The 57,671-nt window shown below is 48.3% G+C and carries 60 protein-coding genes and 3 tRNA genes (2 of these 63 cut by a window edge); 59 read left to right on the top strand and 4 right to left on the bottom strand.

What is annotated here, in order from left to right:
- The 46 genes from yabN to QQZ12_RS13755 all read left to right on the top strand — a co-directional run.
- Positions 1-395: the 3' end of a bifunctional methyltransferase/pyrophosphohydrolase YabN gene (yabN, locus tag QQZ12_RS13980; protein ID WP_102991257.1), read on the top strand. The gene continues 1,078 nt to the left of window position 1, outside the view; the window shows 395 of its 1,473 coding nt (coding positions 1,079-1,473); the start codon falls outside the window, past its left edge; it ends in the stop codon at positions 393-395.
- An 82-nt stretch (positions 396-477) separates the two neighbouring features.
- The gene (locus QQZ12_RS13975) at positions 478-759 is read left to right on the top strand and encodes an RNA-binding S4 domain-containing protein (protein ID WP_102991258.1); all 282 of its coding nucleotides are present in this window, start codon (positions 478-480) and stop codon (positions 757-759) included.
- 48 nt (positions 760-807) lie between these two features.
- Positions 808-1,098, top strand: a complete 291-nt coding sequence (yabP, locus tag QQZ12_RS13970; protein ID WP_022738746.1) for a sporulation protein YabP — start codon at positions 808-810, stop codon at positions 1,096-1,098.
- Positions 1,095-1,670: a spore cortex biosynthesis protein YabQ gene (gene yabQ, locus QQZ12_RS13965; RefSeq protein ID WP_102991259.1), complete on the top strand. Its 576-nt coding sequence runs from the start codon at positions 1,095-1,097 to the stop codon at positions 1,668-1,670. Before yabP ends, yabQ begins: the two co-directional genes overlap by 4 nt.
- A gap of 1 nt (position 1,671) precedes the next feature.
- The gene (locus QQZ12_RS13960; protein WP_102991260.1) at positions 1,672-2,043 is read left to right on the top strand and encodes an FtsB family cell division protein; all 372 of its coding nucleotides are present in this window, start codon (positions 1,672-1,674) and stop codon (positions 2,041-2,043) included.
- A 229-nt stretch (positions 2,044-2,272) separates the two neighbouring features.
- Complete coding sequence (locus tag QQZ12_RS13955) at positions 2,273-3,571, top strand: exo-beta-N-acetylmuramidase NamZ family protein (RefSeq protein WP_102991261.1); 1,299 nt, start codon at positions 2,273-2,275, stop codon at positions 3,569-3,571.
- Positions 3,572-3,659: 88 nt separating this feature from the next.
- Positions 3,660-3,736, top strand: a tRNA-Met gene (locus QQZ12_RS13950).
- A gap of 7 nt (positions 3,737-3,743) precedes the next feature.
- Positions 3,744-3,820 (top strand) — tRNA-Met (locus QQZ12_RS13945).
- 102 nt (positions 3,821-3,922) lie between these two features.
- Positions 3,923-4,408: a ribonuclease FAU-1 family protein gene (locus tag QQZ12_RS13940; RefSeq protein ID WP_189318946.1), complete on the top strand. Its 486-nt coding sequence runs from the start codon at positions 3,923-3,925 to the stop codon at positions 4,406-4,408.
- A gap of 300 nt (positions 4,409-4,708) precedes the next feature.
- Positions 4,709-7,165: a stage II sporulation protein E gene (gene spoIIE / locus QQZ12_RS13935; RefSeq protein ID WP_228502772.1), complete on the top strand. Its 2,457-nt coding sequence runs from the start codon at positions 4,709-4,711 to the stop codon at positions 7,163-7,165.
- Between the two features lie 102 nt (positions 7,166-7,267).
- Positions 7,268-8,671 carry a tRNA lysidine(34) synthetase TilS gene (gene tilS / locus QQZ12_RS13930; protein ID WP_102991265.1) on the top strand — a complete coding sequence of 468 codons (1,404 nt, stop codon included), beginning with the start codon at positions 7,268-7,270 and terminating at the stop codon, positions 8,669-8,671.
- A gap of 28 nt (positions 8,672-8,699) precedes the next feature.
- The gene (gene hpt / locus QQZ12_RS13925) at positions 8,700-9,236 is read left to right on the top strand and encodes a hypoxanthine phosphoribosyltransferase (RefSeq protein WP_102991266.1); all 537 of its coding nucleotides are present in this window, start codon (positions 8,700-8,702) and stop codon (positions 9,234-9,236) included.
- Positions 9,237-9,312: 76 nt separating this feature from the next.
- Positions 9,313-11,331, top strand: a complete 2,019-nt coding sequence (ftsH, locus tag QQZ12_RS13920) for an ATP-dependent zinc metalloprotease FtsH (RefSeq protein ID WP_284724559.1) — start codon at positions 9,313-9,315, stop codon at positions 11,329-11,331.
- Between the two features lie 91 nt (positions 11,332-11,422).
- Positions 11,423-12,211 (top strand): type III pantothenate kinase, encoded by a 789-nt coding sequence (locus QQZ12_RS13915; RefSeq protein WP_102993729.1) that lies wholly within the window; start codon positions 11,423-11,425, stop codon positions 12,209-12,211.
- Positions 12,212-12,397, top strand: a complete 186-nt coding sequence (locus QQZ12_RS13910) for a hypothetical protein (RefSeq protein WP_284724558.1) — start codon at positions 12,212-12,214, stop codon at positions 12,395-12,397.
- Complete coding sequence (gene hslO, locus QQZ12_RS13905; RefSeq protein ID WP_321195627.1) at positions 12,397-13,278, top strand: Hsp33 family molecular chaperone HslO; 882 nt, start codon at positions 12,397-12,399, stop codon at positions 13,276-13,278. The genes QQZ12_RS13910 and hslO overlap by 1 nt, the downstream gene beginning before the upstream one ends.
- A gap of 73 nt (positions 13,279-13,351) precedes the next feature.
- On the top strand, positions 13,352-14,275 hold the full coding sequence (cysK, locus tag QQZ12_RS13900) for a cysteine synthase A (protein ID WP_102991269.1): 924 nt from the start codon (positions 13,352-13,354) through the stop codon (positions 14,273-14,275).
- A gap of 163 nt (positions 14,276-14,438) precedes the next feature.
- The gene (locus QQZ12_RS13895) at positions 14,439-15,023 is read left to right on the top strand and encodes an anthranilate synthase component II (protein WP_106342753.1); all 585 of its coding nucleotides are present in this window, start codon (positions 14,439-14,441) and stop codon (positions 15,021-15,023) included.
- Positions 15,024-15,047: 24 nt separating this feature from the next.
- Positions 15,048-15,914 (top strand): aminotransferase class IV, encoded by an 867-nt coding sequence (locus tag QQZ12_RS13890; RefSeq protein WP_284724564.1) that lies wholly within the window; start codon positions 15,048-15,050, stop codon positions 15,912-15,914.
- A gap of 5 nt (positions 15,915-15,919) precedes the next feature.
- A complete protein-coding gene (gene folP, locus QQZ12_RS13885; RefSeq protein WP_102991272.1) occupies positions 15,920-16,762 on the top strand; it encodes a dihydropteroate synthase in 843 nt (280 codons plus the stop codon).
- Entirely contained in the window at positions 16,762-17,121 is a 360-nt protein-coding gene (gene folB, locus QQZ12_RS13880; RefSeq protein WP_102991273.1) for a dihydroneopterin aldolase, read from the top strand. The genes folP and folB overlap by 1 nt, the downstream gene beginning before the upstream one ends.
- 8 nt (positions 17,122-17,129) lie before the next feature.
- Positions 17,130-17,648 carry a 2-amino-4-hydroxy-6-hydroxymethyldihydropteridine diphosphokinase gene (gene folK, locus QQZ12_RS13875; RefSeq protein ID WP_223248005.1) on the top strand — a complete coding sequence of 173 codons (519 nt, stop codon included), beginning with the start codon at positions 17,130-17,132 and terminating at the stop codon, positions 17,646-17,648.
- A gap of 108 nt (positions 17,649-17,756) precedes the next feature.
- Positions 17,757-18,773: a tRNA dihydrouridine synthase DusB gene (gene dusB, locus QQZ12_RS13870; RefSeq protein WP_102991275.1), complete on the top strand. Its 1,017-nt coding sequence runs from the start codon at positions 17,757-17,759 to the stop codon at positions 18,771-18,773.
- A gap of 50 nt (positions 18,774-18,823) precedes the next feature.
- Positions 18,824-20,311, top strand: a complete 1,488-nt coding sequence (gene lysS, locus QQZ12_RS13865) for a lysine--tRNA ligase (protein ID WP_102991276.1) — start codon at positions 18,824-18,826, stop codon at positions 20,309-20,311.
- 206 nt (positions 20,312-20,517) lie between these two features.
- On the top strand, positions 20,518-20,652 hold the full coding sequence (locus QQZ12_RS13860) for a hypothetical protein (protein ID WP_022738771.1): 135 nt from the start codon (positions 20,518-20,520) through the stop codon (positions 20,650-20,652).
- Positions 20,653-21,212: 560 nt separating this feature from the next.
- Positions 21,213-21,851 carry a nucleotide exchange factor GrpE gene (locus QQZ12_RS13855; RefSeq protein ID WP_022738773.1) on the top strand — a complete coding sequence of 213 codons (639 nt, stop codon included), beginning with the start codon at positions 21,213-21,215 and terminating at the stop codon, positions 21,849-21,851.
- A 207-nt stretch (positions 21,852-22,058) separates the two neighbouring features.
- Entirely contained in the window at positions 22,059-23,582 is a 1,524-nt protein-coding gene (locus QQZ12_RS13850; protein ID WP_102991277.1) for an Hsp70 family protein, read from the top strand.
- Positions 23,583-23,980: 398 nt separating this feature from the next.
- Positions 23,981-25,159: a CpaE/TadZ family protein gene (locus QQZ12_RS13845; protein ID WP_054095532.1), complete on the top strand. Its 1,179-nt coding sequence runs from the start codon at positions 23,981-23,983 to the stop codon at positions 25,157-25,159.
- 14 nt (positions 25,160-25,173) lie between these two features.
- Complete coding sequence (locus QQZ12_RS13840) at positions 25,174-25,620, top strand: prepilin peptidase (protein WP_189318947.1); 447 nt, start codon at positions 25,174-25,176, stop codon at positions 25,618-25,620.
- 19 nt (positions 25,621-25,639) lie between these two features.
- On the top strand, positions 25,640-26,386 hold the full coding sequence (locus QQZ12_RS13835; protein ID WP_102991279.1) for a CpaB family protein: 747 nt from the start codon (positions 25,640-25,642) through the stop codon (positions 26,384-26,386).
- Positions 26,387-26,394: 8 nt separating this feature from the next.
- Positions 26,395-27,771, top strand: a complete 1,377-nt coding sequence (locus QQZ12_RS13830; protein ID WP_431606312.1) for a TadA family conjugal transfer-associated ATPase — start codon at positions 26,395-26,397, stop codon at positions 27,769-27,771.
- Positions 27,768-28,691 carry a type II secretion system F family protein gene (locus QQZ12_RS13825; protein WP_284724556.1) on the top strand — a complete coding sequence of 308 codons (924 nt, stop codon included), beginning with the start codon at positions 27,768-27,770 and terminating at the stop codon, positions 28,689-28,691. Before QQZ12_RS13830 ends, QQZ12_RS13825 begins: the two co-directional genes overlap by 4 nt.
- Before the next feature lie 15 nt (positions 28,692-28,706).
- Entirely contained in the window at positions 28,707-29,624 is a 918-nt protein-coding gene (locus tag QQZ12_RS13820; RefSeq protein WP_284724555.1) for a type II secretion system F family protein, read from the top strand.
- A gap of 100 nt (positions 29,625-29,724) precedes the next feature.
- Positions 29,725-29,973: a hypothetical protein gene (locus tag QQZ12_RS13815; protein WP_054095538.1), complete on the top strand. Its 249-nt coding sequence runs from the start codon at positions 29,725-29,727 to the stop codon at positions 29,971-29,973.
- A 76-nt stretch (positions 29,974-30,049) separates the two neighbouring features.
- Entirely contained in the window at positions 30,050-31,372 is a 1,323-nt protein-coding gene (locus QQZ12_RS13810; RefSeq protein ID WP_284724554.1) for a vWA domain-containing protein, read from the top strand.
- A gap of 38 nt (positions 31,373-31,410) precedes the next feature.
- On the top strand, positions 31,411-32,082 hold the full coding sequence (locus tag QQZ12_RS13805) for a hypothetical protein (RefSeq protein WP_284724553.1): 672 nt from the start codon (positions 31,411-31,413) through the stop codon (positions 32,080-32,082).
- Positions 32,083-32,103: 21 nt separating this feature from the next.
- Positions 32,104-33,054 carry a hypothetical protein gene (locus tag QQZ12_RS13800; RefSeq protein WP_284724552.1) on the top strand — a complete coding sequence of 317 codons (951 nt, stop codon included), beginning with the start codon at positions 32,104-32,106 and terminating at the stop codon, positions 33,052-33,054.
- Positions 33,055-33,100: 46 nt separating this feature from the next.
- Positions 33,101-33,883, top strand: a complete 783-nt coding sequence (locus QQZ12_RS13795; RefSeq protein WP_284724551.1) for a hypothetical protein — start codon at positions 33,101-33,103, stop codon at positions 33,881-33,883.
- 203 nt (positions 33,884-34,086) lie between these two features.
- Positions 34,087-35,028, top strand: a complete 942-nt coding sequence (locus tag QQZ12_RS13790) for a hypothetical protein (RefSeq protein ID WP_102991290.1) — start codon at positions 34,087-34,089, stop codon at positions 35,026-35,028.
- 45 nt (positions 35,029-35,073) lie between these two features.
- Positions 35,074-35,853, top strand: coding sequence for a hypothetical protein (locus QQZ12_RS13785; RefSeq protein ID WP_102991291.1), 780 nt, complete (start codon positions 35,074-35,076; stop codon positions 35,851-35,853).
- 115 nt (positions 35,854-35,968) lie between these two features.
- On the top strand, positions 35,969-36,439 hold the full coding sequence (locus tag QQZ12_RS13780) for a hypothetical protein (RefSeq protein WP_262983047.1): 471 nt from the start codon (positions 35,969-35,971) through the stop codon (positions 36,437-36,439).
- 26 nt (positions 36,440-36,465) lie between these two features.
- Positions 36,466-36,840: a TadE/TadG family type IV pilus assembly protein gene (locus QQZ12_RS13775; RefSeq protein ID WP_348651546.1), complete on the top strand. Its 375-nt coding sequence runs from the start codon at positions 36,466-36,468 to the stop codon at positions 36,838-36,840.
- 40 nt (positions 36,841-36,880) lie between these two features.
- On the top strand, positions 36,881-37,723 hold the full coding sequence (locus tag QQZ12_RS13770) for a M23 family metallopeptidase (protein ID WP_102991294.1): 843 nt from the start codon (positions 36,881-36,883) through the stop codon (positions 37,721-37,723).
- Positions 37,724-37,928: 205 nt separating this feature from the next.
- On the top strand, positions 37,929-38,246 hold the full coding sequence (locus QQZ12_RS13765) for a hypothetical protein (protein ID WP_284724550.1): 318 nt from the start codon (positions 37,929-37,931) through the stop codon (positions 38,244-38,246).
- 322 nt (positions 38,247-38,568) lie between these two features.
- The gene (locus QQZ12_RS13760; RefSeq protein ID WP_284724549.1) at positions 38,569-39,051 is read left to right on the top strand and encodes a hypothetical protein; all 483 of its coding nucleotides are present in this window, start codon (positions 38,569-38,571) and stop codon (positions 39,049-39,051) included.
- A gap of 322 nt (positions 39,052-39,373) precedes the next feature.
- Positions 39,374-40,876, top strand: coding sequence for an aldehyde dehydrogenase family protein (locus tag QQZ12_RS13755; RefSeq protein ID WP_102991297.1), 1,503 nt, complete (start codon positions 39,374-39,376; stop codon positions 40,874-40,876).
- A 45-nt stretch (positions 40,877-40,921) separates the two neighbouring features.
- Here the strand turns inward: QQZ12_RS13755 and QQZ12_RS13750 are convergent, their stop codons facing one another.
- Positions 40,922-41,254, bottom strand: a complete 333-nt coding sequence (locus QQZ12_RS13750; RefSeq protein ID WP_054095551.1) for a winged helix-turn-helix transcriptional regulator — start codon at positions 41,252-41,254, stop codon at positions 40,922-40,924.
- 435 nt (positions 41,255-41,689) lie between these two features.
- Between QQZ12_RS13750 and QQZ12_RS13745 the strand changes: the two genes are divergently transcribed.
- The 5 genes from QQZ12_RS13745 to QQZ12_RS13725 all read left to right on the top strand — a co-directional run bounded on the left by QQZ12_RS13745 (position 41,690) and on the right by QQZ12_RS13725 (position 46,020).
- Positions 41,690-42,448, top strand: coding sequence for a serine/threonine-protein kinase (locus QQZ12_RS13745; protein WP_102991298.1), 759 nt, complete (start codon positions 41,690-41,692; stop codon positions 42,446-42,448).
- Positions 42,441-44,411, top strand: coding sequence for a tetratricopeptide repeat protein (locus QQZ12_RS13740; RefSeq protein ID WP_284724548.1), 1,971 nt, complete (start codon positions 42,441-42,443; stop codon positions 44,409-44,411). The genes QQZ12_RS13745 and QQZ12_RS13740 overlap by 8 nt, the downstream gene beginning before the upstream one ends.
- A complete protein-coding gene (locus QQZ12_RS13735) occupies positions 44,395-44,598 on the top strand; it encodes a hypothetical protein (RefSeq protein WP_102991300.1) in 204 nt (67 codons plus the stop codon). Before QQZ12_RS13740 ends, QQZ12_RS13735 begins: the two co-directional genes overlap by 17 nt.
- Positions 44,599-44,707: 109 nt before the next feature.
- Positions 44,708-44,783, top strand: a tRNA-Ala gene (locus QQZ12_RS13730).
- 151 nt (positions 44,784-44,934) lie between these two features.
- Positions 44,935-46,020 carry a site-2 protease family protein gene (locus QQZ12_RS13725; protein WP_102991301.1) on the top strand — a complete coding sequence of 362 codons (1,086 nt, stop codon included), beginning with the start codon at positions 44,935-44,937 and terminating at the stop codon, positions 46,018-46,020.
- 174 nt (positions 46,021-46,194) lie between these two features.
- On the opposite strand, the gene QQZ12_RS13720 is transcribed toward QQZ12_RS13725, so the two are convergent.
- From QQZ12_RS13720 to QQZ12_RS13710, 3 genes are all read right to left on the bottom strand, one after another.
- Complete coding sequence (locus QQZ12_RS13720) at positions 46,195-46,941, bottom strand: FixH family protein (protein WP_102991302.1); 747 nt, start codon at positions 46,939-46,941, stop codon at positions 46,195-46,197.
- Between the two features lie 86 nt (positions 46,942-47,027).
- On the bottom strand, positions 47,028-47,702 hold the full coding sequence (locus tag QQZ12_RS13715) for a response regulator (RefSeq protein WP_284724547.1): 675 nt from the start codon (positions 47,700-47,702) through the stop codon (positions 47,028-47,030).
- Positions 47,695-48,525 (bottom strand): sensor histidine kinase, encoded by an 831-nt coding sequence (locus tag QQZ12_RS13710; RefSeq protein WP_102991304.1) that lies wholly within the window; start codon positions 48,523-48,525, stop codon positions 47,695-47,697. The genes QQZ12_RS13715 and QQZ12_RS13710 overlap by 8 nt, the downstream gene beginning before the upstream one ends.
- A 775-nt stretch (positions 48,526-49,300) precedes the next feature.
- On the opposite strand from QQZ12_RS13710, the gene QQZ12_RS13705 reads away from it, so the two are divergent.
- The 8 genes from QQZ12_RS13705 to disA all read left to right on the top strand — a co-directional run.
- On the top strand, positions 49,301-49,966 hold the full coding sequence (locus tag QQZ12_RS13705; protein WP_102991306.1) for an HAD family hydrolase: 666 nt from the start codon (positions 49,301-49,303) through the stop codon (positions 49,964-49,966).
- 152 nt (positions 49,967-50,118) lie between these two features.
- Positions 50,119-50,808: an MgtC/SapB family protein gene (locus tag QQZ12_RS13700; protein ID WP_284724546.1), complete on the top strand. Its 690-nt coding sequence runs from the start codon at positions 50,119-50,121 to the stop codon at positions 50,806-50,808.
- A 201-nt stretch (positions 50,809-51,009) separates the two neighbouring features.
- A complete protein-coding gene (locus QQZ12_RS13695) occupies positions 51,010-51,480 on the top strand; it encodes a CtsR family transcriptional regulator (protein ID WP_022738820.1) in 471 nt (156 codons plus the stop codon).
- A gap of 6 nt (positions 51,481-51,486) precedes the next feature.
- A complete protein-coding gene (gene mcsA / locus QQZ12_RS13690; RefSeq protein ID WP_022738821.1) occupies positions 51,487-51,996 on the top strand; it encodes a protein-arginine kinase activator protein McsA in 510 nt (169 codons plus the stop codon).
- Between the two features lie 11 nt (positions 51,997-52,007).
- Positions 52,008-53,090: a protein-arginine kinase McsB gene (gene mcsB, locus QQZ12_RS13685; RefSeq protein WP_102991308.1), complete on the top strand. Its 1,083-nt coding sequence runs from the start codon at positions 52,008-52,010 to the stop codon at positions 53,088-53,090.
- A 123-nt stretch (positions 53,091-53,213) separates the two neighbouring features.
- Complete coding sequence (locus QQZ12_RS13680; protein ID WP_022738824.1) at positions 53,214-55,661, top strand: ATP-dependent Clp protease ATP-binding subunit; 2,448 nt, start codon at positions 53,214-53,216, stop codon at positions 55,659-55,661.
- Positions 55,662-55,893: 232 nt separating this feature from the next.
- A complete protein-coding gene (gene radA, locus QQZ12_RS13675; RefSeq protein ID WP_102991309.1) occupies positions 55,894-57,267 on the top strand; it encodes a DNA repair protein RadA in 1,374 nt (457 codons plus the stop codon).
- Positions 57,268-57,270: 3 nt separating this feature from the next.
- A protein-coding gene (disA, locus tag QQZ12_RS13670) for a DNA integrity scanning diadenylate cyclase DisA (protein ID WP_054095555.1) crosses the window boundary here: on the top strand, positions 57,271-57,671 show its beginning. 673 nt of this gene lie beyond the right edge of the window; 401 of the gene's 1,074 nt are visible here — the first part of the coding sequence; it begins with the start codon at positions 57,271-57,273; its stop codon lies off the right edge, out of view.

Below are 57,671 nucleotides of genomic sequence, written 5' to 3'. Positions count from 1 at the left end.
TCGGTCAGGTGAATGAGGCGCTTCCTGCGTTGCTGTTGGCTTACCAACAACAGAAAAAAGCCGCTAAAGTGGGGTTTGACTGGGAGCAGATGGACGAGGTATTCGACAAGGTGCGAGAAGAACTGGATGAGTTGGGTCGCGCCGAAACCGCAGCGGAGCGCGAAGAAGAATTGGGGGATTTGCTGTTCGCTCTCGTCAATTTGTCCCGCTTCCTTAAAGTAGATCCGGAGTTGGCTCTGATTAAATCATGCCAGAAGTTTGCTCGCCGGTTTCGGTACATTGAAGAGCGGGTGCGTAGCCAAAAGCGTGCGTGGCCGGACGTGACACTCGCGGAAATGGACGCGTGGTGGAATGAGGCCAAACGGGAAGAAAAGGGGAATCCCAGGAATGAATGAAGGGTTTTCCTTCCGTTCGAAGAATTGTTCATAACATGGACAAATAAATGAGACAAGTTTGTGACAGCTGAGGTGACGACAGATGCGATTAGATAAGTTTCTCAAAGTGTCCCGATTGGTGAAAAGACGGACGCTGGCCAAAGAGGTATGCGACCAGGGCCGGGCCGAGGTGAACGGCAAACCGGCCAAAGCGGGTACTACGGTCGCGATCGGCGATGAGATCAGCATTCGTTTCGGCAACAAGCGGGTGACGGCGAGAGTGGAGAAGTTGCAGGAGAACGCCAAAAAAGAGGATGCGGGCAATATGTTCACCATTGTGCGCGAAGAACCGTTGAAAGCGGAAGAAGCGCCGCTTGAGTTCTAATTTCTGACCTTTGTCCATATCATGTACCATGGGAAGGGGGTACCTGATATGACGGAGGATTTGCATGGCCAGCCTAGGCATGAAATCGTGCTGACCAATCGCAATGTGATGGAAGTTAGCGGTGTTGTTCGCGTTGAGAGCTTTGACAGCGAGGAGTTCTTATTGCAAACCGACTGCGGCTATCTCGGCATCCGTGGACAAGACCTCCACATAAAGAATTTGGATCTCGATCAGGGACGGGTCGCGATAGAGGGGCAGATCATGGACATGAGCTATTTAGATGTCCATCTGCCTGCTAGCGAGAAGGCGAAAGGGCTGCTGGGGCGGATTTTCAAGTGACTCTGGTTACGCAATGGACCACGATGGGCCTGATGCTGGGGTCCGGCATCCTCATTGGCGTCATTCTCGATTTTTACCGTGTGGTTACCCAACGCTTTCGGCTTAAACGGTGGATCGTCTCCCTGATCGATCTGATGTATTGGATGGTTTCCAGTCTGCTTGTGTTTGGCTTGTTGTTGTGGAGCAATTGGGGTGAACTGCGCTTTTATTTGTTCATCGCAATCTGCCTCGGGTTTTTGCTCTACTTCAGGTGGTTTTCGCAGATGGTCATCCGTTTCATCCGTGTGCTGTTCCAATTGGTGGAATGGGTGATTCATTTTCTTGGGCAAGCCGTTTACACGGTGGTGTACATTCCATTATCATTTATGGCGCGAAGCCTCTGGACCTGTGCGCGGGCGGTAGCACGGGGGGCTTGGACCTTGGTTAGATGGGTATGCCTGCCGCTAGCTTGGCTCTTAGGCCCGCTTGTCCGTCCGTTGTGGAGGCGGATGCGGCCGCACGTGGATCAAGCGCGCTCCTTCCTTCGCCGGTTTGGGGCGTGGTGGAAAAAGAAAAGAGAAAAAGGTGGATAATATGCCTTTTCAGCGTTCGCGCGATAATATCTTGACATTTAAACGGAAAGTGGTAAAAGAGAAAGGACATGAGGAGCGGAAACAACCGCTTCATCCAGCCGTTCGGCGCCGGCGGATGATCTGGCTCGGAGTCATGGTCACGATCTTCTGTTGGTGCGTGGTGGAGCTGATTATCCAGCAAAACCGCATTTGGGACAAAGAAGAGGCATTGGCGGCCAAACGGCAGGAGTTGGCGGAAGCGAAAAGGAAAACGGCCCACATCAACGCGGAGATCAAAAAGTTACACCGCAAGGATTATCTGTTAGAATTGGCTCACAAAATGGGATATAGCAAACCGGGTGAACAAATATATTCATTGCCGGACAAGCGGTGATAGGGCCGCCTCATCTGCTTTCATTCGCCCGATGTGCTTCTGCCGCGCTCTTTATGCGTGGCGGGGGTGGACCTCTTGTGCGAGAAGACAAGGGGTTATTTTATTTTGGCAGGAATCAAAAGTACGTAAGTAGAAAATCTAGGCTATAAGCGATTTGGATGAATATTCTGTATGGGATCGGTTTGTTGGCATCAGCAGTGAGAATCTCCCGATGAAGGGGGTAATGAGGATGCTCCATATCAATCGCGCCCGCTGGTGGGGACTCACCCTTGTCTTTGTCCTCTTTTTCGCTACGCTTGGGCTAGTTTGGATGGATGAAGGGGAAGAAACGGCACAAGGGCGCAGGGGAAAGGTACTGACAGGCTTAGATATCGTATTGGCCAATCCGGGGATGTTCACTGGGAAGCGAGTGGGACTGATCACCAATCCGACGGGTATCACCGCCGATTACGAACATAGTTTGGATGCCATGTTGCGCAAGGGCATCCGCGTGACCGAAGTGTACGGTCCGGAACATGGGGTACGCGGAACAGAACAGGCAGGCGAGACGCCGGGAGAGCTGATCGATCCGAAGACGGGGCTTCCGCTTTCCAACCTGTATGGAAAAAAGCCGGTGGACATGGTTCCCATGTTCGCGGATGTGGATGTCCTTGTGTTTGACATCCAAGATGTCGGAACTCGTTTTTATACTTACATCTCCACCATGGCATACGTGATGGAGGCGGCAGCCATTGCCGATAAGCCGCTGTATGTGCTGGATCGCCCCAATCCGCTGGGGGGTGTCCGGGTGGAAGGTCCCGTGTTGGAGGAGAAGCACAGCTCCTTCATCGGCTTGTTCCCTATCGCCCTGCGGCACGGCATGACGGTTGGCGAGCTGGCGACCTTATTCAATGAGTGGTTTTTCCCAAAAAGCGGCAAAAAGAAGGTTGATCTCCACGTCGTGAAAATGAAGGGTTGGAGTCGGCAGGAAGCTTACGGGCAGACGGGGCTCCCTTGGGTGATGCCGTCGCCGAATATGCCGACGGTCACGACAGCACAAGTGTATCCGGGAACTGGACTGATCGAAGCGACTAATCTGTCCGAAGGAAGGGGAACGACGCGGCCGTTTGAATTGATCGGCGCCCCTTATGTGGAAGGCTGGAAGTTAGCAGAGGAACTAAATCGGGAACGATTGCCGGGAGTCAAGTTTCGTGAGGCGTACTTCACCCCTACTTTTTCCAAACATCAAGGGAAAGCCGTGGGTGGTGTACAAGTGCATGTGGAAGATCCGGCAACGTTTGATCCCATCCTGACGGGACTGGCTATCATTGAAAAGGTAAAAAAATTGTATCCGAGCCAGTTTGCGTGGCGCGAATCGGGGGAACCCTATTGGATGGATAAAATGACCGGCACGGAAAAAGTTCGCCAGCAAATCGACCAAGGGAAATCCGCTAGGGAAATCGTGCATTCCTGGGCGGCAGAACTGAATAAATTCAAAGAACTACGAGGAAAGTACCTTCTCTATCCGGCACGGGGAATCCCGCACTAAAAATATGCCATTTTTTTGTTGACATCACTGCGGACGCGTTATATAATAATCATTGTTCGCAGTGATGATTTCAATCATTTTAGAATGTCGCGGGGTGGAGCAGTCTGGTAGCTCGTCGGGCTCATAACCCGAAGGTCGCAGGTTCAAATCCTGTCCCCGCAACCAAATATATGGCGGCGTAGCTCAGCTGGCTAGAGCGTACGGTTCATACCCGTGAGGTCGGGGGTTCGAGGCCCTCCGCCGCTACCAAGTGCAAGAGAGGAGAAGGCGAGGAAACCCTATCGTGGGTGGTGCATCGCCTTTTTTTTGTGTCATTTTATTGGGATGCATGATAAGCATGGGAGTGGTTGTGTGAATGTCGTTATCAAGAAAGTCAAATTTACCACGATAAATAAAACATATACGGAAAAGGTGCGGGATTGGCGGGGGCGCTATTGCTTCTCTACGCAGTATGCCAATCCAGACGGCAAGCGGATTTTCCTCACCTACTATTTTGTGCGCAAGGGGTATACCATTTCAAAGGTGTTCAACCGATCAGGGGAATTCCTCTACTACTATTGCGACGTGATGCAAATGCACCAAGTGGGCCGGATGCGTTATGTCATGGTGGACTTGTTGTTTGACTTGATCGTTTATCCGGATGGCACCTATCACCTGATTGACGTGGATGAGTTTGCCGACTCGGTGGAACGGGGACAGTTGAAACGGCGGCAACAAGTCCATGCGCTCCGGACGCTGGATCAAATGATTCGTTTGCAGACGGAGCGGAAGTTGATACCGTCGTTTGTGCATGAAGCCCAGATGTATCCCTTGAACACGTACGCGCGTCGGCTTTGATGGGTTATTTCGACATGGCGAAACGATGGACACTGAAGAATATTAGAAGTTTTGTCGCTCCTGTGCTGAAAGTGATGCAAAACGACACCAAGGGATGGTGTTTAGACAAGCCCCCCGCTGTACCGCGGAGGGGTTTTTGTTTGCTGGCGAAGGGGAGAAAGCCAATCAAAGCGCTGGATAACCCAAAGGACAAAATTTGTCGTAAAAATTTTCTTTTCATTCAGACTGTTTGACAAACTTTTCTTCCGTCCCATCGCTATAATGGGTGGCACAAAGTGATTGGGGTGATGGGTCGTGCAAATGGGTACTCATATCAAAAATTTTTTCATTCGTCCAGTTAGTTGGTTTGGCGTGGATCAAAGCAGGCAGAGAAGAGCTATGTACCGGTTATCCACCATGTGGAATGTGCCAGTGTTGGTGATGGGTTTTCTCCTAGGTAGGGCCACCATTCTTGACACGTTCTCTCCGTTTGCGGTGGCGTATGTGGCGGTGATCTACCATCTTGCCCGTAAGCAGTGGCCGGTGGTGCTGTTGTCACTGATACTGGGGGCGGCCACTTTGGGGCCACTCAAGGCAGTGGAGACGGCTGGCGTGTTGGCGATTTGGTTGTTGATGCAAAAAGGGTGGGACTGGTTAGGGAAAGGGCAGATCAATTATGTCCCTTTTGTTGTGGGGGCATGCGGCGTCGCGGCCCACCTGGCGGAGGGGATGATCGGTGGTTGGAGCTCTTACAAAGGTTTGATGGCTGCCGCTGAAGTTTTGCTGAGTTTCATTCTGACATTCATCTTTGTGCACTCCCTGCCGCTGTTTACAGTGAAGAAAAAACGGATTGCTTTGCGGCATGAAGAGATCGTATGCCTGGTAATTTTACTCGGCTCGGTCATGACGGGCATGATGGATTGGTTTGTGGCAGATCTGTCGGTGGTCAACATGGTGTCCCGCTACGCGATATTATTGTTTGCCCTAATTGGCGGCGGGTTGCTCGGTTCATCGATCGGAGTAGTGACAGGAGTAATATTGAGTCTGTCCGACACTAAAGCGGTGATGCAGATCAGTTTGCTGGCCTTCGCTGGTTTGTTGGCCGGCCTGTTTAAAGAAGGTAAGCGGTGGGGGGTGGCCGTCGGTTTCATGCTCGGTTCGGCCATCCTGACCTTGTACGATGGTGGCGCCGAAGTGATGTGGATGTCACTCAAGGAGTCGGCTTGCTCCGTCGTCCTGTTTATGCTGACGCCCAACCGCTTGATTCAATCGTTGTCCCGTTTTGTGCCGGGGACAATGGAAAATCAGTCGGCACATTTAGAATATATCAAACGGTTGCGTGATGTGACCGCGGCCAAGGTGGAGCAGTTTACGGAATTGTTCCAGGAGCTAAGTTTCAGCTTTAGAGAGGACGCTACCAAGCATCGCAAAGAACATGAGGATCAGGTTAATTTTTTTCTGTCGGAAGTAATGCATGACGCGTGCGGGGGATGCCCCCGCTATGCGGATTGTTGGGACAAGCAAGTCATGAAAACGTATCAAGGCATGACTGACTTGATGGCCATGGTGGAAACGAGCGGTGTCACAGAAGAGATCGCGGTGCCCCCGTTTTGGGAGCAACATTGTATGCGGGGCGAACGGGTGATGGGTTCAATTCAAAAACAGTACGCCCGCTATGAGCAAAACATTTACTGGAAGGAAAAGATGCAGGAATCGCGCCGGTTGGTATCGGATCAACTGGCGGGCATGGCCGAAGTGATGGAGAAGCTGGCTAAGGAGATCCGCCATGAGACACAAGTGATGGCGGCGCACGAAGAGCAAATTCATGAGGCATTAGAGGAGTTGGGCCTGTCCATACAGCGGGTGGACATCATCAATCTCGAGGAAGGAAAAGTGGAGATAGAAGTGGTGATGCCGGAACGGGAAGGGTTGGACGAATGCAAAAAGCTGGTGGCGCCTTTGCTGACAGAAGTGTTGGGGGAACCCATCTCGGTGTACCGGAAAGTGATCAAAGATGGTTCACACGGCGCGGTCATCACCTTGGGTTCAGCGCAGCGGTTTGAGTTGAAAACAGGGGCGGCCAATGCAGCGAAAGGGGGCGGGGTTATTTCCGGAGACAGTTATTGTTATATGAGTTTGGGCACAGGCAAATGCGCGGTGGCGTTATCTGACGGCATGGGGAATGGACAGCGCGCCCAAGAGGAGAGCAGCGCCGCGCTCAAGTTGTTGCGCCGCTTGCTTCAGTCGGGGATGTGTGAAGAGCGGGCGGTTGACACGGTGAACTCCATCTTGAGCCTGCGGTCGGCGGACGAGATGTTCGCCACGGTCGATTTAGCTATCGTCGACTTGAATTCAGCGAAGGGGCGGTTTATGAAGATCGGTTCCACTCCGGGATTCGTTAAACGGGGCAAACAGGTGATGACCCTCTCGGCCGCCAACCCCCCGATTGGCATCCTGAGTGAGATTGAGATCGAGCCGATTGAGATGCAACTGCAACCGGGGGATTTGGTGATTTTGATGACTGATGGAGTCTACGATGCGCCGCGGCGGGCGGTGAACAAGGATGCGGTGATGACCCGGCTGATATCGGAGATCGACACCAAGGATCCGCAAGACTTTGCGGATTGTTTGCTAGAGAAGGTGGTTCGCTACCATGGCGGGCGTATCAGTGATGACATGACGGTGGTTGTGGCCAAAGTGGAGCGGTATGTCCCAGAATGGTCCACGATCCGATTGCCTGGTGTGAAACCGCTCAAGCGCTCACATTTGGTGGTTTGAATTTGCTTCCCAGTGCGAAACAGGATATGATGAAAAGAGAAGGACGATGGCGTTTGCTCGGGGGAGTTCCCCCGGGTTTGACGCGCCAAGGAGACGATTCAGGTGTTTCTTGCTCAATTGAGAGAAGAGCTGAACCGAATGGGCTTGGCGGGGCGGCGGGCCAGGGTGTTGGTTGGCGTCTCGGGTGGGGCCGATTCCATCGCCTTGGTGCATGCCCTGAAAAAAATAGAACAAGAGGTAGATATTTTTGTCGCCGCTGTTCATGTCAACCATCAGCTCAGAGGGGAAGAAAGCGAAGCCGACGAGCAGCATGTCAAGGTGTTTTGCGAGGAATGGGGAATACCTTGTCGGACGGTCAAGGTAAATGTTGGAAGTTTGTTAGAACAAAAAGGCGGGAACAAACAGGCAGTCGCGCGTGAGCTCCGTTATGACGCCTTTGAGGAAACAGCGCGGGCATGGCGGATGGATGCTGTCGCTACTGCTCATCATGCCGACGACCAGCTGGAAACGGTGTTGATGCGGTTGGTCAGGGGAACGGGTGTAGCAGGGCTGGCGGGCATTGAACCGAACCGTGCTTGGCGTGGCTTCCAATTGATCCGGCCGCTCTTGACGTTCACCAAACAGGAGTTAGAGCGTTACTGCCAGGATGCGGGATTGCCCACGCGTTTGGATTCCAGTAACCTGCTTCCCGACTACACTCGCAACCGCCTGCGGATGGAAGTGGTTCCGTTGCTGGAAGCGTTCAACCCCCATGTACAAAAAGCGGTTTGTACCTTGAGCGACTTGGTTCGGGAAGAAGAAAAAGTGTGGTCCGAATTGGTGGAAGACGCTTTGGGCAAGGTGCTTCTCGAGCGGGACGATGCGAGCTTCACCCTTGATGTTTCAAGTTTTCTTCACCTTCCAATCGCTTTACAAAGAAGGGTAGTTAAACTAATATTAAGTTATCTTTCGCAAGATGATACGTTTGGAGTCAGTCTTGACGCGGTTGAAAAGGTGAGAAAACTCGTTGCGGACGGATCTTCATCCAGTATGTTTCATCTCCCCGGCGGCATCGTAGCGGAGCGGGAATATGAAAAAGTACATATGCGCAAGGCAGAGCGCGGCGAAGAACATGCCTCTCAATCAGGGGAAATTGCGTTATCTGTTCCTGGTACGACGTGTTTGCCTGGGTTTTTGGGTAAAATAGAAGTATTGGAATCGGATGTGGCATTACATAACGTGGATCTTGGTCGGAATGCTGTCGTCTTCGATCGAGATCATTTGCCGTTTCCCCTCTGCGTAAGGGCCCGCCAAAGCGGGGATCGTATGACATGCTTGGGGATGGACGGAAGAAAAAAGCTGAAAAAAGTGCTGATGGAAGCAAAAGTTCCCAAGCGCCAACGTGACCGAGTTCCGGTTGTGACCGCGGGAGATGAGATTATCTGGATTCCAGGGGTGAAGCGGTCGGGTGTCGCTCCCGTTACCCCAAAGACCACTCGGTTTTTGTATCTAATCTGGGAAGAGTAAATCGTTTGTGTGTGGTAGGAGGAAAGACATGCATCAAGATATCAAGGAAGTTCTTATTTCCGAAGAGCAAATCAAAGAGAAAGTGCGGGAATTGGGCCAACGTCTGTCAGAGGAGTACAAAGACTTGAACCCGCTATGTATCTGCGTGTTAAAGGGTGCCGTGCCATTTATGGCGGATTTGATCCGAGAGATGCCGATTAAGATGGAAATGGATTTCATGGCTGTATCCAGCTATGGCAATTCGACCACTTCCTCGGGTGTTGTGCGCATCCTCAAAGATTTGGACGCATCCATCGAAGGACGTCATGTTTTGATTGTCGAAGATATTATCGATTCGGGCTTGACGTTGAGTTACTTGGTTGAGATGCTGAAAGGCCGGAATGCCGCTTCAGTTAAAATCGTCACTCTTCTCGATAAACCAGACCGCCGCAAGGTGGATTTGAGCCCGGATTACTGTGGTTTCACCATTCCGGATGCATTTGTGATCGGATACGGGCTTGACTTTGCCGAGAAGTATCGCAACTTGCCTTATATCGGTGTGCTGAAAGAAGAAGTGTACCAGTGATGCGCCAGAGCGGTCTATTGAGTATGGTAAGTCGACTGTGATAAAATGATACAAGTGGACTGAGAGGAGGCCAGGGATGAAACACTTCTTCCTCAGGAACGGAGTATTATACTTAATCCTCATCCTTATCACAATCGGGGTTGTCAACATGATCGCCAACCCTGGAGTGGACAAACAAAACTTTAGATATGATGAATTTAGAACAAAGCTGCTGCAAAAACAGTTAGATGATATTACGGTCCAATACGATAACGGTGTTTACAATATCGAAGGCAAGATCAAAGGCACGGCTAAAAGCTTCTTCACCATTGCCCCAGCTGGCTACGGAAGCTCCGTGATCGAAGATATCCAAACCGCCGGAGTGAAGGTGAACATCGAGAAAACAAAAGGGGACTCAGTTTGGCTCACGTTCTTTACCTCAGTCATTCCTTTTGTCATCATCTTACTTATTTTCTTCTTCTTGTTTAACCAAGCTCAAGGCGGCGGAAGTCGCGTAATGAATTTCGGTAAGAGCAAAGCGAAGTTATACAATGAAGAGAAAAGACGGGTTACATTTGATGATGTGGCAGGAGCGGATGAAGAAAAAGCGGAGTTAGTTGAGATCGTCGATTTCCTGAAAGACAATCGGCGGTATGCGGCGATGGGTGCTCGCATCCCCAAAGGGGTACTTTTGGTTGGGCCTCCAGGTACGGGTAAAACGCTGTTAGCTCGCGCCGTTGCGGGTGAAGCGAAAGTGCCGTTCTTCTCCATCAGCGGTTCCGACTTTGTAGAGATGTTCGTCGGTGTCGGTGCTTCACGGGTTCGTGACTTGTTTGAACAGGCCAAGAAAAACGCTCCGTGTATCATTTTCATCGATGAGATCGACGCGGTAGGGCGTCAGCGCGGTGCGGGTCTTGGCGGCGGCCACGACGAACGCGAGCAAACCTTGAACCAATTGTTGGTGGAGATGGACGGTTTTGATGTCAATGCAGGAATCATTATCATGGCTGCAACGAACCGTCCCGACATTTTGGATCCGGCGCTGCTTCGTCCTGGGCGCTTTGACAGACAAATCCTGGTTAATCGCCCCGACGTAAAAGGGCGCGAAGCCGTGTTGAAAGTACACGCGCGCAACAAGCCGATCGCTGACGATGTGAAGTTGAATGTGATCGCGCAACGCACCACCGGGTTCTCTGGCGCGGATTTGGAGAACCTGTTGAATGAAGCAGCATTGTTGGCGGCGCGTAGCAATAAGAAAAAGATCACCATGGAAGAAGTGGACGAAGCGATCGACCGAGTGATTGCGGGTCCGCAGAAGAAAAGCCGCGTCATCAGCGAAAAAGAGCGCAAGATCGTCGCTTATCACGAAGCAGGACACGTACTTTGCGGATATTATCTGGAAAATGCGGACATTGTCCATAAGGTGACGATTGTCCCCCGTGGGCAAGCAGGTGGGTATGCGATGATGTTGCCTAAGGAAGACCGTTATTTGGCAACCAAAGGCGAGCTGCTTGATCGGGTGACGGGTCTCCTAGGTGGGCGCGTGGCTGAGGAAATCATCTTTGGCGAAATCAGCACCGGTGCGAGTAATGACTTTGAAAAGGCGACAGCCATCGTGCGCGCTATGATCACCGAATACGGGATGAGCGACAAGCTGGCCACGATGACTTTTGGTCGTTCGCAAGGGCAAGTGTTCTTGGGCCGCGATTTGAGCCAAGAGCAAAACTACAGCGACAAAGTGGCATACGAAATCGACATCGAGATGCAAGAGATGGTGCGCAAATGTTACAACCGCGCCAAAAACCTGCTCATCGAACGCCGCGATCAATTGGAACTCATGGCGCAAACCCTGCTGGTGCGGGAAACGCTGGATGAAGAGCAGATCAAACAGCTGTTGGAGACCGGAAAGCTGGATGATGACAGCGATGTGAAAGTGAACATCCAGACCAAAGACGACCATGGGACGGATGAAAGCGGAAACGAAGAGAAGAATCAAGATGCGAACCTCGCTTCGGATAAGGACTTCTCTTCTGATAAATATGGAATCCGGCGCAATGTCGATTCCACGAGTGGTGAGGAAACCGCGTCTGACAAAGACGATAAAAAGCCACTCTAATCCTTTGCGAAAAAGAGGCGGGATGGCGCCTCTTTTTCTTATGGCCAAAAGCACAGGCAATCCCAAATCAACAAGTGAATGGGTGGGCATAATGCTAAATGAAAAACTTTTACTGCTAATGGATGTGGGCAACACCAATGTGGTGCTGGGCGTGTATCGGCAAGATGAACTGCTTCATCATTGGCGCTTACAAACGGATCGCAACGCCACCGAAGATGAGTTTGGCGTAATGTTGAAAAGCTTGTTGGATTATGTAGGCATCGATTTTGATATGATCGAAGGCGTAGTATTGTCATCGGTGGTTCCGCCGCTGACAGTGGTGCTGGAACGCATGACGGAAAAGTATCTAAAACAAAAACCGCTTGTTTTGGGGCCGGGAGTTAAAACCGGGCTGAACATCAAATACGATAATCCGCGCGAGGTGGGGGCAGATCGCATCGCTAATGCGGTGGCGGCGTTGGAGTTGTATGGCGCCCCGGCGATCATTGTCGATTTTGGCACGGCAACCACGTTTTGTTTTATTGATGAAGAAGGAAACTATATCGGCGGAGCGATTACACCAGGGGTCAACATCTCAGCGGAAGCGCTGTACCAACGCGCCGCGAAATTGACCCGGGTGGAAATCGTGAAGCCGGATTCCGTGGTGGGGCGTAATACGGTTCAAGCCGTTCAAGCGGGCATATATTATGGGTATGTGGGTGTCGTGGACGAGATTGTCACACGCATGAAACAGGTGTTGACCAAGCGCCCGCATGTAGTAGCCACGGGCGGCCTGGCCAAACTGATTTGCAACGACACCAAAACGATTGACGAAATCAACCCATTGTTGACGCTGGTAGGGTTGAAGCTGATTTGGGAAAGAAACCGAAAGCATGTTTGATTGTGGAATCACGTGGGCATCACCCTAAGTGGATTGGGCATGCGAGCCCATCTGGTACGGGTGGATGCCTCTTTTCAATCAGGCGGGCTTTCTAAGCATATGCGTTGGAACCGCGTGTGGATGTGGAGCAGAAAAACGAAAGCGCTTCATGATTTGCTTGATCAATTCATATATGGGAGTGACTGATGATGACAGATTATGCGATTCGTGCTATCTCGAAGGATGGGAAAGTGCGCGGCTTTGCCGCAATTACTACGAACTTGGTGCAGGAGTTGCAGAAGCGGCATGGCACCTATCCGGTGGTTAGTGCGGCGTTGGGAAGAACGGCAACCATGGGGGCGTTGATTGGGCTCACCTTGAAAGAGGAGCGCCACAAAGTGACCATTCAGGTGGCGGGAGACGGCCCGATTGGCCGAATCATAGTGGACGCCGATGGAGAAGGACATGTTCGCGGCTCGGTCGACAATCCTTTTGTGGAGCACAATGATGATTACAAGTTAAACGTGGGGGCGGCCGTAGGCCAGGGTAGCATTTATGTGACAAAAGATCTGGGCTTGAAAGAACCGTACCGCGGTGCGTCGCCGATCATCTCTGGCGAGCTGGCTGAAGATTTTACCTACTACTTTGCGGTTTCCGAACAGACTCCCTCTTCAGTGGGACTGGGAGTGCTGGTCAAAGGGGAGCAAATCCTCGTTGCCGGGGGATATATGATTCAAGTGATGCCGGGCGCCTCCGATGATGTGATCACCCGTTTGGAGACGGCTATTGATGAACTGAACAAACTGACCTCTATTTCTGAGTTGCTCTATCAAGGAGTCACCCCAGAAGAGTTGTTGGTGCGTTTGATGGGGGAAGGGACGGAGATCCTTCATAAGCAACCGGTTTCCTTCGCATGCCATTGTTCCCGCGAAAAAAGCCGAACCATGCTCAAGTCTCTGGGGATAGAAGAACTGAAAAGCCTCTTGGATGAATTGGGTCATGCGGAGGTCGTTTGCCATTTTTGTAATGAGAAGTATATGTTCAGCGGGGAAGAACTGGAACGTATAATAAAAGAAGAAGTGAATTGACAAATTATTTTATTGGGTGATATGATAGGTGTAACAATTCCTATCAGTTTAATCGGAATAGGAGGCTTGCCCTATGCGCGTAGCGAACAATGTGTTGGAATTGATCGGCCAGACCCCTTTGGTGAAATTGAATCGAATCGTTGGCAAGTCAGATGCCGATATATTTTTAAAGTTGGAGTTTTTTAACCCTGGTGGCAGTGTGAAAGACCGTATCGCCCTCAGCATGATCGAAGAGGCGGAAAAGCGTGGTGAGCTGAAACCGGGATCGACGATTGTGGAGCCGACCAGCGGGAACACTGGCATCGGTTTGGCCATGGTCGCTGCGGCAAAAGGATACCGCGCTATACTGGTCATGCCCGAAACAATGAGTTTGGAACGACGTAACCTGCTCAAAGCCTACGGTGCAGAATTGGTGCTGACCCCCGGACCGGAAGGGATGCGCGGCGCCATTAACAAGGCAGAAGCGATCAAAGCTGAACATCCGGATTACTTTATGCCGCAACAGTTCAGCAACCCAGACAATGTTAAAATCCACTTGGAAACAACGGCTTTGGAAATCGTTGAACAAACCGGTGGCGACATTGATGCTTTTGTGGCCGGCGTGGGCACGGGTGGTACCATCACGGGTGTGGGCCGCGTGTTGAAAGAGAAATTCCCGCACGTGCGCGTCATCGCGGTGGAGCCGACGACTTCTCCGGTGTTGTCCGGCGGGAGCCCTGGACTTCATAAAATTCAAGGCATTGGTGCCGGATTTATCCCAGACATCTTGGACACCAATGTGTATGATGAAGTGATTCAAATCGAAAATGAAGAAGCGTTTGAGTGGGCGCGGCGCCTGGCTCGTGAAGAAGGCCTCTTGGTTGGGATTTCCTCCGGCGCGGCGACGGCAGCAGCCATTAAAGTGGCTCGCCGCTTGGGACTCGGCAAAAAAGTTGTAGCCGTCGCTCCAAGTAACGGTGAAAGATATTTGACCACGCCTTTATTCCAATTTGATTGATGCAAAACAACTTTGGCTATCCTGTGAACATGGGATAGCCTTTTTGCATGCTCTTCTTGGCTCGTATGGCGTGCCCAGCTGGAATTTAAGATGAAGAATTGATCGGCATGTGTTAAAATAAGTTGATTAGAAGAGCTTAGAAGAGATGAGGGGAGAATAGCTAATGATTTTAATGATTGACAACTATGATTCCTTTACTTATAACCTCGTTCAGTATTTGGGTGAATTGGGGAAGGAGCTTGAAGTTGTCCGCAATGATGAAATAGATGTTGACGAGATAAAGAAGCGGAATCCGGAAGTGATTGTTTTGTCGCCCGGGCCAGGCCGCCCGGAAGATGCGGGGATTTGTCTAGAAGTTGTGCGGCGCTATGCCGGACAGATACCCATCTTGGGCGTTTGCCTTGGGCACCAGACGATCGCCCAGGCGTTTGGCGGGGATGTGATCCGTGCAAAGCGCCTCATGCATGGAAAAACATCGCCAATCAATCATGATGGACAGACGATTTTCACGGGGATGCCCACGCCTTTAACGGTGACGCGGTATCATTCTTTGTTGGTAGACCGGGAGACGTTGCCCGCTGAGCTAGTCATTAGTGCCGAAACCGACGAAGGGGAGATCATGGCTTTACGCCACCGTTCTCTGCCGATTGAAGGTGTGCAATTTCATCCTGAATCGATTTTGAGCGAGAATGGCAAGGCGCTGTTGGCCAATTTCATTCGTTTTTATGGAGAATGGGGTTCCCGATGACAGGGGGATTGACACGTGGCTTGGATGATGTTGGATGGACAGCCGACGGAAGAGGCCTCTGCGAAGCTGCCCATCATGGATCATGGTTTGTTATATGGCGTCGGGGCTTTTGAAACGATAAGAATATATCAAGGATTTCCTTTTCTCATAGATGATCATCTTGCGCGGTTGGAGCGAGGCTTGTCCCGGCAGCGCATCCGCTTTCCCTGGCAGCGAGAGGAATGGCTGGCGCAAATTGAGGAGTTGTTGCGGCTTTCAGGGTTGCAGGATGCTTCTTTGCGCATCATGGTGACGGGCGGTGAAGAGGGCTTGGGGCTAAGTGCGAGCGAGTATCATCAGCCCCACACCTTGATGTTTATTCGCCCGCTTCCCTTTGACGACGGGGAATGGTTTGCCAAAGGGAAGGAGTTGGAGGTGGTTTCCATTCCGCGGCAACCACCCGGCGGGGCAGCCGACATCAAGAGCAACAACTACCTTAACAGCGTGTTGGCGCGCCAACAAGTTCAGCGCTTTCCAGAAGTCGAAGGGTTGATGTTGACGCCGGACGGATTCTTAGCAGAAGGGATTGTGAGCAATCTTTTCTTTGTGCGTGACGGCCAATTGCACACGCCGTCATTGGATCTGGGTATTTTGGACGGGGTGACCCGCAAGTGGGTGATCGCGCTGGCGCAATCGATGGGAATCGAGGTGCAAGAAGGGAAGTATCCGCTCGCCGCGCTGGATGAAGCTGAAGAGATTTTTATCACCAACTCCATTCAGGAGCTGGTTCCCATTCGCATTTGGCGGGGGCGGCACCTCGAGGAACACCCCATTACCGATGCATTGTATGGGGCGCATCGCTCATGGACAACCTTATTAACCAGCGCTGGAGAGTTAAGCAGGAGGATGTAGCACGCATGAAATCACACAGTATACAAGCGGGTTCTTATTCGTTATCATATGGCAACCGAACACTGGTGATGGGGATTGTCAATGTCACCCCTGATTCTTTTTCCGACGGGGGCAAGTACACCTCCGCCCAGCTTGCGTTGGAACATGCCAAGCAATTGGTGGAAGACGGGGCCGACATCATTGATATCGGCGGGGAATCGACCCGTCCTGGGGCAGAGCCCGTTTCGCTTGAGGAGGAACTGGCTCGGGTAATTCCCGCAGTCAAGTTGTTGGCCAAGGAATTGGATTGCCCTATTTCGATTGACACCTATAAGGCGGAAGTGGCCAAGCAGGCGGTGTTGGCGGGCGCTCACATCATCAATGATATCTGGGGAGCGAAGCGAGACCCGCGGATGGCCGAAGTGGCGGCAGAGCTAGATGTGCCCATCATCTTGATGCACAATCGGGAAGAAGCCCGGTATGATTCCTTGATCGATGATGTTTGTGCCGACTTGCTCGCCTCGGTTGACTTGGTTAGGCAGGCGGGCGTGCGGGAAGAGAATATTATTTTGGACCCAGGCATCGGCTTTGCCAAAACGGTTGAAGACAACTTTGAAGTGATGCGCCATCTGGACCGGATTGTGGCGCTCGGTTATCCTGTATTGTTGGGAACCTCGCGCAAATCCTTCATCGGCAAGACGTTAGACTTGCCCCCGAATGAACGGGTAGAAGGGACGGCAGCCACTGTGGCCTACGGCATCACCAAAGGATGCCAACTCATGCGTGTGCATGATGTGAAGGAGATGGTCCGGGTCTCCCGCATGATGGATGCGTTGGTTTACGGTCGGACAGCGGAGGAGGAGAGATGATGGATAAAATCTTTCTCAACCGCATGTGTTTTTACGCTTATCATGGTGCCTATCCGGAGGAAAACCGGTTGGGGCAACATTTTTATGTGGACTTGGAAATGACATTGAATCTCCAACCCGCGGCCTTGGCCGATGATCTGTCTTTGACGGTCAATTATGGACAGGTGTATGAACTGATTGAGCAGGAGATGACCAAAACCAAAGTGAAGTTGTTGGAGACATTGGCGGAACGGATCGCGGGACGGATTCTCCGTGAGTATCCGGTTGCAGAAGTGCGGTTGCGCGTGACCAAACCCAATCCGCCGATTCCAGGCCATTATGAGTCGGTGGGCGTGGAGATTGTGCGCAAGCGATCATGAGCCGTAAGATGAGAGCTTATCTGGGGCTTGGCGGCAACATGGGCGACCGCTTATCTTTGTTGAGCCAAGCGGTTAAGCTTTTGGATTTGACCCAGGGCATCTCCGTCAACCGCATCTCCTCCATATATGAAACAGCTCCAGTGGGTCTGTTGGAGCAACCGCACTTCTACAATTTGGTGGTGGAGATTCAAACCACTCTGACTCCTGCTGAGCTGTTGCGGGTTGCATTGGCCATCGAGAAGAAATTACACCGCGTCCGCCACAAGCGATGGGGCCCGCGAACCATTGACATCGATCTTTTGTTGTACGATGATCGGATGATTCAGCGCGAGGAATTGGAAATCCCGCATCCACGAATGCATGAGCGCGCTTTTGTGTTGATACCGCTTATGGAGATTGCGGGGGATATTGCCATTCCGGGGACGGGTACCCGGTTGAGTCAATATATCGCCCAATTGCCCGCCGAACAAGAGATAACCAAGCTTGACGATGTGCTTTTACCGGTATTGGAAAGAAACGGAAGTTGATACTTTTGGTGTGGAACGGTAGGAATCCGCTAAGACATGCCAGAGGAAGCCCCGTTTCGTTGCATGAATAAAATGGGTGAGTGAAATGACTGGAAGGAGGGAAAACCATTGCTTAAAATTGGAGACATTGAAATGAAAAACCGGGTTGTGTTGGCGCCGATGGCTGGTGTGTGCAACCCTGCATTCCGATTGATCGCCAAGGAATTCGGCGTGGGTTTGGTCTGCGCAGAGATGGTCAGCGACAAAGCGATCCTGCATGGAAATAAACGTACGCAAGAGATGCTATATGTTGATGAACGGGAGAAGCCGCTCAGCTTGCAGATTTTCGGCGGCGACAAGGAAACGTTGGTGGAAGCGGCCAGAGTGGTGGACGAACAGACCAACGCCGACATTATCGACATCAATATGGGGTGTCCGGTGCCGAAAGTGGTGAAGTGTGATGCGGGTGCCCGCTGGCTGTTGGAGCCGAAGAAAATTGAAGAGATGGTTTCTGCCGTAGTCAAAGTGGTCAAAAAGCCGGTTACCGTGAAGATGCGGATCGGTTGGGATGAAGACCATATCTATGTGGAGGACAATGCTAAAGCTGTAGAAAGTGCGGGTGGGAAGGCCGTTGCCGTACACGGTCGCACGCGGCAACAGATGTACCGCGGCCATGCGAATTGGGAGTACATCCGCTTGGCTAAGCAAGCGGTATCCATCCCGGTCATCGGCAATGGAGACGTGTTCACCCCAGAAGATGCCAAGCGCATGCTGGAGACGACCGGTTGCGACGGGGTGATGATCGGGCGCGCTGCTTTGGGGAATCCATGGATGCTGTATCGCACCGTTCATTACCTGGAACATGGTGAGCTTTTGCCGGAACCGTCGCCTTCTGAGAAGATCCGTATCGCCCTGTTGCACATGGATCGCTTGATCAACCTGCGCGGCGAACGGATTGCGGTGCGTGAAATGCGCAAGCATGCTACATGGTATTTGAAAGGATTGCCTGGGGCGTCCAAGATCAAAGATGTGGTCACGCAACAAGAAACGCGTGAAGGGATGGCAGACGTGCTACTAACATTCGTCCGCGAATTGGAGCGGGAGCAAGCGGCCGAACAAGCCAATTTGCAACAGGAGACCGCATGACACCAGCGGATTGAGATTATTTTTACCTATGAATGAAGGAGTGCATTGGGATGACACATGAAGAGCACAGCGATCTGTTTCAGGTGCGCCGCGACAAATTGGAAACTTTGCGCGAACAAGGGATCGACCCGTTCGGAGCCAAATTCGAGCGGACGCATTACGCGGAAGCGCTGATGCAGGAATACAACGCCTTCTCCAAAGAAGAATTGGAAGCAAAACAAGCAGAAGCAGTGGTAGCTGGCCGTTTGATGAGTAAGCGCCAGCAAGGGAAAGCTACTTTCGCTCATTTGCAGGACATGACTGGACGCATCCAAGTTTATGTGCGCTTGGATCGTGTGGGTGAGCAGGCATTTGATATCTTCAATATGGCGGATATCGGCGACTTCATCGGCGTGAGCGGGGTGGTGTTCAAAACCAACCGGGGTGAGCTGAGCGTCAAAGCGAATGAAGTCACATTCTTGGGCAAATCGCTGCGCCCGTTGCCTGAAAAATACCATGGCTTGAAAGACGTGGAGTTGCGCTACCGCAAGCGCTACCTGGATTTGATCATGAATCCGGAAGTGAAGGACACATTCGTTATGCGCAGCAAAATCATTGCGGCCACCCGGCGGTATTTGGATGCGCAAGGATATTTGGAAGTGGAGACGCCGACGATGCATGCGATTGCGGGAGGGGCGGCAGCTCGGCCTTTCATCACGCATCACAATGCACTCGACATGACGTTGTACATGCGGATCGCACTGGAATTGCACTTGAAGCGCCTCTTGGTGGGGGGCATTGAGAAGGTATATGAAATTGGGCGTGTTTACCGAAACGAAGGGGTTTCCACTCGCCATAATCCGGAATTCACCATGTTGGAGCTGTATGAAGCGTATGGGGATTACCGTGACATCATGGATTTGACTGAGAACCTGATTGCCCATGTGGCAAAAGAAGTGCTGGGTACCACCCAGATTGAGTATCAGGGCCAACAAGTCGATTTGACGCCAGGCTGGGCGCGCAAATCAATGGTTGAGCTGGTGAAGGAGCACTGCGGTGTGGATTTCTCCCGTCAGATGACGACGGAGGAAGCGCATCAGCAGGCCAAAGAACATGGCGTAGAAGTGGCTCCGTCTATGACGTTTGGTCATATCCTGAATGAGTTCTTCGAACAAAAAGTGGAGCATTTGCTGATTCAACCCACTTTCGTGACAGGGCATCCGGTGGAAATCTCCCCACTCGCGAAGAAAAATCCGCAAGATCCGCGGTTCACGGATCGCTTTGAATTGTTTATCGTAGGGCGCGAGCACGCCAACGCCTTCTCTGAATTAAATGACCCGATCGATCAGCGGGAGCGCTTCGAAGCACAGTTGCGGGAGAAAGCGCAAGGAAACGATGAAGCGCATCCGATGGATGAAGACTTTATCGAAGCGCTGGAATATGGAATGCCGCCGACGGGTGGACTGGGTATTGGGATGGACCGCTTGGTTATGCTGTTAACTAACAGCCCATCCATTCGGGATGTGCTCTTGTTCCCGCACATGCGTCATCAGGACTGATGTAGCTCATAACCTTCTGAAGTTATCCACAGCTTGTGCACAAATTGTGTGTGAATTGTGTATAACTTGTGTACAAAAAAGGGCAGTTTCTTCAACACGAAGAAGCGGCCCTTTCTTTTTATAATAAATGGAAATAAAGGATGAAAAAGGAATAGAGCTCGATGGTAGCGAATTTATTATGGAAACGCAAAATGGGGAGGGATTGCGTGGAAGATAAGTGCACCTGCGCTACCTGTGGAGCCAAGTCCTTATATATCCAATTTTTTGAGATCGACGGGAAGTATTACTGCCGCATTTGTTATACAGAGAAGTTGATGGAAGAGGAGCGGAATCGGGAATAAAACACTTAACTTAATTGGGTGAGAGGAGCGGGGCCAAGAGTTGATGTGCCCCGTTTGTTTTGCTTTCATAAGCATGGAGAAGGGATCAGGGTGAATGTCGCCGAGTCTAGCCGTGTGCTGGCCTCGGCAATTTTTGTGGAGGTGGTGGCTTGATTGGGCATGAAATGGCTTGTTTTAATGAAATAAACCTAATATAATGACCGTAGATTCATCTGGAACACAATGGATAATCATAATTTTCTAACGCGGGGCGGCTCTTGTTTTTTTGTCCAGTCCAGCTGACGGCAAAGATTGTGATAGACGATAGGCCAAAGAAGTGTTAGCGTAGGAGTATAGGTGATGCGAACCTTTGTCCAAAATTGGACGCAATTTTTCGCAACAATTCATCTTATCTACGTACTTGCGACATGAATTGACTTACGAGTAAAATGGTATAAGCGGGAAGATGTAGAAACGTTCAGCTTTTTCTGTTTCGCTTTTCTATTCTCAGGTGGAATTTCCAAGATTGTCTATCCTTGAATATATATTTAAATCCATTTGACCGTTAGGGAGGTTACTGTATGGGCCCCAGGAAAGAGAACCAGAAGCCAATGGGAGAAAAACATCATTTGCCATTCCCAGAGGCTCGATTTGGTTTGCCTGCGAGAAGAGATAATGCTGTCAGAGAAGTGAGAGAGGCACGTGGCAATAGCGAGCGCCAGCAACAGCAAGTTCTTACCATGTTGAACAGCTTGCAACAAAACTTCACTTCATTGTTGCAGGTGGTAACCAATCGACTGAGCTACGATAAGACGAAAGAAGCCGCCTTCGACCGACTGTATAAAGAAATGGAAGATTTGAAGGTGGACCAGGAGTTAAACCAACTCCGCCCACTCTATATCGATTTAATCCTGCTCATCGACCGCATGAATACGATATACAATGATAAATTGGACACTGGCAATCGTAATCCGGAATTAGTGAATATATTACAAACGCTAAGTCATGAAGTGTTGGAAATTTTGTATCGCCGCGGAGTGGAGCTGATCGTGGCGCCATCGAATAAATTTGACCCGCGCATCCAGCAAGTCGTGGAAGTGATCCCGACCAAGCATCCCGCTGAAGATGGCACAGTTGTACATATGGTGCGTCATGGTTTCAAATATAAGGATGTCGTCCTGCGTCCGGAAGAAGTGGTCATCAAAAAATACCATGGCTAGCTGTTGGCTCATTCGCTTCGGCAACCAGCCTTCCTTGAAGTTAAAAGTCTTATATTGAAGATGGGATTCCCATCTTTTCCTTTTGATTTGCACAACAGTTTGCCTGTTTGTTGCGTCTAATATTATGACTATAGAAAAGTGTCTCTTTAAAATGCGTCATTATTGCCTTTTTGACCTTGATGGAAGTGATAGAGGGAGTGAAAAAAGATGGGAAGAGTTGTAGGGATCGACCTGGGAACGACTTACTCGGCGATCGCTATAGTGAACAAGTACGGAAAACCGGAAATGCTCGCTAACCGTGAAGGAGAACGCATTACCCCTTCAGTAGTGCTCTTTGATGGTGCCGATGTCGTGGTGGGAAGCATCGCGAAGCGTACTGCGGTGGCAAGCCCGTTCAATGTGGTCCAGTTTGTAAAACGGCAGATTGGGGACAAGACATGGAAGTTTCAGACTGACAACCATGATGACTTCACACCTGAGGAAATCTCTGCGATGATTTTGCGCCGCCTCAAGGAAGACGCCGAGACATTGTTGGATGAGAAGATCGAGGATGCAGTGATCACCGTGCCAGCGTATTTCGATGACGCTCAGCGCAAAGCGACCCAAGACGCGGGGCGGATTGCGGGACTCAATGTGTTGCGCATTATCAACGAACCAACCGCCGCCGCTTTGGCTTATGGGCTGGACAAAATGCATCAAACCCAAAACCTGCTCGTCTACGATTTGGGGGGCGGTACGTTTGATGTGACGATCATGAATCTGTCTCCGGACGGTTTGCGTGTGCTTTCCACGGGTGGAGCGAAGAACTTGGGCGGTTTTGATTGGGACAACACGGTGATGAACTACTTGAATGAAGAATTTAAAGCGCAAGGCGGCATTGACTTGTTAGAAGATCCCATGTTGGAGCAAGACCTGCGCGAAAAAGCGGAAATCGCCAAGAAAACCCTCTCTGTCCGGGACCGCACCAATGTGTTCTTGTCTGCAAATGGAGTCAACGTTTCCATTCCTCTGACCCGCACCAAATTCGATGAATTAACGGCTCCCCTCCTCAACCGCACCCAAAAGATTTTGGAGTTTGTATTAGAGGATGCCGGCCTTCAATGGAAGGATATTGACCGGGTGTTGCTTGTGGGCGGTTCGACACGCATGAAACAAGTGCCGGCTATGATCGAACGGGTGACGGGAATCAAACCGTCCCTCGACGTAAACCCGGATGAGGTGGTTGCGCAAGGAGCAGCCATTCAAGGTGCGATTCTGCAAATTAAGCAAGGCACGGCCGATATGCACCTCACCCAAGCCTTCCCTGTCGTCGAAGTGCAGGATGTGAACTCGCACAGCATGGGAGTAGTGGCGTTGGATGAAGCAGGTGAGGAATTCAACTCCATCGTACTCAAGAAGGACACCACCATTCCGAGCCGGGTAAGCGGTCATTACAAAACAACGGTTGACGGCCAATCCCAACTTTTCTTGCAAGTGACGGAAGGCGAGGACAGCGACCTCGATTATGTGAAAATCGTTGGGGAAGGGATGATCGACCTCCCAGCTTATCCGAAAGGCGCGCCGTTGGAAGTGATTTTCGAATACGACAGTGATGGGATCATCCATATTTCGGTCATTGATTCCACCGCGGGCACTTTGTTGGGCGAGCTAAACATTGAAAGAACTTCCAACCTGACTGAAGATGAAGTACGGGCGAAACAACGCCGCGTTGAGAAGATGGCAATCGGTTAATGTTAAATGATGGATTAGGCAAATGAAACAGAGTGAGTCAGTCCTTATCGTCTATTTTTCGAACAAATGGTGAAAGATAAGCGAAAAGCCGGGTAATCCCGGCTTTTTCATGTTGTCAAATGAAGTTGAACTATTGCCAATAATGTGGTAAATTGATAAAATTGAACCGATTGAGGGTATATATAAGTATATTATGCTAAACTTGGAGGAAGATTTCATTTAATCCCAATAAGATTATACATTTCCCATTATGTTTAATTAATACCTAGTTTTAAAATATTTAATAAATCTTAGAGGAAAGTATTGAACTTCATTTTTACTAAGATAAAATATAGTGATGCTATCATCAAATATCGTTGTTGAAAAAGCATGCTATTTAAGGAGGCTTTGCTTTTCTTATGTATCCAGATATCAAGTTGTTAATCATAACCGAAGAAGATTCGATTGCAACGGATTTGCGAGAAAGATTAAGCACTCAGTTTCCTCAGATCAGCCATGTTTACGCGTCGGAAGTGCGGCGTGAGATCGCCCGGATCCAGCCGGATGTCGTGTTGTTGCATGAAGGGGTCGGAAGCTTAGGGATGCAGCTGATCCCTTACATCTTGCGTGAAGTGACACAAGTCAAGATAGTTTTCCTCACTGAATCCAAAGATTCGATCCGCATTCGTGACGCCAGCCGCGCAGGAGCGTTTGACGTCCTCTTTTTCCCGGATGAGATTAACGCGCTAGGCGATGTGTTGTCACGCGCCGTTATCGCGTTGCAATCTGATAGCGACAAGAATGAGGCGGCTGCCAATTTTACCTGGGGGCGCGGGCAAGTAATCGGTTTTTACAGCGGCAAGGGCGGTTCCGGCAAAAGTTTGATTGCTTCCACGCTAGCTCAGACGCTTCAATTGGAATCCAACTCCAGTGTGCTGTTGGTGGATCTCAACTTCCAATTCGGCGGTGTGGAAACGTATCTCAATCTTGCAAGCGGCCGCAATCTATATGATTTGACGCCGGTTTTGCATGAGTTGAATGATAACCATATCCGTAGCGTGACCGTGATTGAACCTCACTCTGCCGTTGAAGTGTTGGCCAGTCCCGCCGATTTAGAAGTGGCCGAACAGATTACCGAAGAGCATATCGAACGTCTTCTCCGTGCTGCCCGCCTTTACTATGATTACATACTTGTCGACATGCCAGCGGAAATGACCAACTTAACGTATGCGGCATTGGAAGAGGCGGACAAGATTTTTTACGTGTTAAATCCCGACGCCTTATCCCTGCGCACGTTGAACCGGGTGTTGACCGCATTTAACATGATTGGTGTAGACCCAACAGATCGTTTGGAAATCCTCGTCAACCGGATAAACCGTGACTCCGAAATCGGAGCCAAAGAAATCCGCCAACGCTTCAGTTTCGATATCGCCGGCGAATTCCGAGATGATCTAAAACGCATCGACCAGGCGATCAATCGCGGCAAGCCATTGCGAACCGCCAAAAACGAACGCAACCTGTCACTCTTCGCCCGTGACATGCAGAAGTTTGCCAAACAACTGCTGTCTGAATCGAAGAACGGCAAATCCACTTCATAAGGCGGGAGAATCCCTTGATCGAGCATGGATTGTATCTCGTCTTGATAGGATTGTTGATCGCGGCAACGGTGACCGATCTCAAATACCGCTTAATCTACGACCGTTTCGTCGTGATCGGCATCGTGGCGGCCGTGCTCGCTCGCCTTTTTGAGCGACCGGAGCCATGGTGGAACTATGTGGTGACCGGTTTCGTCGTCTTTCTCATCCTTTATGTGATTGCCGTCGTAACCGATGAACGTTCTATCGGCGGAGGAGATGTGAAGCTGTTTGGCATGTTGGGGCTCGCCTTGGGCTTTCAGCCTTTTCTCCTGATCTTTTTCTCCTCCCACCTGTTGGCGGCCCTCTATCTGCTCATCGTCAAGCTAGTGCGTTGGAACCAAGTGGGTCGCAAAACCGAATTCCCATTTGCCCCATTCATTCTACTTGGCACGGTGTTTACGTATGTGCTAACCAAATTATAAAAATAAGCAGGTGTGATCTATGCAGGATGCAAAGAGAAGAGCCTTATTGTTTTTAGTTGTCGCGTTGTTACTTTCTGCGATAGCCGGGTATATGTTTTTACAGAAGTCGATGGCAGTTGATGCTGAATTAGGCGATTTTGTCCCAGTTTATGTAGCGAAGGAAAATATTGATTCACGCAAGCCATTAAGTTCAGAGATGTTTGAGCAAAAAGCAATGCCAAGACAGTATGTTGAGGGTTCGATTGTTACTGATTTGAATTCTATTTCTTTAGGGCAAGAGCAGATTGCTAGTATTGGCCAATTAGTTTCGGTAGTGCCTCTTGCAAAAGGCGAGATTCTTACTGCTAATGTACTGAAGCGTGAAACAGAGTTGAGATCAGGCAACCATAGAATGGTTATGCTCTTTAAATCAGACCGTGTAGGTTTTGACGATAACTTTAATCAGCGAGATTTGGTAGATATTATCGTCACTGATAAAAACATGAAGACGAGTATATATATGAAAAATGTAGAGGTTGTTGCTTTGGGCATTGACGCAAATAAAAATGTAACTGGGTTAGGGTTAGAGATGACGCTGGAAGAAGCAGCTAACTTTATCGGTATACAAAATACGGCAGCATCTATTAGAGTGTTGAAAGCCCCGAACACGGGTGATGGAAAAATTGGAGAAAAAGAAGGAGCCAAAAAGCAGATAAAACAATCTGATCAAAAGTCAACAACAAATACACAAGGGAATCCGATGGAAACGGATACCCCTCAACAATAACAGTAAGGATGGTTTTGAAGATGGCCATTTTCTCGCAAAACCAACGATTAACAAAGCATATTCGTCGAAGCGCCAGTGAGAGAGAAAGGCAGAAGCCTGCCGATGATAATCGGGTTAATGAACTGGCACAACACTTTAAAGCTCGGTTACTACGTGAAACGGACTTGGAAAAACTAACACAGATGCCCTCATCGGAATTACGTATCACGCTAGATCGCTTAGTTAGCAGATACTTAGCTGATGAGCAAGTCGTGTTGACCGGCCAAGAGCGGAACCGGGTCATCAATCGGATCATTAATGAGTCCGTGGGCTTCGGTCCATTGGAATCCTTGTTGGAAGATGAAGAGATTACCGAAATCATGGTGAACGGTCCTTATGAAGTTTTCTACGAGAAAAAGGGTAAATTGCATAAAACGGATATCCAATTTCGCGATGAAGAAGCGTTGCGCCATGTGATCGACCGAATTGTGGCGCCGATTGGCCGCCGGATTGACGTGAGTTCCCCCATGGTGGATGCGCGCCTGCCTGACGGGAGCCGTGTGAATGCGGTAATTCCCCCGATCAGCTTGAAAGGATCGTTGCTTTCTATTCGTAAGTTTCGCAAAGACCCGATTCGTTTGGAGGATTTGATTTCATTTAACAGCATGACTCCGGATATGGCCAAATTCCTCACGAGTATGGTGAAAGCGAAGTTGAACATTATCATCTCTGGGGGCACAGGTAGCGGGAAAACGACACTGCTGAATGCATTGGCGTGTTTCATTCCAGAAGATGAACGGATTATCACCATTGAGGATATGGCGGAGCTTCGCATTCCGCATACACATGTCGTCGGGATGGAAGCGCGCCCCGCCAACGTGGAAGGCAAAGGGGAAGTTTCGATTCGCCAGCTTGTGCGGAACGCTCTGCGGATGCGTCCTGACCGGATCATCGTAGGGGAGGTTCGTGGCGCGGAGGCGTTTGACATGCTACAAGCGATGAACACGGGTCATGAAGGTTCTATCACCACGGTACACGCCAATACCCCGCAAGACGCTATGAGTCGTCTGGAGGGGATGGTCATGATGTCAGGAATGGATCTGCCATCTGAAATCATTCGCCAGTATATTGTCAGTGCGGTTGATTACATTGTGCAAATCGGACGGTTGCCAGATGGGCAACGCAAGATGCTAGCCATTGCAGAGATGCAGCAACAGGAAGACGGTTCTGTCAAGATGATCGATATTTTCCGTTTTGTACAGACCAATGTAGATAAAGACGGGAAGGTGGAAGGATACTTCGCCCCAACTGGCTATTTACCTAGCTGCCTTGATCGTTTGCAAGCATATGGTGTTGGCGTCGCAAAAGAAATGTTCAACCCGAAAAAAGGAGGAGAGAAAGCGTGACCGAGGCGATAGTTGGGGCATTAGCAGTCTTGTGTTCAATGCTGGCTCTCTTCAACTGGGTAGAGATGCGCACTGCACAAAGGCAGACGAATGAAGTGCTGGAGAAGTATGTAGGAACAAAAACCGAGATCAGTTGGTCTGACCGCCTTGCGGACCGGCTTGATAATCAAGAGTGGGCTAAAAAGTTGGCTCCCCAATTGAAACGAGCGAGCATTAATCTGCGCCCTTCAGAGTATGGTGCTTTGTTGATAGCAGGGGAGCTGGGGTTGACTTTTCTGCTTTACCTAGGATTGGATGCCCCGTTTTTTATGAGTTTGTTAATCGCAGGTGTTCTGACACCACTTGGTTCCAGAATGCTGATCAATTCTCGCAAGTTTTTATATGTGCGAAAAATAGATGCCCAATTGTCCGAAGCCTGTCGTCTGTTAAGTAGTGCCGCCAGAGCGGGGTTGTCGATTCCCCAAGGCTTGGAATTGGTTGTCAAAGAAATGAGTGGACCGATCAAAGAAGAATTAAATACGGTCGTCAAAGAGTTGCAACTTGGAAAAAGCGTTGAAGTATCTTTAAGAGAATTGATCAATCGAGTGCCTTCTCGTGATTTGCAGGTGTTTGTAAATGCCTTAATCATCCAACGACGAGCGGGTGGTGACTTAGCTCGTGTTTTAAGCGAGATGGCAAGTACGATGGAAGAGCGCAAAATCATTCATAAGACCATTGATGCAACAGTGGCGCAAGCACGTTTTTCAGCATATATGCTACCCGTTGTTTCGATTCTCATCGTTTTTATGATGAGTCAAATGATCGAAAACTTCTTCGACTTCTTCACCAATATTTTTGGGATCATCGTATTAATCATTTTTATCATTATGCAAGTGATCGGCTTTATTCTAATTAAACGAATCGCCGACATTAAAGTGTAGAGGAATGGATAGGAGATGACATTTACACTTCTCATTCTCGTATTGGCTATATGGGCTTGCTTGTTTTTTGCTGCAATTTCTTATTACTCCTATAGCATGGAAAAAGAGAAGGTACGCATCAATCTGGACAATCACATTCCCCCTTGGAAGGTAATGAAGAAAAGAGTAAGCAGGGGAATGCTGATTCACCAGTGGTTGGATAAACTCGCTCCTACGGGAAAGAACATTCAAATCTTAAGTGAGGACACCGAGTTGGAGGATTCGTTGGTAAAAGCGGGATACCCTTTTCAGTTGACGGTTGCCCGCTTGCACGGAGCCAAAATTTTAGGGGCTATTCTGGGATTGTTCATTGGATTGCTGTACTATTCCGTTGGCTTTTTGCCGTTAGACTTTTTGATTACCGTTTTTGCACCGTTTGTAGGATATATGGCACCTATATATTGGGTGAGAATGAAGGCAAAACGCAGACAAGAGCAACTTCGCTTGGATCTGCCTGATTTTCTAGATATGATGAGTATCACCTTACAGGCGGGTATGTCGATGGATGACGCCTTTGCCTACTATGTAGAAACCACGCAAGGGCCATTAAGTGAAGAATTGGCCCGTTTGAATCAGGAAGTCAAGTTTGGTGTGCAACGTGAGGCAGCTTACAGATCGCTGATTAGCAGAACAGAATCGTCGGAATTGGAAGCATTGATCCAGTCTTTGATCCAAGCTCATAATCTGGGTACCCCAATTGCTCAAACATTTGCTCAACAAGCAGAAGAGATGAGACGGATGCGGGCAGAGCATGCAAAAGAAGCAGCTGGTAAGGCGGCGCCAAAGATTTCCTTAGTAAGTGGGTTGGTCATTGCTCCGTCAATTATGTTGCTCATGCTTAGTGCCATTATTTATAGCTATTTTATTGCAAGAGATATTTTTGGTGGCATTTAGCATTTAAGGAGGTGAGAACTGAAAAAAACGGGAATATAATGTAGGAAGTTGTCGTTGGTTGAACAGCACTCTTTTTACTATTATCTAGGAGGAATTCATCATGGAAAAAAAAGCTTTGTGGACTTATCGTTGGGAACGTGTAAAAGAATTTTTGCCTAGCTTTAAACCTCTCAGCAAGAAAGGTTCCCCGACACTTGAGTATGTTATCATTATTGCCGCTGGTGCAGCTTTTGCAGGTTTGTTGCTGTTTGCATTCAAGGGTGGAGAAGATAACGAGATTACCAAAACATTAAGAACAAAAGTTAATGATGTTGTGGACAAATCAGGTAATTTGGAAGAAGCTAAGTAAGATGCCAGTTGGAACAATAGAATATATGGTTTGCTTTAGTGCAAACCATATATTCTTATTTTAAGAGGTGAGTATATTGAATGCATTTTATGCTAAGGTGGTAAGTGGTCTCGTTGTTTTTTCCGTTGCCATTGCCGGCTGTTCCACACCTGTTTCCAAGACAGAAGAGGGAGTAGCGGAAGAACAAAGCAAAGAAATTAAAAAAGCGTATGCGACAGAAGTCGAAGAAATGTTAAAAGAAGGTCCCGGCAAATATGCGGGTAGTGCCTATCATAAAGAAAATGCCAACAAAGAGTTAGATACGTTACCTAAAAATCTCACAGGCGAACAAGCATACCAGAAGTTAGTCGAACTTTTTGCAGAGGACTATCAATCATACGTGAAAAAATTGGATGAGTTTGACACTACATATACCGTTAGTGGCGACCCAGGTGATTTAAAAACTCCTACAGGCAAGCTGTTGAATGTCATGATCCTTGTTGACTCCTCTGGAAGCATGGCTGGTAAGGTTGATGGCTTTTCCAAAATGACCCTTGCGAAAAAGGCGGTTTCCCGTTTTGCTTCTTCACTTTCTACACATGCAAATGTCTCTTTAAGGGTGTATGGCCATAAAGGTAGCAATGCTGATAAAGATAAAGACATCTCTTGTAAAAGCACCGAAGTCGTTTATCCTTTGGGTAAATACGATCAACAAAAGTTTAACAAGGCGTTGGACGCGTTTAAACCGACTGGATGGACACCGATTGCATTGGCAATGAAAGAAGCGGCAAATGATCTATCGAAAATAACTGGCCCCTCGGAAAATTTAGTTTATGTAGTAAGTGATGGCATAGAAACATGTGGCGGGAACCCGGTTCAAGTGGCACAAGAGTTGAGTAAATCCAATGTCAAAGCCGTGGTAAATATTATTGGATTCGATGTGGATAATGCAGGTCAAAAAGCATTACAGGAAGTCGCTAAGGCTGGCGGCGGCGAATATGCAACAGTCCGTAATGATGAGGGATTGCGAAGGTATTTTGATACCCAAAAAATGAAGATTTGGGATCAATGGTTAATGTGGAAAGTGAATAATGTTGGTGAAATCCTTAAACAGTTTACTGATAAAAAGCATTTATTACAAAATCTCACTTATACCGGACTTGGAATAGATGAAGTATCTAATACAGAATCACAACACATGAGAGATGCCTTGAATTATTTGGAGGATTCAGGAAAATTATCCAGCGAAGAAGCTGATAAAGCTGATGAATTGATCACTAATCGCGCGGATAAAATTGACGAATATAGAAAGAGTCGTTATGACTCTATTATAAAACTCTTGGAAGAAAACAAAGAGAAGATAAGAGAAATCGTAGAGAAAAAAGGTAAGGATAAGATGGATGAATATGATACCAACTAATAATGAAAGCAAATCAATATATTAGAGGTGGTTTGGACATGAAAAATTATGTAGATAGCTTATCTTTGTACAAAGATAAGCTATTATACATCCTTCTTTTTGGAGTTACCATTGCGTTTCCACTCTTTTTTATCAATCAATTTGTATCCACATTCTACTATAATCTCTTTGCAACGGTAGGCGTTTCCGAATTAGGTAGTTACCCACAATTCATCTTTTCTACCATTACTATCTTTATCAGCCAAATTCCATTTATTTATTTGGTTAAAAGCAAGTTGATTGAAGAAGAAACGAGTATAAGTGAAGGATACAGAGTGTTCTTTGAACATATGCTTCCTGTGTATGTGGTAGGGGCGATTATTGCCATCCTTGTAACGCTTGGCACGGTGCTGTTTATTGTTCCAGGCTTGATCTTACTTATGCTGTTTATTCTCTATCCTTATGTTGTTGTGTTTGAAGGGGAAAGTTGGTTCAATGGGTTGAAAAGAGCATTTCAAGTAGGGAAGACAAGGTTATTTCAAGTAATGGGTGTTACGATGTTATTGAGCATATTAACCATGTTAATGAATTTTGTGACCCTGTTTTTGTCGCTTTATACTTTGGATAACCTGTTTCTCATAAATATCATTCAACTTGTTTTTAATATGTTTATTCTTCCTTACCTTACATTTGTGGTAGGTCATTATTACTATGATTGGGAAGTTTACTAAACATGATGCAGGAGAGGGATTATGCTGTTTAAACACATCAACAAGCATAAAAGATTGTTTGCCATCATTATGCTTGCTTTTATATTGTTTAACATCACTATTCCTTTCTCATATTCAGCTTATGCCGATTTACAAGTGAAAGAAGTGCAAAAGGCAGGCGATGTGGTAAAAGATAGTGATGTCGTTAAAAAGGCGGATGCCAAAAAAGAAGCTGTTCCAGAAGATAAAAGTGTGTTAGGGAAGTCATTTGAGTGGGTATCGGAGGGGCAAGCTTATAAGGCGATTAAGTGGACGATTAGCGAAATTTTCTTCGCAACACTTGTCGGTATCGAGACAGTCGGTAATGAATTAATTGATGGTAATATTAATGTTTCTGCTAGGAGTTCTATTAAGTGGACGAGCTTGCTCACACTCTCAGCGCTTGTTCGTAATGGTATTGGCATAAAGGTTCAAGACGGTTGGCAACAAGCGGTATTGGATAGTTGGGATGCGTTAGAAAAAGGAGTAACACTTAACCAATTCGTTGCATGGGGAAAAATCGTACCATTCGTAACTGAACGTGCCACTAACGCAATAAAAATAGGAACTATTGGTGAAGCAGCTGTTAGTTCAAGTTCCTTACTTAAAAGCACTTCTCCATTAACACCGGTTGGAAAAGTTGCGGGTTGGGCGGGAATTGCTTTTTCCACTGCTGAAATGGTGTCTGGATTTGGTTCTGCATTTTATAGCCAGGATGAGTCAAAAAGCCAGGCTGATGGTGTATTAAATGGTGTTGCTGGGTTCGGTAGCCTAGCGTTAGCGACGGGCTTGATGATGGGAGCTGCTTGTCCTCCATTGGCGGTTGGTCTTGCAGTGGGTGGAGCTCTTGTCTGGGGAGCAGCTACGGCTGGCAAGTATTTCACAGGAAAAAGCAAAACGTTTAGGAAAGGTGTCACGGCTCCTGTGAGATGGGTGAAAAGCTGGTTTGATTAATACGGTAATGGTGAAGGTGAATGGACTTGAAAGGGGGTAAGAATAATTGAATAAACAATCGATTCCTCCAAATATCAGAGATATTATTGAAGCACATAAAAAGCCACGTGAGCGTTATGATATTCTTTCGGTGCTGGTGAGGTATGAAGAGGAAGATTATTATTGCGTCGGTTACGATGAAGGGAAAGATGTAACAGGATATTTGTTTATCACGAGAGAGGGCAAAATTCCTGCACGAGAAGACATCCTCGAAGTGGCAAGGTTATCCATAGAACTTAATTTTATTAATTTTACTTATTACAATGTAGGTCGCCAGTTTAGTCGTCGAAATAGCAACAGTATAGTAAAGGTGCTAGATATAACAAATAAATGTCTAAAATTAGGCGAAGACTTGCCTTCAATTGATGCGTGTAAAGAGGCGTTTGAATCCATCTTAGCGATGCGATCTGAGTATGAAAAGATTGCCGAGTGCATGAATGCGACATTAAACAGAATTGGGAGAAGTGGAATCTTTTATCCACAAGAAGATTACTCTCAATTGAGTGATTGGCATGAGCGGATGGGTGAATTGTTGTTCAGAGATAATTATGTGCAAATGGAAACCTATGATGATAGAAGACAAGTTCTATCCTTTTTGTTGAAAAAAGGAAGGATCATTGATGCGTTTCGTTTCTGGTTAATTCATTTGCGCCTCCATCCTGGGCATGTAAATGCAAGGGATCTAGACACTTTTAACAAGGGGAAAAGGAAGTTTTTACAAAATAAGCCATTAGACGAAGAGAAAGCTTTCGAAAACAATATTTTACCTATTATTCGCAATCCAAAATAAAGAGTGGGTTACTTTACATGAACCTTGTGTAAGTGATTAATGGGAAAGCGGCTATGGTGGGGAAATGGGCTTGCTGGACTTATGATATGTTTATATTTCTAGCATTGCTTGTTATAGTGTGGAACAATTGCAACGCGTAAAAAGCTATAGATGTTAGGGATCTCGCGGTGACAGCTTTAAAAAAATTAGTTAGGAGGGAGATTATGTGGTTTAAATATATGGCCAAGCATAAAAGGTCATTAGCTATTATTATGCTTGCCTTCATTTTGTTTAACATCACCATCCCGTTCTCATATCCAGCCTATGCCGATTTACAAGTAAAAGAAGTGCAAAAGTCGGGCGATGTGCAAAAAGATGGTGATCTCGTCAAAAAGGCGGATACTAAAAAAGAAGCCAATCCAGAAAAAAGTGCTTGGGATAAATCTGTTGAATGGATAACGACTGATCAAGGTTACAAAGTCATTAAATGGACATTCAATGATTTCTTTATTGCAAAAATTGCAGGTGTTCATGAGGTTGCTACCTCAATGTCGGAACCAAACGGTCTTTCGAGTAGCGCAAAGATTACAGGTGCGTTAACTGTCTCCGCAATTGTTCGTGGTGGCATAAGTATATTTACACAGGATAGAACTTGGCAACAAGGCTTAATGGACTCATGGGATGCGATAGAAAAAGGTGTGACGCTTCATCAATTTGTTAACTGGTCAAATATCGCACCATATGTAGGCACTAAAATCCAAAACCTCAGAAACTTCGCTACACCGATTGGTGGTGCAGCTGCCGATTCAAGTACTTTGCTTAAAAGCGTCGCTCCATTGTCAAAAGTTGCAAAAGTTGCGGGCTGGGCAGGGATAGCGTTTTCCACCGTTGAGATGGTGTCTGGCTATACCTACGCATTTAACAGCCCAGATGGATCACAGCAACAGGCAGATGCTGTTTTAACAGGTACAGCGGGCCTAGGTAGTCTTGCATTGACGGCGGGCTTGATGATTGGAGCTGCATGTCCCCCATTGGCGGTTGGGCTTGCAGTAGGTGGAGCGCTTGTCTGGGGAGCAGCTACAGTCGGCAAGTATTTCACAGGAAACAAAACGGTAAGAAAAGTTGTCACGGCTCCTGTGAGATGGGTGAAAAGTTGGTTTGATTAATAAGGTGATGGTGTAAGGAAATTAACTTAAAGGTGGTAATCATGATTGGATAATCAATCTATTCCTCCAAAAATAAAGGACATCATTGAAGAATATAAAAAGCCCAGCGAGCGTTATGATATTCTTACTGTCTTGGTGAGATATGAAGGTGAAGATTATTATTGCGCCAGTTACTATGAGGGGAAAGAAGTAACAGGATATTTGTTCATTACAAGAGAAGGCAAAATCCCTGCACTGGAAAGCATCAGAGAAGTGGCGAGATTATCGATAACGCTTGGTCATATTAATACCACTTTTTATAAGGTGGGCCGCCAATATAGTCATCGTAACAGCAACAGTATAGAAAAGGCGTTGGATATCACAAAGAAATGCCTGGCACAGGGTGAAGAATCTCCTTCAATCCATGCATGTCAAAACGCATTTGCATCGATCTTAGAAATGCGATCAGAGTATGAGAAGATTGCCGAGCTTATGAATGCGACATTAACCAGAATTGGAAGAAACGGCGTCTTTTATCCGCAAGATTTCTCTTCATTAAATGATTGGCATGACCGGATGGGAGAATTGCTATTCCGGGATAACTATTTGCAGATGGAAACGTATGATGACAGAAAAAATATCATATCCCTTTTGTTTAAAAAAGGACAAATCGTTGACGCTATTCATTTCTGGCTGATCCATTTGCGCCTTCATAAGGCACATGTGCATCCAAGGGATCAGGAAACGTTTGACAGAGCAAAAAGGCAATTCTTGCATAACGAGGTATTGGATAATGAGGAAGAAGCATTAGACAAAAGTATGGCTATCACTCGTAATCCTAAATAATAGTTGGCTACTTCAGGAGGACCCCATGTTACGGTCATTGCGTAGGTTGAATCGAAAACGGGGAAACGTGACAATGATGTGGGTCGCTGGCTTGCCGATCTTTATGATATTCTTCATGTTTCTAGCCTCCCTAGTCATTGCATGGATGGATCATGCAACAGCGCAGAAAGCAGCGGATGCAGGGAGTTTGGCGGCGACAAAGAAAATGGATGAATATGTGAATAAAGAAGTGCAAGAGCGGATGCAAGCAGTGATTGGGACAGGAGTAATCGTTGATCCATATGAAGCAGTATTAGGAACCCCGGGTAAACGATATGGTGTGATCAAAAGCGTTAGAAGAAAGTATGAAAATGAAATCAAGCAATCTGTAAGCAAATATATCAAGCAAAATGGTGCGGAACCGAGCAAAATCATTTTCTTTGTGGATGGACGTGTTCGAGTTGAAGCCAAAGTCAAATTCCATTCACTCATTTTTGCAGAGCAATTCAGAGATGTCTATGTTAAGGGTGTTGGTTTTGGTCCGAAACGTGATTATGCAGACTGGACAGCAAAGATGAGAAAAATAGAAATTCCGTTTGAAAACTAAGTGTTTCGGAGGGTAGTCCATTGAATATGAGAGAGAACCAAGGGAGTAGGAAGAGAAAAGGGTCTGCTACATTGGAATTTATCACAATTATTCCCTTGGTTTTTTTCATGTGTTTGGTTGTATGGCAATTTTTCGTTGCCGGAATGGCGGTGATGGAAACACAATCCTTAGTCAAAGAAGGGGTTCGGCTAACTGCATCGTCGGGCAAACCTGAAAAAGAAGAAGCAAGGGGTAAAAAGGTGTTTCCAAACACAGAGGACTATCACTTGTCTTCTTATGAAGTGAAGATTAAAGATGGTCAAGTGATTGCTAAGGCAAAAACAGAGATTGACATTGTTTTTTTGCCTGGATCATCTTCTGTTTCATTTGAAACGAAAGCCAAATCTCCTGTCATAAATTAGCCAAGGGTAGAGGAAGAGTATATTCAATTGGAGGACGGAGATGAGAATATTTTCAAAGATGATCTATTCAGTTAGGCGTAAAAAAGGCGCTTCGACAACTGAATTTATCGTTATTATGCCGTTGTTTTTTCTATTGGCATTAGTTGTATGGCAGTTGGTAGTTGCTGGGTTAGCTGTGCTTGATGCTCAAGCAGCCATCCGCGATGCTGTGAAAGTGGCTTCAACTGAAGGAGATGAGGAGAAAGCAAAGGAACAGTTTGAAACGAGTTTTGGGTCTCATCAGAAAAAGGCCATTGAATCTTTTGAGCTAGAGATTGATGATCAGGAAGTGATTGCAAAAGCAAAGATAAAAATCCCGATCATTTTTGCTGAAGGCATGCCTGACATGACTTATAACACTTCCTCCAAAGCACCCGTTCTACAAAAATATGTTGGGGCATATAGTTTTGGTGGCGGTCCAGGAGGTAGTTTTATTACCACAGGAGGCATTTTAGGGCCGCCTACGAAAACTGCTGTGCTTACTTCCCGTTTTGGATATCGGTTTCATCCTATTAGACATATTAGAAAATTGCATGGAGGAATCGACTTAGCTGGCCCTGTCGGAACACCGATCTATGCAGCTGGAGACGGAGTAGTGGTAAGAGCTGGAAAATCAAACGGTTTTGGGAATCTGATTATTATTGATCATGGCAATGGATTGCAGACCTGGTATGGTCATATGTATCCGCAACATATTTATGTTCGTCCAGGTCAACAAGTGAAGCGGGGAGATCATATAGCTGGGATCGGAAGTGCTGGGTGGTCAACAGGTCCTCATTTGCACTTTGAAGTGCATGTTAACGGTCAGCCAGTAGACCCCTTGAGGTATATTTCTAAAGGTTAAGTCGCTCACCAAATGATGGAGCGACTTTTTTGTTTGTGTGGTTTAATAGTTGAATCGAAGAAGCGGAATGAAGAGCGCTCCGTTACGCGCGAAGTGAATGAGTAAACGGTTTGGAGTCTTGGCTCTATTACCAAACAGGCTCTTAATCGAATGGAAGTCCCATTTCATTTAAGAAAGCTTAGCTTATTGAAAAGAGGCAACCCAAATGCAAAACAAAACAGAAAAGTTGGTTCGGTTTTTAAAAGAAAACCGCCCGTCGGATTTAAATGCCGACGTGGTTTGGGAGTTTGTGGTTATGTTGGTTCAGGATGAAGGGTTAACGATCAGGGATCTCATTGTGGAGTATTATCTCTATACGTCCACCCGAGATTGTGGGTCTCAGGGCATCCGTATCAGGAGCAACTATGACGGGACCACATCGGCGGGTGTGGGAAGTCGTAAGTATACGTGTGATGAGGAGATTTTCGTGCAACATTGGAAAAAAACAATGGACGCGTATATCTCAATGTATCATTTAAATTAGAAGTGCGATCTACTAGGGCGTGTCTGATGAATAATTCAGTGGCTCCAAAACCATTTTCTCATTCGCTTCACTTGTGCATCGGTGCTCCTCGAGAAAAGGGTTTTCCGCCGCTTCTGCCCCACCAACTTGATTTGCCAGACACACCCGATGTGCTGTTTTGACCGGTGAGTAAATAGAAAGATGCTTGTTCGGTGGGCAGGTTCTAGGCAAGGTCTCTGTATCAGTTTGGTAACTAGGTACCTTTGTTCCGTTAAGGGCGTTTAAGTCTGCTTGCTCAACCAATAGACAAAAAAGATATTCCGCATGTTAAAGGAGATCTTTTATGTTGAAGTTTATCAAAATGGGAGATTATAGAATCAATGTAGAAGAGAACTTAGGGAGGATTTATGGTCTAAAGAAAATCAGAGAGGAGAAATCTCAACAAGGGATTAAAGTAACCTATGGCTTAATAGATGGTTATGCAATTTATCAATTTGCCTATGATGCTAATGAACAATTGGTCAATATCGAATATCTCGAAGATGAAGTAGCCAGAAGATCATTCAAACTCCGTGAGGAATACGTAGAAGAATTTGCTTATTTGGGAAGAGAGAAGCAAGAAGTGGAAAACAGTTTTGGTAAGTATGCCTATCGTTTGATTAAAGAAATCAAAAAAGATAATGGGGAAACGGTTGGGTTTTATGGCAATTTAAAAAGGCAATCAGTAGGGATTGTAGTCATTTACGACAAAAATAACAAAGTAAAAGAAGCGATGGCCATTCCGAGAGTCAACATAGATGAAATCGATGTCGATCGTTATTTATAAAAAATATCTTATCTGTTGTTACCATCGATTGGGTTATCCATCGAGTGATTGTAATGAACATGGACGACGATTGTTGGATAGGGTTATCAGTATTAATAGCCTTCTCCGGCACACTGGAGGAGGCTTTTTTCCTCTGCAAACATGGGCTGGCGATCTAAAATGAACATAACCAAGACCTAACACTTACGGTTTCCCCATGGAAACTATGTACCTTTACCGATACTTTGTTTCTTTAAGGTGCGTATTTTTCTGAATGTTTCATATAGATATAATGGAAGTGAAAGCTGTCGTTCTGTCATATCCTTTTGAAGGGGGCGTTGGGATGCAAGGGAAGTCTTCTGTTTCATTGGATCCGCGTGTGCAAGCTTTTTTGGATGGGAAGCCGAAGCCGCTGTTTATCGGAGGACGGTTTGTGGAATCGTTGTCAGGCAAGACGTTTGCCACGAGGAATCCGGCAACGGGAGAAGTGTTGGCGGAGGTGTATGAAGCGGACAGCGCCGATGTGGATGTAGCAGTGGAGGCGGCTGAACGGGCGTACGAGGGGCGTTGGTCGAAGCTGACTCCCAGTGAGCGGGGGAGGCTGATGTGGCGCTTGGCCGATTTGATTGAGGAGCATGCGGAAGCCTTGGCCCAATTGGAGACGCTTGACAATGGGAAACCGATCAGGGAGACGCGGGCGGCGGATATACCGCTGACGGTGGATCATTTCCGTTATTATGCGGGGTGGGCCAGCAAAATCCACGGTCAAGTGATTGATAACTCCGTTGGTGGCAATTTCTTTTCTTATACCCGGCACGAGCCGATCGGTATCGTGGGACAGATTATTCCTTGGAATTTCCCGTTGCTCATGGCGGCATGGAAGTTGGGGGCGGCATTGGCTGCCGGCAATGTGGTGGTCATGAAAACGGCAGAACAAACGCCGCTGTCGGCGCTTTACTTGGGCCAATTGATCCAAGAAGCCGGCTTCCCCGAGGGAGTTGTCAATATCCTGTCAGGATTTGGCCCGACGGCGGGTGGGGCGATTGTGGCGCATCCCAAAATTCGCAAGGTGGCTTTCACGGGATCGACGGAAGTGGGCAAACTGATCATGAGCCAGGCGGCTGATCGGGTGAAACGGGTTTCCTTGGAATTGGGTGGAAAATCGCCAAATATCATTTTCCCGGATGCAGACTTCTCAAAAGCGATTCCCGGGGCGCTCAGGGGAATCTTCTTTAACCAGGGACAGGTGTGTAGCGCGGGCTCCCGGCTGTTTTTGCACAAAAAGGTGTACGACAACTTTTTGGCCGATATGGCCGGATATGCGTCTAAGATCAAGCAGGGCCCCGGCTTGGATGAAACGACGGAGATGGGTCCGTTGGTGTCCGACGAACAATTTGCGCGAGTTTCCCAATACTTGGAGAAAGGGAAAGCGGAAGGCGCCAAGCCGTTGATCGGGGGGCAACCTCTGTCTTCAGAAGGGTATTTTGTGCAGCCGACCATTTTTACTGATGTGAAAGCCGATATGACCATTGCGAAAGAAGAGATTTTTGGGCCGGTTGTGGCGGCGATGCCGTTTGACGATGAAGATCAGATAGCGGATGTGATTCGCCGCGCAAATGATAGCGAGTACGGCTTGGCGGCCGGGGTGTGGACAAAGGATGTCAGCAAAGCGCATCGTGTGGCGCATGCGTTGGAGGCGGGAACGGTCTGGGTGAATTGTTATAATGTATTTGACGCGTCCGTTCCATTCGGGGGTTATAAACAATCTGGATTCGGGCGAGAGATGGGTAGTTATGCTTTGGATATGTATACGCAAGTGAAGTCGGTGTGGATTAATCTCAACTAAAGCTGGACGGATTGCCAAACTCCCTCAACGCGGTTGGGGGAGTGTTTATTGTTTTTGAAGTTTCATGCGCACACGGTGCCGTCTGCCCCAGCCATTTAATACATCCAGCACTTCTTTGATAGATTTCCCGTATTCCGTCAAGGAATATTCCACTTTGGGAGGAACCTGACAGTATACTTGGCGATGAACCAGGCCATCTTGCTCTAGCTCCCGCAGTTGTTGTGTCAACATCTTCTGTGTGATGTTGGGCATACTGCGTTTCAACTCACTGAAGCGCTTGACCCCGTCCAACAGATGGCACAAAATCACCAATTTCCACTTCCCACCGATGACTTTGAGCGTGGTTTCTACAGCATGCTTAAATTCAAGGTCTCCCACATTGTCACGCTCCCACTTATATAAATAATCTGTTTTCTAAAAATTGTATCATATCGTGAGGAGATTTGTTGACTCGCGCGATGCATAAAAAGCAGGCAACCACCTCGTTGCCTGTTTTCACATGGGCGATGGGGCTTATGCTGTTGGTTTGCTCATTAGACACGAAATCATGATAAACATGGGAAGAGGGGAAGAGAAAAGGAATAAACTTGTTTTTGGGGGTGTATGGTAAATCAAGTTGCTGATCAGCTGAAGCGGGTATCGGGGTTATTTGAGCATAAAAAGAAATATTTCTATTCGTTCGACATAAATCCCTTTAAAGATATATGAACTCGCCGCAATGCCTACTCTAGTGAGGGGGTTCATGTTAGAATAAACGGTAGTAGGTTCGGAACTTGAAAAAAGTGAAAATCAGATTTAAAGGGGAAGCGCTGTATGAAGCTGAAGGAACAAGGGGAGATGATTAACGGGACATACCGTGTACTCAAAACATTTCCATTTGTTATTGGCACCTTGTATTATACGGAAGCGCGTCAAGAATCGGGGATCGTTTGCAAGCGGTTTGTCCATGCCCTGGAGCTGGATGCGATGCCGCACCAAGTGGAACCGGAGGAGGTTTTGGCGCGCGACGAGTCCGTATTTTTTCCGGTGAAGGAAGTGTTTGTGGAAGACGGGGTCTTGTATCAAGTATTTCGACGTTTGGAAGGAAACCTCCTTGCTCATCATTTAATTCAGCATTCTCCTCTAAACTTGGAAGAAACAGTCTGGATCGCGCGGGGAATCGTTAATCACCTGTTGCGGTTGTATGGAGAGAAGCAACTGACGATCATCCATCCGCAAAATGTGTTGTTGACTCCCGGCAAGGCAATCCGCTTTTTGTACGGGGGAGCGTGGGGGACGCTACCTAAAGGACTGGCTCCCCAAGTGGATCAGAAGACCAATCAGTTAGTCGACTCCTATACGTTAGGAACATTGATTTATAGAATGTTGACGGGAAAAAATCCCATAGGCGTCGGTTTGACGATTCCACCGATTTCCACCTATTGTAAAGAGTGTCCGCCAGAATTGGATGAGTGGATCGAGCGAACCTGTTCATTTGATCTCCATAAACGACCGACAATCGCTGAAACAGCTGATTTCCTGGAATGGTTAGCAGAACGAAGGGTAAAAGTTGGAGGAGAGCGTGATGAGTGAGTTTAAACAGAAAGGCGATATCATTCAGGGTACATATGAGATCACTAGTGTGTTTCCCTTCGTGGAAGGGGTACTTTACTACACAACCGTGAAGAAGGAAGGTCCGGATTCTGGGCAAACTCGTTTTATCCATGCGGTCAATATGAAGAAAAAACCGGCTGATTATGAATTGGATGAGTTGATGTCGCGGAATCAGGAAATGTTTTTTCCGATTCAGGAAGTGTTTTTGGAAGACGGGAAGCTGTATCAGGTATTTAACAAGATGGAGGGCATCCTGTTTGGGGTCTATCTCATGCGTAGTGCTCCACTGACGATGGATGAAGTGGCGCGCATTTTGAAGACGGTCACCAACCATTTGATGCAATGTTATGATGAAGAGCAGTTTGCATTGATTGACCCGCAAAACATGATGATTACCTCCACTGGGGAAGTCCGGTTCTTGTTTGGCGGCCCTAAACGTCTGTTTGGATTGGCGCGCCGGGAAGCGGAAGACGTGAAGAAAGTGGCCCAAGTGCTGTACCAGATGTTGACGGGGAAGCGGGTTGATGACAAAGCCGATAAAGTGGAACCGGTGAAAGAGACGCGGAAAGACATGTCGTTGGAGTTAGAAAGCCTAATTCAGCGCGCGTTGTCAGCTGATCCACTAAAAAGGCCGCGAGTGCGCGATTTCTGGCGTTGGGCTGAGCAGTACGAAGAAAAAAAGCAAAAAAAATCCAAGTCGGCAGGCGAAGTTTTGCCAGCCAAAGTAGAAACCAAGAATTCAAAAGAAGAAACCCTTCCCAGACCGGTGAAAGGGAAGCAAGCGGAGAAACGGAAGCAGGTGGAACAACGTCCGCGGGCACGCCGTCCTATAGCCGCGTTGCTTGGTGTCGTTGCCGCTTTGGCGGTGGCTGTTGGGGGTTTCATGTGGTTGAGTGGTGATTCGGCGGAAGACGTGCTGGCCGCTGGCGGCATTCTTGATTCTTCCGTGGAGAAGGATGCTGAACAGGCGTTTGCCTATTATCAGCAATCCAACTTGGCATATGACCGCAAACAGTTGGAGCAAGCGATCGCACTGGGACGCAAGGCGTTGAGCGCCGATCTGGGGAAAAAAGAGTACTATATTAACTTGGCCAATATGTATGGTGTGGCCCAACAATATGAAAAGGGGAAAGTGGTGCTGGAAGCAGCTGTTGCCGAATTCCCTGATGAGCCAAGATTACTTGACGATTTGTCGGTTTTCTCTTATTACCTGAAGGACTACACTGGGGCGCTGGAAGCGGCGAACCGTGCCGTGAAGCTGAATCCAGGTGCCGGTTCATATTATTATCACCAAGGCAAGATTTATGGGGCTTTGAAACAATATGACAAAGCGATTCAATCCCTTCGCTACGCTACTATCGTCAGCAAGAAGACGCCTCGCTATTATCATGATTTAGCCGTTTATTTAAACATGAAGGGCCAGCTGGACGATGCGATCACGGAGGCCAAAAAGGCGGCAAAATATGCTGATCGGAAGCAGGAGGAGTACCATCTCACATTGGGCGTACTCTACCTGAAAAAATGGGAGCAAGTCTCCAAAAACACTTCGCTAACCCTTCAGAAAAGGGAAGAAGAGATGGCCGAATACAGCAAACGGGCTTATCGCGCGTTTAATGATGCGGTGGATAAGGAAAAGCGTTTCCCTAAGGGGCAATATTACAAAGCGTTGGCTCATTATTTGCACGGCAACTTTAAGTCTGCCAACCTGGCGGCATTGAAAGCGGCGGAGTTGGAGCCGAATAATGCCATCTATCAATATCAGCTTGGCTTGACGTACATTGCGTTGGGGGACAAGGAGAATGCCCTCAGCGTGTTGGAAAAGGCTTATCAGATAGACGCAAACAACTCGCTGATCCAAGACGCGATCAAAAAAGCCCAGCAGATTAAGCCACAAAAAGCAGACACCAAGAAGGAGGAAAAGACCGATGAGAAAAAACAATAACCGCCGGATGGGTTGGTTGGTTGCAATTGTTGGGATCGGTGCGTTTTTCTCTTTCGCCCCGTATAGTGAGGCGTTGCCCCCGGTGGTGGTGCAGGTCCCTTCATTGCAGATGGAGTTGGAAAAAGTAGATTTCCCACCGGTGCCAGCCAGCACAGAAGTCAAGGAGAAGGCAAAAGAAGAAGAATAGTCGGCAGTCGGCTCATTAGAGCCGGCTTTTTTAGGCTGTATGGCTTTCCTCAACCGCTTGACTTTCGCTTATGGGGATAGTAATATATCTCTTGTATTTAATTACATATGGGGCTATAGCTCAGCTGGGAGAGCACCTGCCTTGCAAGCAGGGGGTCAGCGGTTCGAATCCGCTTAGCTCCACCACTTCACAAATTGCACCTCTTAGCGGGGTGCAATTTTTTGTTTTTGGTGAGCAATGTTATCTGAAGTGGATGGTTGCCCTCTGTTTTTTTGCATAATTTTATGGAAAGAGGGAAAAAGGTAGTCATGATTGGTTTAAAGGAGGCAAGAGATTGTGGAAGGGGAGAAGAAGAAGGGCGGGCTCATATCATGGTTGGGCGGATTGGGGGTGCTGCTTCTCAGTTTAGGTGGAAAGTTGAAGGCCTTGTTGCCATTGTTGAAATTTGGCAAATTCGGCGGGACGTTGGTTTCGATGTTTGTGTCGATCGGCGGTTATGCCTTGATCTACCCCTTTGAGTTTGCTGTCGGGCTGGTCATGATGATATTCATTCATGAGATGGGGCATGTGTGGGCAGCACGGCTCAAAGGCCTTCCAGTTTCGGCGCCGTCGTTCATCCCGTTCTTAGGGGCGCTGATTACGATGAAGCGCCAGCCTTCAGACGCTGCGACGGAAGCATTTATCGCTTATGGCGGTCCTCTGATGGGAACGTTGGGGGCCCTCGCCTGCTATGGATTGGGGTTATGGCTGGATTCCCCCACTATGGTGGCGGTTGCCGTGGTGGGCTTCATGATCAATTTGTTTAACATGATTCCGGTACATCCCTTGGACGGCGGTCGCATCGTCACTGCTGTGACGCGCTGGCTGTGGGGACTAGGCTTGATCCTGGGCGCGGCGCTAATCATATGGACGAAAAGCATTCTCTTGATTATCATTTACATTATGTTTGTTATTGAATTATGGTCTACATATGGGCGCAAGAAGCGGAAAGCAAAACCGAGTTTGTTTCAAATCGAGGCCAAAATCGAAGAACAGAAGTTTTCCGAGGCAGGCGTATGGATTCCTGGGGAAGACCATCGTCGCCCATTGCCGTTTGTTCAGTATTGTGAATTGGAAGATCAAAGCCACCAGGTGGCAGTGGAATTTCCTGGCTTGGGCACCATCGCCACCTTCGAAATGCAAGGGGAATTGCATGAGTTGAACTTGGTTAAGACCACCACTGAGGGGCAAGGTGTGGTGCGAATGATATTGGAAGGGAGATACACACCCGAACGGATCGGAGCGATTAATCGAGATGAGAAGTATTACAGTGTTTCTCCCAAGACGCGATGGGCATTCGGCATTGCGTATATCGGATTGATCGCATTCCTGTGCTACATGGTGTATGTGACAGGCCAAGCGCCGTTGGAACAAATCCGGTAAGAAGATAGATGCGAAGGCAAATCAATCCCAAGAAACAAAAGAGGAGCCGCCTGTATTTGGGCGGTTCCTCTTTCGTAAGTGGAATTAGCTCATTTGTTGGGTGACGGGATATGATCCCGTTTGGCTTATTTTATCAAAAGTTTGCTGTTGTGGAAATGCTTGTGGCTTTCATTTTTATTGAATGGTGATCGTTCGTGTGGTATGGTCATGTTCGCTACCTTTTTCCACATGCAACTTGAGTTGGTATGTGCCAGGTTTGGCGAAGGTGAGCCGTGTTTCATAATTGCCTGCTTTGGTTTCGGCCGTGTCGGAAAACAAGTGCTTGTCATCCCCTTCTCGCCAATACTCAAATTGGACGTTTGCATCGGTAAAAGGCTTGTTTGCTTTGGAGACGTGTCCGGTGATGGCCACTTGTGTGCCAGCTTTGGCGTCAGTGGGCGCTTCGATGTGTAAGTGAAGGTTGCTCTTGTGATGGTCACTAGCGGTGCCGTGATGGGATGTGCTGGGATTGCCGACGACAAAGCTGGCGTTGATCATCTGGTGGGTTGCCGGTGTCGTCACATGCACAACCGCTACATGTTGTCCGTCTTCTTTAAAGGTGTGAGTAGCTTGGTAAACGCCGCCCTTCGTTTTTTGGGCTGCGATCATTTGGTGTTTGTCACCTTGTTTCCATACTTCAAACTCCACTTTGGCATCTTCGACAGGTTGTTTGTCGGCTGTGATATGAGAGATGAGTTTCACAGGCTTGTCCTTGTCGGGATGGGCTGGATCAGTTTGAAAAGTAATATTCAACTGCGTGGGTTGGGTGGTCTGTGTATGGTGCTGATGATGTTGGGTTTGCTTTGTGTTGGTTTGGCATGCGGTCAATACTCCAGACAAGGTCAGGAGTCCCACCAATAACATAGCCGTATGTCGTTTCATTCCTGCTTTCTCCCTTCTGAACCTTCCAAAAAAGCTCAACCTCTATTGTCAGCCTTTCCCTGCGGTTTGGCTATCCCTCTTTCGGGCTATTTTTCATCGCTGTCTCCCTGAAACCGTTGGGAAACCCATCCTTGTTCAACGGCGAAGCGGGCCAATTGCACCCGGTTGTGCAAATGCAATTTCTGCATGATGTTTTTTAAATGGTTCTTAACCGTATACTCTGAGATCGTGCAGGCGGACGCAATTTCACGGTTGCTCAATCCTTTGGCCACATGGGTGAGAATCTCTTGTTCACGGCTGGTTAAGTTTGTGGAAGCAGGTGTCTTGGTGGGAGAGGGGGTAAATTCGTGCAAAATCCGGCTGGCGATTTCTTTGGGCATCGGTGCCTCATCGGCCACGATGGATCGTAAATAGGTAAGCCAGATCGAAGGATTCAAGTTTTTCAATAGGTAACCTTGCGCCCCTTTTTTCAGCGCCTCAAACAGATCAGACGCATCATCAGAAACCGTGACCATCACGATTTTGATGGAGGGGTGTGCTTCCTTGATCATCCGCGTCGCTTCTAGACCGCTCAGTCCCGGCATGTTGATGTCCATCAACACCATATCGGGCATCAGCTCAGCTGCCAACCTCACCACTTCATAACCGTCTTGCGCTTCTCCCACCAATTCAAAAAAAGGGTCTTGCTCGATGATCATCCGCATGGCCTGACGGGCGTGTTTGTGGTCGTCTCCAATGAGAATCCGGCAAGGCTCAGCCACGCAAATCCCCTCCTGCTGATATGATTTGGAGTCTCGTTTTGCCATGTTCCCGTGTGAGGCTGAAATCAGCCTTCATGTTGTGGGCTCGTTCCTGCATGATCTTCAAACCGAAGCGGTCATGATGTTGAAAAGGGTCATCAGTAAAACCTTTGCCATCATCAACCACTGTTAACGCCCATCCAGACGGACGGGGTTCCAACCGCAAGGAGACGTGTTCGGCTGCCGCATGTTTACGGATGTTAGTCAGTGCTTCCTGAATACAGTGGAACAGCTCCACTTTTTCACGAGGGGTTAATTGCTCTTCCTTCAAGTCGATATGGGCTTCCAAGTGGATGGCCGTGTCGAGCCGATACTGATCGAGCCAGTGAACCAGCCGCTCATGCCACACATGGGATGCTTCACTGGAAGAGTGTTTGAGGTTGTAGATCGATTGGCGCACATCGTCGTGGATGAGACGCAAGTGCTTGTGCACCTGATTCAGTTCCCCATCGTCGTATTTCAGTTTGAGCTGATCCAATTGCACTGAGCATAAGAATAGGGTTTGCGCGATTCCGTCGTGCAATTCTCTGGCGATCCGTTCTCTTTCTTGTAACACGGCTTTTTCCGCCCGTTCTTTTTTCAGATCCTCTTGCATTTTTTCATACACCACAAACAGGTGCAACAACAACGTGATGGTGACCAAAAACACGATGACAGGCGTCAGTATGTTGCCCGCATCCATGGAGATGTACGGCAAGAGAAATTCGTGTCGCACGTATTCCCACACCCCAACCACGACGGTCGGGATGGTGAGAATCAACCATTTAATTTGTTTGTATCGCAACGTTACCACTCCGTTTTATAGCATGTTCATCTGTGGGAACAGGGTAGGGCGATGCTAGAGCGTGTCTGGAGAATCAAGTTGGTGGGGAAGAAGCGGCGGAAAAACCTTTTCTCGAGGAGCGCCGATGCACAAGTGAAGCGAAGGAGAAAATGGTTTTGGAGCCGCTGGCCTATTCATCAGATACGCCTACCGTTTTCCCAATCTGAAAAATAGCGTTCGGCATCATTTCTTAATCTATCATGACGTAGGCCTTGCAATCTGTAAACAAAAAGGGACGAAATGACCTGAAGGGTAAAGGTGGAGGAGTGAGGATAAGAAAATAAAAAACCATCGGCGGAAACTCGCCCATGGCATGTGGTTGTAATGGAGAAAACACACCTTTGTTCATGGAAGCCGCCCAGGGGGGAGTAGCCTGCAATGGGAACCGCATCGAAGCGTTCCCAAGCAAAGCTGTGCCAGTAAGCATGAGAAGAAGCTTATTTATGGAGGACGACTTCTTTCCCAAAGGGTGTTTCAGTATTTTAAATTTTATATTTTCGTCACAGTTTTGTCAATTGTATTTAGCGAAGGTGATAGGCTCGTAGCGGGCAGCTCAGTCGTTTTAAGGGATTCCTCCGTTGTGAAGCCGGTCTTTCATGTTTTAGTGGGAATTTGGCTATAAAATATAAACGTGCAGGGGTCATGCCTGAGTGGGCCTTTTTTATAGGGATGGTGTTTTGGTTGGCTTCCCATCACATTGGTCACAATTAATGCAAAAACGGAAAGAGGAGATAATATGAAAGCAATCATCTTTGACTTGGATGGTACCTTGTTCCAAACAGAAAAAGTGGGGGTGCCCGCCTTTCGGGAAACGTTTGTCCAGTTGCAGAAGCAAGGACTGTATGATGGGGAGATTCCCTCGGATGAGAAAATTCAATCGGTGTTTGGCATGACACATGAGGAGCTGTGGGAAACCTTGTTGCCTGAAGCGAGTAAAGAGGTTCGCCACACCGCTGATCAGTTGATGTTGGCCAAAGAGTTGGAGTTGTTTGATCAAGGAGTGGGCCAATGTTATCCAGGAGTGGAAGAAACGCTACCTCAGTTGATTGATCAAGGGTGGTCTTTATTCATCGCCAGCAACGGTGTGGGCCCATATGTGCGTGGCGCTTTAAGTTCTAAAGGATTAATTTCTTTATTTAAGGGAATTTATACAGCAGGAGACTATGAAACGGAAACCAAAGTGGACTTGGTTCGGATTTGTAAAGAAACTCATGGAATTACACAAGGGTACATGGTTGGGGACCGACAATCCGATGTGCGGGCAGGTTTGGAAAATGGCTTGGTTGTCATCGGTTGCCGATATACTGGCTTTCCGCAGTTCGGAGGGGAGGAAGAGTTGCAGGGGGCTGACATGATCCTGTCAACGTTTTCTGAACTTCCGTCGTTAGTCAACCGTTTATAAGATGCCTGGCTGGTTAATGACGTTGATTTACGTTTTCGTTATGAATTGAACAAGAACAGGCTAGGATAAACGGGGAAAGATGTTGCCAGCGGCCAAGTAGCCGTCTGGCGTCCGGCAGTTGAATCATCACAGCGAAGAGGAGAGAGGATGCCATGGGGCAATTGTGGGTGATTCCGTACTGGGACATCGCGTGGCGCCTGTTTATGGCTGGACTGTTGGGAGGGCTTGTCGGTTGGGAGCGGGAGCGGCACAATCATCCGGCGGGTTTTCGGACCCATATTTTGGTGAGTCTGGGGTCGGCGCTCATCATGTTGATTTCCATTTACGGGTTTACTGATTACATGGATGAAGAACAAGTGCGGTTTGACCCAGCGCGTTTAAGCGCGCAAGTGGTGAGTGGAATCGGGTTTTTGGGTGCAGGAACCATCTTGCGACATCGTGCCTCTGTTTCAGGGCTCACGACGGCGGCGTCTTTGTGGGTGGTCTCCGGCGTCGGCCTAGCGGTAGGGGCGGGATTTATGTTCGGGGCTGTGTTGACTACGGTTTTCGCCTTGGTCAGCTTGGAGTTATTGACTAGGATGGAAAAAATTTTGATCCGCAAACGTCATCTCTGTTTGCTTCATATCCATGTAAAGGATGAACAGGGGAAGTTGGGACAGCTCTTCACATTGATCTCCGAGAAGGGTGGGAGTGTACGCAAAGTGAATGTGGAAGAAGATGAGGAAATGCCGGGCATGCTGGAAATTGCTCTCACCGTCCGATTGCCCCAAAAGACAACTCTGACCGAGCTGATTGACGAGATCACCAATATTGAGGGAGTGAAGAGCGTGCGGGCAGACTGAGGGAGAGCGGTTAGTATGGGGAATCCGCTCCCCCGCCCACACAGTGCTGTAGAATTCCCCTCCTAAAAAGCGAAAAGGAGGTAATGAATATGATGTTTTTGGTCCAAAATAACCACAGAAGGGTATTGGCAATGTGGGCATTTTTATCTATAATTTAAGCATAAGGTCAAAGTTAGTCAAAGTCAGCAGGAGGTTGTCCGAATGAACAGTATTTCGGACATTATTGAACGGTATCTGAAGAAAATACTGAATGAGAGCGAGACAGGCGTCATCGAGGTAAAACGAAGCGAATTGGCTGATATTTTCCAATGCGTTCCGTCACAAATCAATTACGTCATCAGCACCCGCTTCACGGTGGAAAAAGGGTATATTGTGGAAAGTAAAAGGGGCGGAGGCGGTTATATACGCATTCAAAAGGTTCGTTTCCAAAATCGCCGTGAAGTGTTTGAAGAGATGCTCGATCAGATTGGTGAGGCCGTTCCGCAACTGACAGCGGAACACGTGATCATTCGGTTGGTTGAAGAGAAGTTAATGACTAAACGGGAAGCGGTGTTGATGCAACGCCTGATTTCCCGGGAAACGTTGCAATTGCCGATTCCGTTGCGCGACCAGATGCGGGCGCGGATGATGCGGATCCTTATCTCAACATTATTTACAAGCAAAGGAGAGTGACGGCCGATGCTCTGTCCCGAATGCGGAAAACGGCCGGCCACACTTCATTACACGAAGATAGTGAATGGGGAAAAAACGGAATTCCATCTGTGCGAAGTGTGTGCCCAAGAAAAAGGCGAAGTTATGCCTGGATTTGAACATGGATTTTCTTTCCATCAACTGTTGTCTGGGTTGCTCAATTTTAACTCCTCTCCTCAAGAAGCATATAAACCACAAACATTGCGATGCAATACCTGTGGGTTGACGTATAATCAGTTCAGCAAAATCGGCCGTTTCGGTTGTGGTGACTGTTACAAGACATTTCGAGAGCGGCTTGACCCCCTGTTGAGAAGGGTGCATGGGCATTCCACGCACCGTGGGAAAATCCCGGAGCGCGCGCAAGGGGAATTAAAGCTGAAAAAGGAATTGGAACAATTGAAAGCCGAGTTGGCGGCCAAGATTGAAACGGAAGAATTTGAAGAAGCCGCCCGCCTGCGCGACCAAATCCGTTCATTGCAAGAGCAATTGGAAAAATAGGGGTGATTCGCATGTCGCTTGAACATTTTATACAAAATGCGATCAGTGAATGGATGCGCGTCAAAGGACCGCAGTCGGATATTGTGTTCTCTAGCCGCGTGCGCATCGCCCGCAACTTGGACGGCTTGCCGTTTCCCCTGTTGAGCACCCAGTCGCAAGCCGAAGAAGTGGTGCGCAGAGTGGAAGAAGCCTGGAAGAATGATAAAGACCGGTTGGCAGTCCTCAAAGACGCGGAATTGATTCGCATGTCCGACCTCACTGATCTGGAAAAACGCGTGTTGGTCGAGAAGCATTTGATCAGCCCGATGCTGGCGGAGGAATCACGACACGGCGCGGTGTTGTTGAGCCAGGACGAGTCGGTGAGCATCATGATCAATGAAGAAGATCACATCCGGATTCAAGTGTTGTTCCCCGGCTTGCAGTTGGAGAAGGCTTGGGAACTGGCCAGCCAGATCGACAATTGGTTGGAGAAACACCTCACATACGCGTTTGAAGGTGGATACGGATATTTGACCAGCTGTCCGACCAATGTCGGCACGGGAATTCGGGCGTCAGTCATGGTTCATTTGCCGGCGTTGGCCATGACCCAACAGTTGAACCGGCTGATTCCAGCTATCACCCAGGTGGGTTTGGCCGTGCGGGGAATTTACGGCGAAGGCAGTGAAGCGTTGGGGCAGCTCTACCAAGTTTCCAACCAAGTCACCTTGGGACAATCGGAAGAAGAGATTTTGGATAACTTGCAAGGAGTTGTTCGACAGATGATCGAACATGAGCAAATAGCTAGACGGAGGCTTCAAGAGATGTCCCTGACCCAATTGGAAGACAGGGTGCACCGGTCTTACGGGATCTTGGCTCATGCGCGGATCATTGATTCCAATGAGGCGATGAAACGCCTGTCCGATGTGCGGTTGGGTGTGGACATGGGCTTGATCCTCGGTGTGTCGGCCAATGTGATGAATGAGTTGATGGTGATGACGCAGCCGGGATTCTTGCAAAGTTATGCAAACCAACGGCTCAATCCCGAGCAACGGGACATCCGGCGCGCACGGCTGATCCGGGAGCGGTTGGCCATGGAGCAAACGAAAGAGCAATAAAATGCACACATAGAAGAACGTTCGCTAAGAACGGGATAAGAAACTCCGCTCGGCGGAGTACAGTCGTACTAAGCTCACAAAAAACGTTCGCTAAGAACGACTAGTAAAGGTGAGGTGTTAACTATGATGTTTGGTCGATTTACGGAGCGTGCGCAGAAGGTGTTGGCGTTAGCGCAAGAAGAGGCAGTTCGTCTCGGTCACAATAACATTGGCACCGAACATATCCTGTTGGGCCTGGTGCGAGAGGGTGAAGGCATCGCCGCCAAAGCGTTGGTTGCTCTTGGATTGGGCTTGGAGAAAATATCCAAAGAGGTTGAGAACCTGATCGGCCGCGGCCAAAATCAACCAAGCAACATCGCTTACACTCCTCGCGCTAAGAAAGTAATTGAACTCTCGATGGATGAAGCGCGCAAGTTGGGTCACACCTACGTGGGGACGGAGCACATTCTCCTCGGCTTGATCCGCGAAGGGGAAGGGGTGGCGGCCCGGGTGTTGAACAACTTGGGAGTGAGCTTGAACAAAGCACGTCAACAAGTGTTGCAATTGCTTGGTTCAAGCGAGGCGTTGTCCAATCATCCTGGTGCCAACAATCATGTGAACACCCCGACGCTGGACGGTTTGGCTCGCGATTTGACTGCGGCGGCCCGTGATGGCAATCTCGATCCCGTAATTGGCCGTAGCAAAGAAATCGAGCGGGTGATTCAAGTCTTGTCCCGCCGAACCAAAAACAACCCAGTGCTGATCGGGGAACCGGGCGTTGGTAAGACGGCGGTGGCCGAAGGGCTGGCGCAACGCATCGTCGATGGGGAAATTCCGGAGACCTTGCGCGGCAAACGCGTGATGACGCTGGATATGGGTACGGTGGTTGCCGGAACCAAATACCGCGGCGAATTTGAGGATCGGCTGAAAAAGATCATGGATGAGATTCGTCAAGCGGGAAATATCATTCTCTTTATCGATGAGCTTCACACCTTGATTGGTGCAGGTGGGGCAGAAGGCGCCATTGACGCGTCCAACATCCTGAAGCCAGCACTGGCTCGTGGGGAATTGCAATGCATCGGGGCGACCACCTTGGATGAGTATCGCAAATACATTGAAAAAGATGCGGCTTTGGAGCGCCGTTTCCAACCGATCTTGGTGGATGAGCCGAGCATTGAAGAGGCCTTCTTGATTTTGCAGGGACTACGTGACCGCTATGAAGCGCACCATCGTGTGAAAATCACGGATGAAGCGATTGAACAAGCGGTGAAGTTGTCGGACCGTTACATTACGGATCGGTATCTGCCCGATAAAGCGATTGACTTGATCGACGAAGCAGCGTCCAAAGTGCGCCTCAAATCATATATGGTTCCGCCTGAATTGAAAAAGCTAGAGCAGAGCTTAGAAGAAATTAAGAAAGAAAAAGACGCGGCTGTGCAAAGCCAGGAGTTTGAAAAGGCGGCTTCACTAAGAGACACCGAACAAAAACTGCGGGAAGAAATTGAAGTGACCCGCAATAATTGGAAGCAAGACCAAGGGAAGACGGATTCCGAAGTCACCGCCGAAGATATCGCCGATGTGGTGTCCAACTGGACGGGGATTCCGGTCAAAAAGCTGGCACAGGAAGAGTCAGAACGCTTATTGAACATGGAGGAGATTCTGCATAACCGCGTCATCGGGCAAGAAGAAGCGGTGAAATCAGTCGCACGTGCTATCCGCCGCGCTCGGGCGGGGTTGAAGGATCCCAAGCGCCCGATCGGTTCATTCATTTTCCTCGGCCCGACGGGCGTAGGGAAAACCGAGCTGGCTCGCGCACTGGCGGAAGCGATGTTCGGTGATGAAGATGCGATGATCCGAATTGACATGTCCGAGTACATGGAGAAACACTCCACTAGCCGCTTGGTCGGTTCCCCGCCAGGATACGTGGGATATGAAGAAGGCGGGCAGCTGACGGAGAAAGTACGCCGCAAGCCTTACTCTGTTGTTCTCTTCGATGAGGTGGAGAAAGCGCACCCTGAGGTGTTTAACATTCTATTGCAAGTGTTGGAAGATGGACGGCTGACCGATGGCAAAGGGCGGACGGTCGACTTCCGCAACACCATCATCATTATGACCTCTAACGCAGGTGCTTCCACGATCAAGAAGAGCGGACGCTTGGGCTTCACCGTTGGCGATACAGCTAAAGATGACTATGAGCAAATGAAGCAAAACGTGATGGAAGAGCTGAAAAAATCATTCCGTCCGGAATTCCTAAACCGCATTGACGATCTGATCGTCTTCCATTCGCTACGGGAAGAGCATTTGGAGGAAATCGTGTCGTTAATGGCTGAAGAGCTCAGAAGAAGACTGAGAGAGCAAGAGATTGATTTCCGACTCACAGACAGCGCGAAAAAACATTTGGCCAAAGAAGGGTTTGACCCAACTTACGGTGCTCGGCCGCTCCGTCGAGCCATCCAGAAGCATATCGAAGACCGCCTCTCTGAAGAATTGTTGCGCGGCAACATTTCTCGGGGCGAGTCGGTGCTGATCGACTACAGAGATGGACAATTGGTGGTTGAAAAGGAAGAGACCACGAAAGGCGCGGCACAATAAGCAGACGACCACTCACTGCCTACGGGACGGTGAGTGGTTTTTCCGTTGGACTTGTCATCAAAAGAATATAAAAACATCATAAAAAATACAAATGACCTGGTTGATGCCGTGGGAAAACAAAGCCTATTTTAAAGTGAGGAAGGTTAAAAAACGGATTTGTAACATGATGTTTTTGTCAAGATATTTGTTATAATGAGGAGTAAATATAATAGAAGTGAGTAGGGGACGAGCTGTGGCGAAAAAAAAGACCAAGTTTGTGTGCCAGGAATGCGGATATGAATCGGCCAAATGGATGGGGCGTTGCCCAGGATGCGGAACCTGGAATGCTATGGTGGAAGAGATGGATAGCAAAGCGGCCATCATTCCGGGCACGGGGTTAAAAATCCGTGACAAACATGAAAAAGCGACGCCGATTACGCAAGTGGAGAAGCTGGATCAGCCGCGTTCCGACACGGGCATCAACGAATTGAACCGCGTTTTGGGCGGAGGCTTGGTGCCGGGTTCTTTTATTTTGGTCGGAGGTGACCCGGGAATCGGGAAATCGACGTTGCTTCTGCAAGCGTCACATGAATTAGCCAAGCGCGGGTTGCCCATCTTATATGTATCGGGGGAAGAATCGACGGAGCAGATCCGCATTCGCGCTGATCGGCTTGGAGCGTTGAGCGAGAACTTATTGGTTGCTTCCGAAACCAATTTGACTGCCATCGAAAGCCTCATGGATGAAAACAAGCCGAAATTGATGGTGGTTGACTCCATTCAAACGGTGTTTCATCCAGAAGTGATGTCTGCACCAGGCAGCGTTGCACAAGTGCGGGAATGCACCGGCACGCTGATGCGTTGGGCCAAGGACAGAGGCATGGCGATCATCATCGTGGGTCATGTGACCAAAGCGGGGGCGATCGCTGGGCCGAGGATGTTGGAGCACATGGTGGATTGCGTTTTGTATTTTGAAGGGGAGCGCCACCATACGTATCGGGTGCTCAGGGCAGTCAAAAACCGGTTTGGATCGACCAATGAAATCGGCGTGTTTGAAATGAAGGAAAGTGGATTGGCAGAAGTGGATAACCCCTCGGAGATGTTTTTGTCGGGAAGGCCCGTGGGCGCTCCTGGTACTGCTGTGGCCGCAAGTATCGAGGGAACCCGGCCAGTTTTGATTGAGTTACAGGCCCTGGTCGCGCCTACAAGTTTTGCCACGCCCAAACGAATGGCAACCGGGGTTGATCACAACCGCGTCACCATGATTATGGCGGTGTTGGAGAAACGTCTCGGCTTTTTCCTGCAAAATCAGGATGCCTATATCAATGTGGTTGGCGGAGTACGGTTGGACGAACCAGCCGTCGATTTGGCCATGGCCATCAGCTTGGCCTCAAGTTTTCGCGATGTTTCTACATCCGCGCACGATTTGTTCATCGGCGAGGTAGGACTGACGGGGGAAGTGCGTGGCGTTTCGCGCATTGAACAGCGAGTGGCGGAAGCGGCAAATATGGGATTTCGACGTGTCGTCATTCCGGAGAAGAACCGGCGGGGCTGGACGCCGCCGGAAGGGGTGGAACTGATAGGGGTGCATACATTAGAAGAAGCATTGCGTGTGGCGTTGGGGGGGTAATGAGTGAAAGACGAGCAAAAAGAAACAAGTTCCAGTGAGATGTTGCGCTTAATCGCTCCGGGCACCACATTGCGCGAAGGGTTGGACAATGTGCTGGGCGCCAAAACAGGTGCATTGATCGTTATCGGCTATGACGATAGCGTCCGGGAAATCGTGGACGGAGGATTTCACATTGATTGCCCGTTTACGCCGGCTTTTCTGTACGAACTCGCCAAAATGGACGGCGCCATCATCTTAAGCAATGACGGGAAACGGATATTGTACGCCAATGCCCAATTGGTACCCAGCTCGGACATTCCTTCAACCGAGACGGGAATCCGTCACCGGACGGCTCAAAGAACGGCAAAGCAAACCGGTAAGTTGGTTGTGTCCATTTCTCAGCGCAGGAATATCATTACATTGTA

It is taken from the genome of Laceyella tengchongensis (genome assembly GCF_900182735.1).
GTDB lineage: Bacteria > Bacillota > Bacilli > Thermoactinomycetales > Thermoactinomycetaceae > Laceyella > Laceyella tengchongensis.
This window is presented reverse-complemented; position numbering and strand designations above follow the sequence as displayed.

What these genes read in the sequence shown, in the direction of transcription:
- QQZ12_RS13705 (WP_102991306.1), top strand. Translation starts at nt 49,301, where the DNA reads ATGAAAGCAATCATCTTTGACTTGGATGGTACCTTGTTCCAAACAGAA.
- QQZ12_RS13975 (WP_102991258.1), top strand. Translation starts at nt 478, where the DNA reads ATGCGATTAGATAAGTTTCTCAAAGTGTCCCGATTGGTGAAAAGACGG.
- QQZ12_RS13770 (WP_102991294.1), top strand. Translation starts at nt 36,881, where the DNA reads ATGAGAATATTTTCAAAGATGATCTATTCAGTTAGGCGTAAAAAAGGC.
- cysK (WP_102991269.1), top strand. Translation starts at nt 13,352, where the DNA reads ATGCGCGTAGCGAACAATGTGTTGGAATTGATCGGCCAGACCCCTTTG.
- folK (WP_223248005.1), top strand. Translation starts at nt 17,130, where the DNA reads ATGAGAGCTTATCTGGGGCTTGGCGGCAACATGGGCGACCGCTTATCT.
- hslO (WP_321195627.1), top strand. Translation starts at nt 12,397, where the DNA reads ATGATGACAGATTATGCGATTCGTGCTATCTCGAAGGATGGGAAAGTG.
- ftsH (WP_284724559.1), top strand. Translation starts at nt 9,313, where the DNA reads ATGAAACACTTCTTCCTCAGGAACGGAGTATTATACTTAATCCTCATC.
- QQZ12_RS13855 (WP_022738773.1), top strand. Translation starts at nt 21,213, where the DNA reads ATGGGCCCCAGGAAAGAGAACCAGAAGCCAATGGGAGAAAAACATCAT.
- QQZ12_RS13955 (WP_102991261.1), top strand. Translation starts at nt 2,273, where the DNA reads ATGCTCCATATCAATCGCGCCCGCTGGTGGGGACTCACCCTTGTCTTT.
- QQZ12_RS13790 (WP_102991290.1), top strand. Translation starts at nt 34,087, where the DNA reads ATGTGGTTTAAATATATGGCCAAGCATAAAAGGTCATTAGCTATTATT.
- QQZ12_RS13720 (WP_102991302.1), bottom strand. Translation starts at nt 46,941, where the DNA reads ATGAAACGACATACGGCTATGTTATTGGTGGGACTCCTGACCTTGTCT.
- QQZ12_RS13915 (WP_102993729.1), top strand. Translation starts at nt 11,423, where the DNA reads ATGCTAAATGAAAAACTTTTACTGCTAATGGATGTGGGCAACACCAAT.
- QQZ12_RS13700 (WP_284724546.1), top strand. Translation starts at nt 50,119, where the DNA reads ATGGGGCAATTGTGGGTGATTCCGTACTGGGACATCGCGTGGCGCCTG.
- folB (WP_102991273.1), top strand. Translation starts at nt 16,762, where the DNA reads ATGGATAAAATCTTTCTCAACCGCATGTGTTTTTACGCTTATCATGGT.
- QQZ12_RS13735 (WP_102991300.1), top strand. Translation starts at nt 44,395, where the DNA reads ATGAGAAAAAACAATAACCGCCGGATGGGTTGGTTGGTTGCAATTGTT.
- QQZ12_RS13800 (WP_284724552.1), top strand. Translation starts at nt 32,104, where the DNA reads ATGCTGTTTAAACACATCAACAAGCATAAAAGATTGTTTGCCATCATT.
- QQZ12_RS13895 (WP_106342753.1), top strand. Translation starts at nt 14,439, where the DNA reads ATGATTTTAATGATTGACAACTATGATTCCTTTACTTATAACCTCGTT.
- QQZ12_RS13815 (WP_054095538.1), top strand. Translation starts at nt 29,725, where the DNA reads ATGGAAAAAAAAGCTTTGTGGACTTATCGTTGGGAACGTGTAAAAGAA.
- QQZ12_RS13835 (WP_102991279.1), top strand. Translation starts at nt 25,640, where the DNA reads ATGCAGGATGCAAAGAGAAGAGCCTTATTGTTTTTAGTTGTCGCGTTG.
- spoIIE (WP_228502772.1), top strand. Translation starts at nt 4,709, where the DNA reads ATGGGTACTCATATCAAAAATTTTTTCATTCGTCCAGTTAGTTGGTTT.
- mcsA (WP_022738821.1), top strand. Translation starts at nt 51,487, where the DNA reads ATGCTCTGTCCCGAATGCGGAAAACGGCCGGCCACACTTCATTACACG.
- folP (WP_102991272.1), top strand. Translation starts at nt 15,920, where the DNA reads ATGAAATCACACAGTATACAAGCGGGTTCTTATTCGTTATCATATGGC.
- QQZ12_RS13890 (WP_284724564.1), top strand. Translation starts at nt 15,048, where the DNA reads ATGATGTTGGATGGACAGCCGACGGAAGAGGCCTCTGCGAAGCTGCCC.
- QQZ12_RS13755 (WP_102991297.1), top strand. Translation starts at nt 39,374, where the DNA reads ATGCAAGGGAAGTCTTCTGTTTCATTGGATCCGCGTGTGCAAGCTTTT.
- QQZ12_RS13740 (WP_284724548.1), top strand. Translation starts at nt 42,441, where the DNA reads ATGAGTGAGTTTAAACAGAAAGGCGATATCATTCAGGGTACATATGAG.
- QQZ12_RS13960 (WP_102991260.1), top strand. Translation starts at nt 1,672, where the DNA reads ATGCCTTTTCAGCGTTCGCGCGATAATATCTTGACATTTAAACGGAAA.
- QQZ12_RS13805 (WP_284724553.1), top strand. Translation starts at nt 31,411, where the DNA reads ATGAAAAATTATGTAGATAGCTTATCTTTGTACAAAGATAAGCTATTA.
- QQZ12_RS13760 (WP_284724549.1), top strand. Translation starts at nt 38,569, where the DNA reads ATGTTGAAGTTTATCAAAATGGGAGATTATAGAATCAATGTAGAAGAG.
- mcsB (WP_102991308.1), top strand. Translation starts at nt 52,008, where the DNA reads ATGTCGCTTGAACATTTTATACAAAATGCGATCAGTGAATGGATGCGC.
- QQZ12_RS13845 (WP_054095532.1), top strand. Translation starts at nt 23,981, where the DNA reads ATGTATCCAGATATCAAGTTGTTAATCATAACCGAAGAAGATTCGATT.
- QQZ12_RS13695 (WP_022738820.1), top strand. Translation starts at nt 51,010, where the DNA reads ATGAACAGTATTTCGGACATTATTGAACGGTATCTGAAGAAAATACTG.
- QQZ12_RS13775 (WP_348651546.1), top strand. Translation starts at nt 36,466, where the DNA reads ATGAGAGAGAACCAAGGGAGTAGGAAGAGAAAAGGGTCTGCTACATTG.
- QQZ12_RS13680 (WP_022738824.1), top strand. Translation starts at nt 53,214, where the DNA reads ATGATGTTTGGTCGATTTACGGAGCGTGCGCAGAAGGTGTTGGCGTTA.
- QQZ12_RS13850 (WP_102991277.1), top strand. Translation starts at nt 22,059, where the DNA reads ATGGGAAGAGTTGTAGGGATCGACCTGGGAACGACTTACTCGGCGATC.
- QQZ12_RS13820 (WP_284724555.1), top strand. Translation starts at nt 28,707, where the DNA reads ATGACATTTACACTTCTCATTCTCGTATTGGCTATATGGGCTTGCTTG.
- hpt (WP_102991266.1), top strand. Translation starts at nt 8,700, where the DNA reads ATGCATCAAGATATCAAGGAAGTTCTTATTTCCGAAGAGCAAATCAAA.
- yabP (WP_022738746.1), top strand. Translation starts at nt 808, where the DNA reads ATGACGGAGGATTTGCATGGCCAGCCTAGGCATGAAATCGTGCTGACC.
- QQZ12_RS13780 (WP_262983047.1), top strand. Translation starts at nt 35,969, where the DNA reads ATGTTTCTAGCCTCCCTAGTCATTGCATGGATGGATCATGCAACAGCG.
- QQZ12_RS13765 (WP_284724550.1), top strand. Translation starts at nt 37,929, where the DNA reads ATGCAAAACAAAACAGAAAAGTTGGTTCGGTTTTTAAAAGAAAACCGC.
- QQZ12_RS13745 (WP_102991298.1), top strand. Translation starts at nt 41,690, where the DNA reads ATGAAGCTGAAGGAACAAGGGGAGATGATTAACGGGACATACCGTGTA.
- QQZ12_RS13830 (WP_431606312.1), top strand. Translation starts at nt 26,395, where the DNA reads ATGGTTTTGAAGATGGCCATTTTCTCGCAAAACCAACGATTAACAAAG.
- lysS (WP_102991276.1), top strand. Translation starts at nt 18,824, where the DNA reads ATGACACATGAAGAGCACAGCGATCTGTTTCAGGTGCGCCGCGACAAA.